This is a genomic window from Blastochloris viridis (assembly GCF_001402875.1).
Lineage (GTDB): Bacteria > Pseudomonadota > Alphaproteobacteria > Rhizobiales > Xanthobacteraceae > Blastochloris > Blastochloris viridis.
The window spans coordinates 918,848-974,625 of record NZ_CP012946.1 but is presented as its reverse complement, the minus strand read 5'-3'; the positions used below and the strand labels follow the sequence as shown (position 1 = coordinate 974,625).

The 55,778-nt window shown below is 67.6% G+C and carries 52 protein-coding genes (1 of these 52 cut by a window edge); 29 read left to right on the top strand and 23 right to left on the bottom strand.

The annotated features are described in order from the left end of the window. Positions 1 to 200: 200 nt before the first annotated feature. Positions 201 to 2,159, top strand: a complete 1,959-nt coding sequence (dnaG, locus tag BVIR_RS04360) for a DNA primase (protein ID WP_055038677.1) — start codon at positions 201 to 203, stop codon at positions 2,157 to 2,159. A gap of 278 nt (positions 2,160 to 2,437) precedes the next feature. Next, a complete protein-coding gene (gene rpoD / locus BVIR_RS04355) occupies positions 2,438 to 4,495 on the top strand; it encodes an RNA polymerase sigma factor RpoD (protein WP_082416687.1) in 2,058 nt (685 codons plus the stop codon). A 53-nt stretch (positions 4,496 to 4,548) separates the two neighbouring features. On the opposite strand, the gene BVIR_RS16655 is transcribed toward rpoD, so the two are convergent. After that, positions 4,549 to 5,208 (bottom strand): hypothetical protein, encoded by a 660-nt coding sequence (locus tag BVIR_RS16655; protein ID WP_145911865.1) that lies wholly within the window; start codon positions 5,206 to 5,208, stop codon positions 4,549 to 4,551. A gap of 193 nt (positions 5,209 to 5,401) precedes the next feature. Between BVIR_RS16655 and BVIR_RS04350 the strand changes: the two genes are divergently transcribed. From BVIR_RS04350 to BVIR_RS04320, 8 genes are all read left to right on the top strand, one after another. Further along, positions 5,402 to 5,677 (top strand): DUF2442 domain-containing protein, encoded by a 276-nt coding sequence (locus tag BVIR_RS04350; protein ID WP_197604395.1) that lies wholly within the window; start codon positions 5,402 to 5,404, stop codon positions 5,675 to 5,677. Between the two features lie 40 nt (positions 5,678 to 5,717). Then, positions 5,718 to 5,840 carry a DUF1902 domain-containing protein gene (locus BVIR_RS16650; protein WP_236823702.1) on the top strand — a complete coding sequence of 41 codons (123 nt, stop codon included), beginning with the start codon at positions 5,718 to 5,720 and terminating at the stop codon, positions 5,838 to 5,840. 486 nt (positions 5,841 to 6,326) lie between these two features. After that, complete coding sequence (locus tag BVIR_RS04345) at positions 6,327 to 6,971, top strand: RNA polymerase sigma factor (protein WP_082416685.1); 645 nt, start codon at positions 6,327 to 6,329, stop codon at positions 6,969 to 6,971. Next, positions 6,883 to 7,815: a FecR family protein gene (locus BVIR_RS04340; protein ID WP_055036594.1), complete on the top strand. Its 933-nt coding sequence runs from the start codon at positions 6,883 to 6,885 to the stop codon at positions 7,813 to 7,815. The genes BVIR_RS04345 and BVIR_RS04340 overlap by 89 nt, the downstream gene beginning before the upstream one ends. A gap of 214 nt (positions 7,816 to 8,029) precedes the next feature. Further along, on the top strand, positions 8,030 to 10,558 hold the full coding sequence (locus BVIR_RS04335; protein ID WP_169788579.1) for a TonB-dependent receptor: 2,529 nt from the start codon (positions 8,030 to 8,032) through the stop codon (positions 10,556 to 10,558). 81 nt (positions 10,559 to 10,639) lie between these two features. Next, the gene (locus tag BVIR_RS04330) at positions 10,640 to 11,359 is read left to right on the top strand and encodes a calcium-binding protein (protein WP_055036592.1); all 720 of its coding nucleotides are present in this window, start codon (positions 10,640 to 10,642) and stop codon (positions 11,357 to 11,359) included. Between the two features lie 5 nt (positions 11,360 to 11,364). Continuing rightward, a complete protein-coding gene (locus tag BVIR_RS04325) occupies positions 11,365 to 13,203 on the top strand; it encodes a type I secretion system permease/ATPase (protein WP_082416681.1) in 1,839 nt (612 codons plus the stop codon). Beyond that, positions 13,190 to 14,500 carry an HlyD family type I secretion periplasmic adaptor subunit gene (locus BVIR_RS04320; RefSeq protein WP_055036590.1) on the top strand — a complete coding sequence of 437 codons (1,311 nt, stop codon included), beginning with the start codon at positions 13,190 to 13,192 and terminating at the stop codon, positions 14,498 to 14,500. Before BVIR_RS04325 ends, BVIR_RS04320 begins: the two co-directional genes overlap by 14 nt. A 79-nt stretch (positions 14,501 to 14,579) precedes the next feature. Here BVIR_RS04320 and BVIR_RS04315 read toward each other — a convergent pair whose 3' ends face one another. Next, complete coding sequence (locus tag BVIR_RS04315) at positions 14,580 to 14,879, bottom strand: hypothetical protein (RefSeq protein WP_055036589.1); 300 nt, start codon at positions 14,877 to 14,879, stop codon at positions 14,580 to 14,582. A gap of 49 nt (positions 14,880 to 14,928) precedes the next feature. Here BVIR_RS04315 and BVIR_RS04310 point away from each other — a divergent pair, with 49 nt between their 5' ends. The 4 genes from BVIR_RS04310 to BVIR_RS04295 all read left to right on the top strand — a co-directional run bounded on the left by BVIR_RS04310 (position 14,929) and on the right by BVIR_RS04295 (position 17,795). After that, the gene (locus BVIR_RS04310) at positions 14,929 to 15,249 is read left to right on the top strand and encodes a cupin domain-containing protein (protein WP_055036588.1); all 321 of its coding nucleotides are present in this window, start codon (positions 14,929 to 14,931) and stop codon (positions 15,247 to 15,249) included. A gap of 64 nt (positions 15,250 to 15,313) precedes the next feature. Beyond that, positions 15,314 to 16,117, top strand: coding sequence for a lytic murein transglycosylase (locus tag BVIR_RS04305; RefSeq protein WP_055038674.1), 804 nt, complete (start codon positions 15,314 to 15,316; stop codon positions 16,115 to 16,117). A gap of 220 nt (positions 16,118 to 16,337) precedes the next feature. Then, on the top strand, positions 16,338 to 17,363 hold the full coding sequence (locus tag BVIR_RS04300) for an acyltransferase family protein (protein WP_055036587.1): 1,026 nt from the start codon (positions 16,338 to 16,340) through the stop codon (positions 17,361 to 17,363). Positions 17,364 to 17,498: 135 nt separating this feature from the next. Next, a complete protein-coding gene (locus tag BVIR_RS04295) occupies positions 17,499 to 17,795 on the top strand; it encodes a hypothetical protein (protein WP_058124820.1) in 297 nt (98 codons plus the stop codon). Between the two features lie 36 nt (positions 17,796 to 17,831). Here BVIR_RS04295 and BVIR_RS04290 read toward each other — a convergent pair whose 3' ends face one another. After that, the gene (locus BVIR_RS04290) at positions 17,832 to 19,265 is read right to left on the bottom strand and encodes an aldehyde dehydrogenase family protein (RefSeq protein WP_055036585.1); all 1,434 of its coding nucleotides are present in this window, start codon (positions 19,263 to 19,265) and stop codon (positions 17,832 to 17,834) included. A gap of 135 nt (positions 19,266 to 19,400) precedes the next feature. Between BVIR_RS04290 and BVIR_RS04285 the strand changes: the two genes are divergently transcribed. Further along, on the top strand, positions 19,401 to 20,087 hold the full coding sequence (locus BVIR_RS04285) for a class I SAM-dependent methyltransferase (protein ID WP_055036584.1): 687 nt from the start codon (positions 19,401 to 19,403) through the stop codon (positions 20,085 to 20,087). A 126-nt stretch (positions 20,088 to 20,213) separates the two neighbouring features. On the opposite strand, the gene BVIR_RS04280 is transcribed toward BVIR_RS04285, so the two are convergent. Next, complete coding sequence (locus BVIR_RS04280) at positions 20,214 to 20,603, bottom strand: GtrA family protein (protein ID WP_055036583.1); 390 nt, start codon at positions 20,601 to 20,603, stop codon at positions 20,214 to 20,216. Positions 20,604 to 20,777: 174 nt separating this feature from the next. Between BVIR_RS04280 and carB the strand changes: the two genes are divergently transcribed. From carB to BVIR_RS16645, 3 genes are all read left to right on the top strand, one after another. Next, a complete protein-coding gene (gene carB, locus BVIR_RS04275) occupies positions 20,778 to 24,233 on the top strand; it encodes a carbamoyl-phosphate synthase large subunit (RefSeq protein ID WP_055036582.1) in 3,456 nt (1,151 codons plus the stop codon). A gap of 382 nt (positions 24,234 to 24,615) precedes the next feature. Beyond that, positions 24,616 to 25,089: a transcription elongation factor GreA gene (greA, locus tag BVIR_RS04270; protein WP_055036581.1), complete on the top strand. Its 474-nt coding sequence runs from the start codon at positions 24,616 to 24,618 to the stop codon at positions 25,087 to 25,089. Between the two features lie 36 nt (positions 25,090 to 25,125). Further along, a complete protein-coding gene (locus BVIR_RS16645) occupies positions 25,126 to 25,644 on the top strand; it encodes a hypothetical protein (protein WP_145911866.1) in 519 nt (172 codons plus the stop codon). A 212-nt stretch (positions 25,645 to 25,856) separates the two neighbouring features. Here the strand turns inward: BVIR_RS16645 and BVIR_RS04260 are convergent, their stop codons facing one another. After that, positions 25,857 to 26,342: an Lrp/AsnC family transcriptional regulator gene (locus BVIR_RS04260; RefSeq protein WP_055036580.1), complete on the bottom strand. Its 486-nt coding sequence runs from the start codon at positions 26,340 to 26,342 to the stop codon at positions 25,857 to 25,859. A gap of 228 nt (positions 26,343 to 26,570) precedes the next feature. Between BVIR_RS04260 and BVIR_RS04255 the strand changes: the two genes are divergently transcribed. The 3 genes from BVIR_RS04255 (at position 26,571) to BVIR_RS04245 (ending at position 29,731) form a co-directional block, all read left to right on the top strand. Continuing rightward, positions 26,571 to 27,638, top strand: a complete 1,068-nt coding sequence (locus BVIR_RS04255) for a mitochondrial fission ELM1 family protein (protein ID WP_082416675.1) — start codon at positions 26,571 to 26,573, stop codon at positions 27,636 to 27,638. After that, entirely contained in the window at positions 27,635 to 28,597 is a 963-nt protein-coding gene (gene trxB / locus BVIR_RS04250; RefSeq protein WP_055036579.1) for a thioredoxin-disulfide reductase, read from the top strand. The genes BVIR_RS04255 and trxB overlap by 4 nt, the downstream gene beginning before the upstream one ends. Before the next feature lie 246 nt (positions 28,598 to 28,843). Continuing rightward, on the top strand, positions 28,844 to 29,731 hold the full coding sequence (locus tag BVIR_RS04245) for a LysR family transcriptional regulator (protein ID WP_055036578.1): 888 nt from the start codon (positions 28,844 to 28,846) through the stop codon (positions 29,729 to 29,731). Positions 29,732 to 29,969: 238 nt separating this feature from the next. On the opposite strand, the gene msrP is transcribed toward BVIR_RS04245, so the two are convergent. The 5 genes from msrP to BVIR_RS04220 all read right to left on the bottom strand — a co-directional run bounded on the left by msrP (position 29,970) and on the right by BVIR_RS04220 (position 37,250). Continuing rightward, positions 29,970 to 30,980: a protein-methionine-sulfoxide reductase catalytic subunit MsrP gene (msrP, locus tag BVIR_RS04240; protein ID WP_236823701.1), complete on the bottom strand. Its 1,011-nt coding sequence runs from the start codon at positions 30,978 to 30,980 to the stop codon at positions 29,970 to 29,972. Positions 30,981 to 31,457: 477 nt separating this feature from the next. Beyond that, complete coding sequence (locus tag BVIR_RS04235; RefSeq protein ID WP_055036577.1) at positions 31,458 to 33,506, bottom strand: elongation factor G; 2,049 nt, start codon at positions 33,504 to 33,506, stop codon at positions 31,458 to 31,460. 274 nt (positions 33,507 to 33,780) lie between these two features. Continuing rightward, on the bottom strand, positions 33,781 to 34,254 hold the full coding sequence (locus BVIR_RS04230; protein WP_055036576.1) for a DUF992 domain-containing protein: 474 nt from the start codon (positions 34,252 to 34,254) through the stop codon (positions 33,781 to 33,783). Between the two features lie 210 nt (positions 34,255 to 34,464). Beyond that, positions 34,465 to 35,667 carry a pyridoxal phosphate-dependent aminotransferase gene (locus BVIR_RS04225; protein WP_055036575.1) on the bottom strand — a complete coding sequence of 401 codons (1,203 nt, stop codon included), beginning with the start codon at positions 35,665 to 35,667 and terminating at the stop codon, positions 34,465 to 34,467. A gap of 236 nt (positions 35,668 to 35,903) precedes the next feature. Continuing rightward, the gene (locus tag BVIR_RS04220) at positions 35,904 to 37,250 is read right to left on the bottom strand and encodes a globin-coupled sensor protein (protein WP_055036574.1); all 1,347 of its coding nucleotides are present in this window, start codon (positions 37,248 to 37,250) and stop codon (positions 35,904 to 35,906) included. Positions 37,251 to 37,677: 427 nt separating this feature from the next. Between BVIR_RS04220 and BVIR_RS04215 the strand changes: the two genes are divergently transcribed. Then, a complete protein-coding gene (locus BVIR_RS04215; RefSeq protein WP_055036573.1) occupies positions 37,678 to 39,711 on the top strand; it encodes a putative bifunctional diguanylate cyclase/phosphodiesterase in 2,034 nt (677 codons plus the stop codon). Here BVIR_RS04215 and BVIR_RS04210 read toward each other — a convergent pair. Next, positions 39,698 to 40,237, bottom strand: a complete 540-nt coding sequence (locus BVIR_RS04210; protein WP_055036572.1) for a hypothetical protein — start codon at positions 40,235 to 40,237, stop codon at positions 39,698 to 39,700. The genes BVIR_RS04215 and BVIR_RS04210 overlap by 14 nt on opposite strands. A gap of 62 nt (positions 40,238 to 40,299) precedes the next feature. On the opposite strand from BVIR_RS04210, the gene BVIR_RS04205 reads away from it, so the two are divergent. After that, positions 40,300 to 40,917, top strand: coding sequence for a glutathione S-transferase family protein (locus tag BVIR_RS04205; RefSeq protein ID WP_055036571.1), 618 nt, complete (start codon positions 40,300 to 40,302; stop codon positions 40,915 to 40,917). Between the two features lie 84 nt (positions 40,918 to 41,001). On the opposite strand, the gene BVIR_RS04200 is transcribed toward BVIR_RS04205, so the two are convergent. Then, entirely contained in the window at positions 41,002 to 41,355 is a 354-nt protein-coding gene (locus BVIR_RS04200; protein ID WP_055036570.1) for a DMT family protein, read from the bottom strand. A gap of 341 nt (positions 41,356 to 41,696) precedes the next feature. On the opposite strand from BVIR_RS04200, the gene BVIR_RS04195 reads away from it, so the two are divergent. Next, positions 41,697 to 42,125, top strand: a complete 429-nt coding sequence (locus BVIR_RS04195; protein ID WP_055036569.1) for a hypothetical protein — start codon at positions 41,697 to 41,699, stop codon at positions 42,123 to 42,125. Between the two features lie 55 nt (positions 42,126 to 42,180). Here BVIR_RS04195 and BVIR_RS04190 read toward each other — a convergent pair whose 3' ends face one another. After that, positions 42,181 to 42,378: a hypothetical protein gene (locus BVIR_RS04190; RefSeq protein WP_055036568.1), complete on the bottom strand. Its 198-nt coding sequence runs from the start codon at positions 42,376 to 42,378 to the stop codon at positions 42,181 to 42,183. Positions 42,379 to 42,585: 207 nt separating this feature from the next. Here BVIR_RS04190 and BVIR_RS16640 point away from each other — a divergent pair, with 207 nt between their 5' ends. Continuing rightward, on the top strand, positions 42,586 to 42,819 hold the full coding sequence (locus BVIR_RS16640; RefSeq protein ID WP_145911867.1) for a hypothetical protein: 234 nt from the start codon (positions 42,586 to 42,588) through the stop codon (positions 42,817 to 42,819). 51 nt (positions 42,820 to 42,870) lie between these two features. On the opposite strand, the gene BVIR_RS04185 is transcribed toward BVIR_RS16640, so the two are convergent. The 3 genes from BVIR_RS04185 to BVIR_RS04175 all read right to left on the bottom strand — a co-directional run bounded on the left by BVIR_RS04185 (position 42,871) and on the right by BVIR_RS04175 (position 45,015). Then, positions 42,871 to 43,986 carry an Mrp/NBP35 family ATP-binding protein gene (locus BVIR_RS04185; RefSeq protein WP_055038671.1) on the bottom strand — a complete coding sequence of 372 codons (1,116 nt, stop codon included), beginning with the start codon at positions 43,984 to 43,986 and terminating at the stop codon, positions 42,871 to 42,873. Between the two features lie 47 nt (positions 43,987 to 44,033). After that, a complete protein-coding gene (locus BVIR_RS04180; protein WP_055036567.1) occupies positions 44,034 to 44,240 on the bottom strand; it encodes a hypothetical protein in 207 nt (68 codons plus the stop codon). Between the two features lie 265 nt (positions 44,241 to 44,505). Then, positions 44,506 to 45,015 (bottom strand): thermonuclease family protein, encoded by a 510-nt coding sequence (locus tag BVIR_RS04175; RefSeq protein ID WP_082416669.1) that lies wholly within the window; start codon positions 45,013 to 45,015, stop codon positions 44,506 to 44,508. A 113-nt stretch (positions 45,016 to 45,128) separates the two neighbouring features. Between BVIR_RS04175 and BVIR_RS04170 the strand changes: the two genes are divergently transcribed. Then, positions 45,129 to 46,676, top strand: a complete 1,548-nt coding sequence (locus BVIR_RS04170; protein ID WP_055038669.1) for a sensor histidine kinase — start codon at positions 45,129 to 45,131, stop codon at positions 46,674 to 46,676. A 202-nt stretch (positions 46,677 to 46,878) separates the two neighbouring features. Here the strand turns inward: BVIR_RS04170 and BVIR_RS04165 are convergent, their stop codons facing one another. The 3 genes from BVIR_RS04165 to BVIR_RS04155 form a co-directional block, all read right to left on the bottom strand. After that, positions 46,879 to 47,280 (bottom strand): lysozyme inhibitor LprI family protein, encoded by a 402-nt coding sequence (locus BVIR_RS04165; RefSeq protein ID WP_055036566.1) that lies wholly within the window; start codon positions 47,278 to 47,280, stop codon positions 46,879 to 46,881. A gap of 206 nt (positions 47,281 to 47,486) precedes the next feature. Continuing rightward, the gene (cobT, locus tag BVIR_RS04160) at positions 47,487 to 48,521 is read right to left on the bottom strand and encodes a nicotinate-nucleotide--dimethylbenzimidazole phosphoribosyltransferase (protein WP_055036565.1); all 1,035 of its coding nucleotides are present in this window, start codon (positions 48,519 to 48,521) and stop codon (positions 47,487 to 47,489) included. 356 nt (positions 48,522 to 48,877) lie between these two features. Continuing rightward, on the bottom strand, positions 48,878 to 50,062 hold the full coding sequence (locus BVIR_RS04155) for an ISAs1 family transposase (RefSeq protein ID WP_055036564.1): 1,185 nt from the start codon (positions 50,060 to 50,062) through the stop codon (positions 48,878 to 48,880). A 154-nt stretch (positions 50,063 to 50,216) separates the two neighbouring features. Here BVIR_RS04155 and BVIR_RS04150 point away from each other — a divergent pair, with 154 nt between their 5' ends. Together BVIR_RS04150 and BVIR_RS04145 are read left to right on the top strand one after the other, a co-directional pair. Further along, positions 50,217 to 50,405 (top strand): DUF1289 domain-containing protein, encoded by a 189-nt coding sequence (locus BVIR_RS04150; protein ID WP_145911868.1) that lies wholly within the window; start codon positions 50,217 to 50,219, stop codon positions 50,403 to 50,405. Further along, positions 50,402 to 51,124, top strand: coding sequence for a retropepsin-like aspartic protease family protein (locus BVIR_RS04145; RefSeq protein ID WP_082416667.1), 723 nt, complete (start codon positions 50,402 to 50,404; stop codon positions 51,122 to 51,124). The genes BVIR_RS04150 and BVIR_RS04145 overlap by 4 nt, the downstream gene beginning before the upstream one ends. Before the next feature lie 287 nt (positions 51,125 to 51,411). On the opposite strand, the gene BVIR_RS04140 is transcribed toward BVIR_RS04145, so the two are convergent. The 4 genes from BVIR_RS04140 to BVIR_RS04125 all read right to left on the bottom strand — a co-directional run bounded on the left by BVIR_RS04140 (position 51,412) and on the right by BVIR_RS04125 (position 55,133). Next, positions 51,412 to 52,566 carry a 3-hydroxyacyl-CoA dehydrogenase family protein gene (locus tag BVIR_RS04140; RefSeq protein ID WP_060832924.1) on the bottom strand — a complete coding sequence of 385 codons (1,155 nt, stop codon included), beginning with the start codon at positions 52,564 to 52,566 and terminating at the stop codon, positions 51,412 to 51,414. 281 nt (positions 52,567 to 52,847) lie between these two features. Then, positions 52,848 to 53,186: a rhodanese-like domain-containing protein gene (locus BVIR_RS04135; RefSeq protein ID WP_055036560.1), complete on the bottom strand. Its 339-nt coding sequence runs from the start codon at positions 53,184 to 53,186 to the stop codon at positions 52,848 to 52,850. Positions 53,187 to 53,513: 327 nt separating this feature from the next. Continuing rightward, the gene (locus tag BVIR_RS04130; RefSeq protein WP_055036559.1) at positions 53,514 to 54,335 is read right to left on the bottom strand and encodes an OmpA/MotB family protein; all 822 of its coding nucleotides are present in this window, start codon (positions 54,333 to 54,335) and stop codon (positions 53,514 to 53,516) included. A 24-nt stretch (positions 54,336 to 54,359) separates the two neighbouring features. Continuing rightward, the gene (locus tag BVIR_RS04125) at positions 54,360 to 55,133 is read right to left on the bottom strand and encodes a motility protein A (protein ID WP_055036558.1); all 774 of its coding nucleotides are present in this window, start codon (positions 55,131 to 55,133) and stop codon (positions 54,360 to 54,362) included. A 275-nt stretch (positions 55,134 to 55,408) separates the two neighbouring features. Here BVIR_RS04125 and BVIR_RS04120 point away from each other — a divergent pair, with 275 nt between their 5' ends. Continuing rightward, positions 55,409 to 55,778, top strand: the beginning of a protein-coding gene (locus BVIR_RS04120) for an outer membrane protein (RefSeq protein WP_169788578.1). The gene runs 371 nt beyond the window's last position; the window shows 370 of its 741 coding nt (coding positions 1–370); the start codon lies at positions 55,409 to 55,411; the stop codon falls past the right edge of the window.

Genomic DNA, 55,778 nt, shown 5'->3' with positions numbered 1-55,778 from the left:
CAACGATGGCGGTAACAGTTGTATATCTTTGTGTATACATCAGAAGCCACCGCCGCACAATTCACCTCCGGCCTCGGCACCGGCTGTGTTCAGCGGGGATAACCGCTGCCCGCCCCGCGCCCCATTTGGGTGCCATGAGCGAGAATGCCGGGTTGTCTTCAGTGGCCCGAACGGCCGCACGCGAACTTGACCCGAACCTCATGCGCTTTTCGCCCCAGATCCTCGATGAGATCCGAGCCCGCCTCCGGGTGTCCGACGTGGTCGGGCGCAAGGTAAAGCTGGCGCGGGCGGGACGCGAGTTCAAAGGCCTCTCCCCCTTCAACGCCGAGAAAAGCCCGTCGTTTTTCGTCAACGATCAGAAGGGGTTCTACCACGACTTCTCGTCCGGCAAGCATGGCGACATCTTCACCTTCCTGATGGAGGTCGAGGGGCTCTCCTTCCCCGAAGCGGTGGAGCGGCTCGCCGCCGAGGCCGGCGTCAGCCTGCCCAAGGCCAGCCCGGACGAGGTGGCCAAAGAGGTCCGCCGCAAGACCCTGCACGAGGTGATGGAGCTGGCCTGCCGCCATTTCGAGGCCCAGCTGCAGGGCCGCGCCGGCGCCCGCGCCCGCGGCTACCTCGCCGACCGCGGGCTCAGCCCCGCGACGCAGCAGCGCTTCCGGCTCGGCTTTGCGCCGGACGACCGATCAAGCCTGAAGCAACACCTCGCCGAGGCCGGCGTGCCGATTGCCGACATGGTCGAGGCCGGCCTCCTGATCGCCGGCGAGGACATCGCGGTGCCGTTCGACCGGTTCCGCGACCGGGTGATGTTCCCGATTCTCGACCTCAAGGGCCGTGTGATCGCGTTCGGCGGCCGCGCCCTCACCAAGGACACCCCCGCCAAATACCTCAATTCGCCGGAGACCCCGCTCTTTCACAAAGGCTCGACTCTCTATAACGGCGGCCCGGCCCGCGCCGCCGCCCATGACGGCGCCGCGGTGGTGGTGGTCGAGGGCTATATCGACGTCATCGCCATGGTCACCGCCGGGTTCGAGGCCACCGTCGCCCCGCTCGGCACCGCGCTGACCGAGGACCAGCTCGGGGCGCTGTGGCGGATGAGCGCCGAGCCGGTTCTGTGCTTCGATGGCGACAAGGCCGGCCAGCGCGCCGCCTTCCGCGCCGTCGACCTCGCGCTGCCGCGGCTCGAGCCGGGCAAGAGCCTCGCCTTCGCCATGCTGCCGGAAGGCCAGGACCCCGACGATCTGGTGCGTGCCGGCGGTCGGGCGGCGGTGGACGCCATCCTGGCCCAGGCGAGGCCGCTCGCCGACATGCTGTGGGAGCGCGAGAGCCAGCAAGCCCAGATCGACACCCCCGAGCGACGGGCGGCGCTGGAGGCACGGCTCGCGTCGGTGCTTGACGCCATCGCCGACGAGCGGGTGCGGCGCTATTACCGCGAGGACCTCTCAGGCCGCATCGCCAACCTGTTCCAGCGCGCGGGCGGGGCGCCCGCGTTCGGCGGACGCGGCGGTCAAAACTGGCGCGGCCGCGGCGCGGCCACGGCGGCGCGGCAGTACCGCCGGCCGAACGGCAGCTTGATGCGGCTCAAGCCGACCGCAGCCGACATCGCCCCGCTCGGCGCCAGCTTCAAGCTCAGCGCGCTGGTGCGCGGCGCCGCCGCCGCCATCCCGGTGCGCGAGGCCCTGGTGCTGGCGATCTTCCTCAACCACCCGTGGCTGCTGCAAAATCACGCCGAGGAGCTGGCGGAGCTCGACTTCGCCCACCGCGACTGCGACCGGCTGCGACGGGCGCTGCTGGACGCCGCCGCCGAGGAGGTGCCGGGCGATGCGGAATCGATTGCGGCGGCGCTGAACCGCCACGGTGCCGCCGAAATTCTGGAGCGGGTGCGCCGGGCGGTAACCCACTCGGCCGACTGGCCGACCCGGCCGGAGGCGGCACCAAGCGACGTCGAAGCCTGCTGGACCCACGTGGTCGGCTTGCATCACAAGAAACGTACGCTATCTAGGGAACTTCGGGAGGCTGAGGCGGCCTACGCCGGATCCCAGAGCGAGGAGTCGCTGGCGTGGATGCGCGACGTGCAGGCGCGACTGGCCGCGATCGAGGGAACCGAAGCTCTGATCGAGGGGTTCGGCGCGGCATCTGGCCGCGCAGCGCGCGGTTTCTGATTGCCGGCGTTGAGGCCGTGCCTCATCAATAGAAAGTGTCGTCGCTCGCCGGCAGGGTTAAGACGCGTTTAATCGTGTCCGGCGAAAACTGAGTGTTAACCGGTCGCACTGCCATGGATGGCCGGACGGTGTGCAGGCCCCGAACCGGGGCGACGCAGGCCAAGCGAGTCAGAGTTAATTCCGACCCGCCCGATCCTGCAAGACCTAAAGCGTTCGCGGGATAGCCTGCCCCCTGCCATGACGGCGGCCGGCGGTCCTGCCTGGGAGACGAGACGGATATGGCGACCAAGAGCAAGGCGAAGGCTGTTCTGTCGGCAACGCCGAAGGCGGTGAAGCCGAAGGAAGAGGGTCAGGCTCCGGAGAAGGAGACCGACGCCCCCGACGGCCCGCTGCTCGACCTTAGCGACGCCGCCGTCCGAAAGATGATCAAGCTCGCCAAGAAGCGGGGCTACGTCACCTATGAGGAACTGAACGACGTGATGCCCTCCGAGGAGGTCACGTCCGAGCAGATCGAGGACACCCTCGCCATGCTCAACGAGATGGGCATCAACGTCATCGAGGCCGAAGAGGCCGAAGCCGAGGAGCAGGCCGAAGCCGAGCAGGGGGCGGAAGAGGAAGAGCCCGAGGCCGGTGACCTGGTCGAGGCGACCTCCGCCCGCACCCCGGCCCGCTCGGAGACCAAGTCCGAGCCGTCCGAGCGCACCGACGACCCTGTCCGCATGTATCTGCGCGAGATGGGCTCGGTCGAGCTGCTGTCGCGCGAGGGCGAAATCGCCATCGCCAAGCGCATCGAGGCCGGCCGCGAGGCGATGATCGCCGGCCTGTGCGAAAGCCCCCTCACCTTCCAGGCCATCATCATCTGGCGCGATGAATTGATGGAAGGCAAGGTGCTGCTCCGCGACATTATCGACCTGGAAGCCACCTACGCCGGGCCGGAAGGCAAGAACCCGCCGCAGCAGGACGGCGAGGTGCCGAAGATGGCCTCCGACGCCGCGCCGCCGCTGGCCGAGACCGAGCCGCCGGTGCCGGACCCGTCCGAGTTCGACGACGAGGACGATTTGGAGAACTCGCTGTCGCTGGCGGCGATGGAAGCCGAGCTCAAGCCGGCGGTGCTGAAGACGTTCGACACCATCGCCGACAACTACACCAAGCTGCGGCGGCTCCAGGAAGAGAACGTCAAGAACAAGCTGAAGAACCTGACGCTGTCGCCGGCCCAGGAGCGCAAGTACAAGAAGCTAAAGGACGACATCGTCACCGAGGTGAAAAGCCTCTCGCTCAACCAGGCCCGCATCGACGCCCTGGTCGAGCAGCTCTACGACATCAACAAGCGCCTGGTGTCGTTCGAAGGCCGCCTGATGCGGCTGGCCGAAAGCTATGGCGTCGACCGCGCCGACTTCCTGCGCAACTACCAGGGCTCGGAGCTCGACCCCAAGTGGCTCTTGCGCGTCTCCAAGCTCGGTGCCCGCGGCTGGAAGAACTTCATCACCCACGAGAAGGACGGCATCAAGAACATCCGCGGCGACATCCACAATCTCGCCGCCGATACGGGACTTGAGATCCAAGAGTTCCGCAAGATCGTCCAGATGGTGCAGAAGGGCGAGCGCGAAGCCCGCCAAGCCAAGAAGGAGATGGTGGAGGCGAACCTTCGCCTCGTCATTTCCATCGCCAAGAAATACACCAACCGCGGCCTGCAGTTCCTCGATTTGATCCAGGAAGGCAATATCGGCCTGATGAAGGCGGTCGACAAGTTCGAGTACCGCCGCGGCTACAAGTTCTCGACCTACGCGACGTGGTGGATCCGGCAGGCCATCACCCGGAGCATCGCCGACCAGGCCCGCACCATCCGCATCCCGGTCCACATGATCGAGACGATCAACAAGATCGTCCGCACCTCGCGCCAGATGCTGCACGAGATCGGCCGCGAGCCGACCCCGGAGGAACTGGCCGAGAAGCTCGGCATGCCGCTGGAGAAGGTGAGGAAGGTCCTCAAGATCGCCAAGGAGCCGATCTCGCTCGAAACCCCGATCGGCGACGAGGAGGATTCGCACCTCGGCGACTTCATCGAGGACAAGAACGCCATCCTGCCGATCGACGCGGCGATCCAGTCGAACCTGCGCGAGACCACCACGCGGGTGCTGGCCTCGCTGACGCCGCGCGAGGAGCGCGTGCTGCGCATGCGCTTCGGCATCGGCATGAACACCGACCACACGCTGGAAGAGGTCGGCCAGCAGTTCAGCGTCACCCGCGAGCGCATCCGCCAGATCGAGGCCAAGGCGCTCAGGAAGCTGAAGCATCCGAGCCGGTCAAGGAAGTTGCGGAGCTTCTTGGATAATTGATCGGCATATCTCGCCAGAGAGTTGCTTAGCTTGGCGTGATCAGGTTGCGGACGCTAGCCGTCCCGCAACCTGATCCAGAGATCTATTATTGCTTTATACATCCCAAGAAACTCGTCTTTTTCGTGCCCAGTAAACTTAATTTCCGAAGGCCTGAAATAGGATCGCCTTTGGATATCAATTATACGGAAGTCTGATGGAGCATATCCCGGAAGGGCTTCCCAAAGAGCCCAGAACCCTAGTCGGGCACCATCTTTGGGCAGAGCCGGCTCCTCGCTAAAATATGGATATATTATTCGGTTTGAACCATCCCACAATTTCACCGAAGCTGTATTTTCGATTTTGACGGCGGCCCCTAGCTCCGGAATATCTTTCATAGCTTTAATGTTTTGAGGAAAAAACTCGAAAGGTTCATTTCGCCATCGCATCTTCTCTTTCCACAGATCCAAGAAACCGTTGCACAGAACAGGATAAAGACGCTCCCTTCTTTTATTTGACTTAATTCTTATCTCCGTCTGAGCTATTAGATCGCACCCTCCGGCCACATACTTCTTTGCATCAGACCAAAAAGGTCCATAGAAATCGCCACCCGCATTATCAGAAGATGCTCTAGCCTTGTCCTCGCGGATATCTTTTAATAACAACGATCTCTGCTGACGTGCGTCGGAGAACGTTATTTGGAGAAGTTTTCTAAGATTTATTTTTCGCACAGACATTCAGTTATCTCCAGGACCGCCACCGCCGCTTGGCCACCAGACCCCAAGCTCAGCCAATAATTGCACAACCTCCTTGATGCGTTCAAGGTTTGTTCTTGTCAGTTAAATCGGGATTTCGTCTTTTCCGAGCACATACCGAGAGGGCGCCGTGCAAATTGAATCGGTGTCGGGGTTGGGCAGCTAAGGTGACGGAATGATCCAGATCGTGAAGGTCGTGGCCCTCCGAGCCTTGGAGGACCATCGCTTGTGGGTCCGCTTCTCGGACGGAACCGAAGGTGTTCGGCCCTTCGCCGACATTCTCGCCGAGGGCGGACCGATGGTGGAGCCGCTACGCGACCCGACCTTCTTCAACCGCGCGTTCGTCGAGATGGGTGTGCCGGCGTGGCCCAACGGCTTCGACATCGACGCGATTGCCCTGCATGAGGAGATGGCCGCCGCTGGACTCCTCACCCCCGCCGCGGCCGAATAGACCCAACGGAATACGCTTTCGCTATTCAGCCCTACGCCGCATGGCCAAGATCTCGGCGATGGCGCTCGACCTGCTGCCCGACAACCATCCCGGCATCGATCCGGCCTCGGTGTTCGTGCAGGTCACCGCGCTACGCGAGACCGAGTCACTGGCGGCATCTTGATACCGCGCCCGCCGAATTTATCTCTCCGCCGTCATGGCCGAGCAAGCCTCGACCGAGACCGACACCCACTCATCGTCGAGATTTGAGCAAGTCAACGTCGAAGCGTGGTTTCACACCCGCCGGCGGTCCCGGCTTGAAAGCGCTCTCTAACGGGACGCGCGCAATTGCGTCTCCACAATCAGGTGAGGCGAGATGTTTCGGCTTGGCCGCATTATCTGGCGCATTGCGCCGGGTCGATTAGAAATTGACTACAGCATCGCGGCTATCGGTGGGTTGAATTCGGTCAGATCAATGGCTTGTCCTTGTGGCTTCCTTCGCAGGTATTTGCCAACTGGATTACGTGAAATAGCAAGTATGGATTCGGTATAAACTATACTGTTTGAAAACGAATTTTGATTCGGCTATGGAAGACCGTCGGCTGCGAAAGCGAGAACTTGTCGCCGGTGGGCAGACCGGCCAATGAACGGCAGGCCCTGAGTCGGACTCATGAGTGCCCAAACCTTCGATTTGGTGAGCCTTTATGTATCCGAGCAGGAGCGGCTCAAGCGGCTCGTCAAGCGGCTCGTTCGCAGCCGAGCGACCACCGAAGACGTCGTCCAGCAGGTTTTCCTCAAGCTGCTTGCCAACGCCGAATGCGGCGCGCCCGTTCACTGCCCGGCCTACCTCGCGTGTGCCGCGCGGAACCTGGCTCTCAACCACCTGCGCGATGCGGCGCGGCGGGCGGAGGTCGGCCTGCCCGACGACGAACTGCGGGCGATCGTCGATCCCGGCCCATCCCCAGAAATGACGGCGGTGTTTCGATGCGAGTTGCGGCGCGTGCTGCGGGCGATTGCGACGCTGCCGCCCCGGCGCCGCGAAGCCTTCGTTCTCAACAAGTTCGAGGGGCTGAGCTATGACGAGATCGCCGCCCGCCAGGGCGTTTCGCGCAACACGGTGATTTCGCAGATCGTCGGCGCGCTGGCCGATCTCGATCGCCGTCTTGCGCAGCGTGGTCGCAGCGCGAGCGATGATGTTCGGCGCACAGAGGGGATGAGCCTCGCCAGTGGAACCCGAAGAGGACACAACGGACCCGGCCCTCAGGACAGCGCTGGAGTGGCTCGTCCGTCTTCACGACGACCAATCGACCGATGACGATCGGCGGGCCTTTCAGGCCTGGGTGAGCCAGGCCGACGCTCATGCCGCGGCCTGGACGCGTGCCCTGCGCCTGTGGCAGCGGTTCGATATCGTCAAGCCGGAGATCGACCGCCTGCGCCGTCGTCCCGCGGTGATCAGCCGCCGGACGCTGGTCGTCGGCGCCATCGCGACGGCAGTCGGGGCCGGATACCTCGCCGGGCGTCACGGTCTGTTCGCGGACGTCACCACCGGCATCGGTGAACGTCGAACGCTGATGCTGGCGGACGGCAGCACTGTCGAACTCGGCAGCTACTCGGCGATGTCGATCGAGTTCACCGACGCGGCGCGGCAGGTTCTGCTGCACCGGGGCGAGGGCTTTTTCGACGTGGCGGCCGATGGCCGGCCCTTCATGGTGGCCTCGGGCGGCGGCACCACGCGGGCGCTGGGCACCCGGTTCGACGTCAAATACGTCGATGATCTGGTGACGGTGGTGGCCATCGAGCACGCGGTGACGGTTGAGTCCGGCGACAGGCCCGCGGTCGTCATCGAGCAGGGTTGGCAACTCAGCTACGATCGGGCCGGGCCCGGCGACCCCACGCGCGCGGATCTCGAGGCGGCTGCCGCTTGGCGGAACGATCGGATCATGGTCCAGGACGTGCCGCTCCACTTGGTGCTCGCCGAACTCGACCGCTATCGCCGCGGCCGCATCGTGCTGCTGAGCAGGCAGATCGCCGACATCCCGGTGACGGCGGTGTTCGACACCCGCCGGCCTGACGACGCGCTGCAGACGATTGCCGATACCCTGCCGATCCGGCTGCTGCAGGCGCCCGGCCTCGTCACGGTGGTCTATCCAGACTGGTAGCGCTCTAACGTTGAGAAAAATGCGCGGTTGCGATCATTCGTCCACGCTCGTCCGGTGTCTTCCCTAGGGGAGGGCTGAAACGCCCTTCGGCGAGCCCGCCGCTTGCGGGACGTGGGGCGTTGTGATGGACGGCAAGAGGAAGACGCGGTCATACCCGCACCTTAAAAATGACAATGCGTGGCATAAGCGCTGCGGACGGACATTTGCATCTCTGGTGACGGCGGCGCTGGCGGCCGGGCTCGCGCTGCACACGCCCGCGTTCGCCCAGTCTCAACCGGGTGCACCCGGCGCCGCGACGGCAACATTCCGCATCGCGCCACAACCCCTGTCGCAGGCGTTGGTCGAATTCTCGCGGACCACCGGCATCCAGCTCTTCGTCACCGCCGACGTGGTGCGCGGCGTCAATTCACCCGGCGTGCAGGGAACGCTCAACCCGACCGCGGCACTCAGCCGGCTGCTGGCCGGCAGCGGCCTGAGCTACCGTTTCACCAACGGCTCGACGGTGACCATCACGCGGCCCGGCACCGCTGCGATCCCGACCGCAGGGGACGCCGACGGTGCGATCGCGCTCGACGTGATCGACGTCACCGGCGGATGGAACGCCGCGTCCGGCTCGGGCTTCCAGGGCACGCCGGACTGGGTCTACGACACGCCGGCCTCCGTCAGCGTGATCTCGCGCGAGGCGATTCAGACCAATCCGAACCGCACCGCACGCGATCTGTTCGCCAGCGTGCCCGGCGTTCTGGCCTCGTCCGACAACGCGCAGAATCCAGGGGTCAACGTCAATATCCGCGGCCTGCAGGACCAGAACCGCATTGCGATGATGATCGACGGCGCGCGCCAGAACTTCCAGCGCGCTGGCCACGGCTCCACCGGCTACAGCTATGTCGACACCGCACTGATCCGTGAGGTCGATATCGAAAAGACCACGACCTCGGGGGTCGGCAGCGCCGGCTCGCTTGGCGGCTCGGTCAATTTCCGCACCATCGAGGCCGGCGATATCATCGCGCCCGGCCGGCTGTTCGGCACCGAGCTCGACCTCACCAAGGGCGACAACGAATACCAGCTTGCCGGCTCGGCGTCGGCAGCGGCGCGCATTTCGGACAGCTTCTCGCTGCTCGCCGCCTACAGCCACAAGAAGCTCGGCGAGTACGCGATCGGCAAGAACGGCGCGGTCGACTATATCGGCTGGCCGCTGGAGGCGCCGGTGTTCACCGGGTCGGAGACCTCGTCCTACCTGTTCAAGGCCGAAGCCAAGCCGACCGATGCGTCGAGCCTGACCGTCAGCTGGCTGCGCTACGACGCGGCGTTCAGCCAAGGGCAGTCCGCCTACGAGGACGAGCAGGCCATTCTCAACGATACGCTGTCGGCCGCCTATCACTGGAAGCCGGACGGCAGCCTGATCGATCTCAAGGCGCGGCTTTGGTACAACAACGTCAAGGACGACGAATACCGCCCGAAGCGGTCGAGCGACCAACCGGAGACCTGGGTCAATTACAGCCTGGCAACAATCGGCGGCAGCGCCGACAACACCAGCCGCGTTCAGCTCCCTTTCGGCGATCTTTCGTTCAATTACGGGTTCGAGGGGTTTCACGACGACGGCAACACCGAGGCCACCGGCAGCGGCATCGACGCCAATGCCCTCCAGGCGTTCTGGTACCAGGGGGCCAATCCCACCGGCACGCGGGACATCTATAGCGGCTTCGGCAAGGCGACGTTCGAGCGCGACTGGCTCAGCCTGTCCGGCGGCATCCGCTACGATTACTATGATCTTGCGGCGCAGACGACGATCGGCGGCAAGCCGGTCACGACGAGCGAGCGCTATTGCCAAATTTATCGGGCGAACGGAACCTGTCGACTTTACAGGACAATTTATACGACCACCCATCCCAGCTACGGCGTGGATGTCGACCGGTCCGGCGGCGCCTTCAGCCCCACCGCCAATCTCACGCTGAAGCCGCTCGACGGCCTGCAGCTGTTCGGCACCTACTCGCAGGGCTACCGTCCGCCGACCCTGATGGAAGCGGCATTCGGCGGCGCGCACGTCGGCGGCTATGCCGGCCAGTACGCGCCCAACCCGGCGATCGAACCGGAGGAAGCGGAAACCTGGGAGATCGGCGCCAATCTGTCCTCCGACAATGTACTGGTGCCCGGCGACAAGGTGCGGATGAAGGTCGTCGACTTCTATCGCCGGGTGCAGAACTACATCGCCGTCGGCAAGATTTCGCTCGTGCCGGCCGTGGGCGTTGCCCCCTACGAATACGATGCCTACGTCAATCTCGACGGCCTGACGCTGATGCGCGGCGTCGAGGTCGAGGCGAATTACGACGCCGGGCCGTTCTATATCGGCGGCTCGTTCAGCTATCTCAAGGCCGATTACGCCGACACCTATCTCTACAACGGCGCGTCCTATGACGCCGCCTCCGGCGTGCTGTTCGTGCCGCCGAAGATGAAATACACGGTCGATGGGGGGGTGCGGCTGTTCGACAAGGCGCTGACTCTGGGCGGGCGCCTCACCCATGTCGGTGCCGCCGATCAGCATTTCGGCCTGATCTACGGCAGCTATCTGACCGACGCCTACACCATCTATGACCTCTACGGCTCCTACGCCGTCACCGAGGCCGTCAAGCTGCGCTTCGCGGTCAACAATGTGACCGATGTCGCCTACGTGCCGGCGCTCGGCCAAGTCAGCCTGCCCGCGCCGGGCCGCACCACCACGGTGTCCGTCAATTTCAAGTTCTGAGATCGGCCGGGGCGCCCGCGCTCCGGCCTCCGGGGTCCGTCGACGACGGACATTTGCAACTGAAACCAAAGGAGACTCGGGATGTCTGCGACCCTCACTCTGACCAGCGCCAGCAGCGATCTCGTCGGCTATCTTGGAGATTGGATCTATGGCGACCCGGTCACCGGCCACGGCTCGTTCTATCCTGCCGCCTCGCCCTACGACCAGTGGGCGGGCGGCAACACCAGTGCCAGCGTGATCCTGGACGGCGATTTCACCTACGTACAGGGCAATCTCCAGGGCACCGTCGATACGCTCGATTTCGGCACCGGCCTGTCGGGTTCCTCTTCGACCGGCTTCAGCCTCGGCACCACCGAACTGTCGATCGATCTTGACAGCGCCGGGCCGATCGCTTCGTTCGACTCCGCCATCTACGGGCTGATGGCCGGCAGCCTCACCAATCTCTACGCTTATTTCGCCGAGGTGGGGACCACCCAGATCGGCACTTCGGGCGACGACGTGCTCTACAGCTTCGCCGGCGACGACACGCTGACCGGCGGTGGAGATTCTGACACGTTCAACTTCAATCTCGATGTGAACGGCGCTGCGACCGTCGGCGATGATGTCATCACCGACTTCGCTGTCACCGACGAACTCATCGTGTTCGGCCTCGACAGCAGCTACGACAGCTATGCTGAGATCATCGCCGCCACCACCGACACCGGAGCGGGCGCCCTGATCGACCTCGGCGCCTATGGCTCGATCACCCTCGCCGGGGTCCAGGTCGCCGATCTTACGACCGACAATTTCGCGTTCGTCTGACGGCGATGCCCCGCGTGTCAAATGAGACGTCGTCGCGGCCACAAGCCGCGGCGATCGTCTCCGGATTAGCCCCGGCCATTGTCGGCATCGCCATGATCAGTGGCGTCGTCAACGTGCTGGCGCTGACCGCGCCGCTGTTCATGCTGCAGGTCTATGACCGCGTTCTCGCCAGCCGCAGCGTTTCGACGCTGGTCGGCCTCGCCGTGCTGGCGGCAGGGCTTTACGCCGTTCAGGCGGTGCTCGACGTGATCCGTGCCCGCGTGCTGCTGCGCATCGGCGAGTCGGTCGACACACGGCTGTCCGGACCGGTTCATGATGCAGTCGTCCGCATCCCGCTCGAAACCCGCATGCCCGGCGACGGGCTCCAGCCGCTGCGCGACCTCGACAATGTGCGCGGCTTCCTGTCGGGGCAGGGGCCGACCGCGCTGTTCGACCTGCCATGGATGCCGCTCTATCTCGGCATCTGCTTTCTGTTCCACGTTTGGCTTGGCGTGACGGCGCTGATCGGCGCCATCGTTCTGGTGTCGCTCGCCGTCGCGACCGACGCTATGTCGCGCGGCCCGGCGCGGCGGACGTCGCAGCACGCGATGGCTCGCAACGCGCTGATGGAGGCTGCGAGACGCAATGCCGAAGTGATCCGCGCCATGGGCCTTGGCCGGCGCGTCGCCGCGCGCTGGCAGAGCGCCAATGCCGCGTATCTCGCCTCCAGCCGCCGCGCCGGCGACGTGGCGGGCGGCTTCACAGGGGTCTCACGCGCGCTGCGCACCATGCTGCAATCGGCCATCCTCGCAGTCGGCGCCTATCTCGTGATCGAGCAGGAAGCCAGCGCAGGCGTGATGATCGCCAGCTCGATCATGATGGGCCGCGCGCTGGCCCCGATCGATCTGGCCATCGCGAGTTGGAAGCCGTTCCTGACGGCACGCCAAAGCTGGACGCGGCTGAAGGAATTGCTGGCGCTGGCGCCGGAGCCGTCTGGCGTGATGGCGTTGCCGAAGCCGGAGACGGACCTGCAGGTGCAGTCCATTGCCATCGTGCCGCCGGGCGGAAAGAGGCCAACGGTCGCGGGCGTCAGCTTCGCCGTTCCGGCGGGAGGCGCGCTCGGCATCATCGGGCCGAGCGGAAGCGGCAAGTCCACGCTTGCGCGCGCCCTGGCAGGCGTCTGGACACCGGCCACCGGCACGGTGCGTCTCGATGGCGCGAGCTTCGCCCAATGGGACCCTGCGCGGCTTGGCCGCCATGTCGGCTATCTGCCGCAGGGCGTCGATCTCTTCGACGGCACCATCGCGGAAAACATCGCACGGCTTGAGCCGGATGCTATCCCTGACGCAATCGTCGCCGCGGCCAGGACTGCGGGCGTGCATGACCTGATCCTTCGCCTCGAACACGGCTATGAGACCCACGTCGGCGAGGCCGGCTGCGCCCTGTCCGCCGGACAGCGCCAGCGTGTCGGCCTGGCCCGCGCGCTGTATGGCGACCCGTTTCTGGTCGTTCTCGACGAGCCCAACGCCAATTTGGATGCGGAGGGTGAGGAGGCGGTGATCCAGGCAATTGCCTCGGTCCGCGCACGCAAGGGGATCGCCGTTGTGGTCGCCCACCGCCCGAGCGCGCTGGGGGCGGTCGATTTCGTTCTGATGATGGACGCCGGCCGCGCGAAAGCGTTCGGACCGCGCGCGGAGGTGCTGTCCCGGGTGCTGAAGCCACCGGCTTCTGACAGCTCCGCGTCGCCGTCCGCCACGGCGGCAACGGCACGGATGGTCACGCCGCTTCGCGTGATCGCCGGTCCCCTCAACGCGCCGGAAGCAGGCGATCCGCCGGGCCAGGATCAGTACGATGCCGGGCATTGAAGCCGCTGCCGTTTCACGATCGATCCGCCGCCATCTCGGCGCCGGTGCCGTGGTCAGCGTCGTCCTGGTCGGCGGCGCCGGTGGATGGGCCGCGGCGACCAATCTGGCCGGCGCCGTGGTCGCCACCGGCCATTTCATCGTCGAGTCCCGCGTCAAGAAGATCCAGCATCCGACCGGGGGCGTGGTCGGCCAGATCCGCGTGCGCGAAGGGCAGCGCGTGACTGCTGGCGAGGTGGTGATGTGCCTCGATGCGACCCAGACCAGGGCGAACCTGGCTATCGTCACCAAACGGCTCGATGAGTTCGCCGCGCGGCGGGCGCGACTCGAGGCCGAACGCGACGATGTGGAGATGATCGCCTTTGCGCCCGACCTGCAGGCCCGCGCCGATGACCCGGAGGTCGCGCGGCTGATAGCCGGCGAGCGCAGGCTGTTCGAGCTTCGCCGTGAGGCCCGGCTCGGCCAGAAGGCCCAGCTTCGCGAACGCATCTTGCAGTCTGAAACGGAAATCCAGGGGCTGATTGCTCAGGAGGAGGCTAAGGCACGAAGCACCGTGCTGATCGGGCTCGAACTGAAAGGCGTCCGCAAGCTTTGGGAAAAGGGGCTCGTCTCGGTTCAGCGGCTGATGGCTTTGGAACGCGAGGCAGTGAATCTCGACGGTGAGCGCGGCCGGCTGAGCGCGGCCCAGGCCCAGAGCAGCGGCAAGATCGCCGAAACGCGGATTCAGCTTCTCCAGATTGACCAGGATTTCCGCAGCGAGGTGGCAAGCAGCCTGCGCGATATCGAGGCACAGACGGCGGAATACGTCGAACGCAAGGTCACGGCGGAGGATCAGCTCAAACGCACGGACATCGTTGCGCCGCAGACCGGCGTGGTTCACGAACTCGCGGTTCATACAATTGGCGGCGTGATCTCATCCACCGATACGGTGATGCTGATCGTGCCCGACAGCGACAGGCTGGCTCTGGAAGCCCGTCTCACGCCCCAGGACATCGATCAGGTCCGGCTGGGCCAGCCGGCGGTGCTCCGCATGTCGGCGTTCAACCAGCGAACCACGCCCGAATTGAATGGCACGGTCAGCCACGTCGCCGCCGATCTGACCGAGGACCCGCGAACGGGGATATCCTTTTACTTGATTCGCATCATGGTCCCGGCCGGGGAACTGGCGCGGCTCGGTACTCTGACACTGGCACCGGGCATGCCGGCCGAGGTGTTCGTCCAGACCGGCGACAGACCGGCCATTTCGTATTTGCTGAAGCCGCTGACCGACCAGATCGCCCGTGCGTTTCGGGAGAACTGACCCCACCACCCAGGTTTCGGGCAGGAAAGCGGCGTCCCAACGGAATACGGCCTGCCGCCGTGTGGTGGCGTTGTTGACGTCAAGCTGCCCCACAGCACAGCATTTGTTCGCCTGACAGCGCGACGGCGCTCTGCTTCCGCGGATGAGGATCGGGGCAGATCGGCAGCGACGGGACGCGCGTTATCTTGCCTGCGGCCGAGCCAATCGGACAACGGCCGGACCGCACCCGAATGCCTGTGACGATGCCCCGCGGGTCTGTGTGGTGATCGACGGCCCAGATGGCCTGGTCCATCATCTGGAGTTCCGCGACCCCGTTCGCATCGACGAGGTCCGGCGGAACATGATCGTAGAAGCGGACGCCCGCGACAAGTGCGGGCATGACAAGTCAAACTGGAGGCCCTTAGGATGATGAGACGTGGAGCCCCGCCATGCCCCCCAACAACCTCTTTGCCGCCCTGCCCCCCGCCGGGCCGGACGAGGCGGTCGAGACGCTGCTCGCGCGCGGGGCAGTGCGCATCGAGCGCATTGTGTCGACCGGCCAGGCCAGCCCGCCGGGGTTCTGGTACGACCAGGACGAGGACGAGTTCGTGGTGCTGCTGGCCGGGGCGGCCACGCTCAGCTTCGATGATGGCCGCGAGCTGGCGCTGCGGCCGGGCGACGTCGTCGACATCCCGGCGCACTGCCGCCACCGCGTAGACTCCACGCAAGCCGATCCGCCCACCATCTGGCTGGCGATCTTCCACCGCTGACGTCGAAAGCGGCGGTTGTCGCACCTGCGATGGAACGCAACGGCCAAGCCGGCGTTGCATGGCCATGCACACGCTCCTCGCCAGCCTGTTGATCCTTCTCGCCCTCGCCGCTCCCGCGCACGCCGCGCCGTGCGGCGGCGATTTCAACGCCTTCCTTGCCACCATCGGCCGCGAGGCCGAGGCGCAGGGCGTGTCGCGCCGGGTGGTCGACGCCGCCTTCGCCGGCGTGGCCGAGGACGCCGCGGTGCTGGCGTTCGACCGTCGCCAGCGCGGCACCTTCCAGAAGAGCTTCGAGCAGTACGCCGCCACTCGCGTCTCGGCCGGCCGCGTCAGCCGCGGCAAGCAGCTGCTGCAGCGCCACGCCGCCCTGCTCGGCCGCATCGAGCGGCAGTACGGCGTGCCGCCGGAGCTGCTGGTGGCGATCTGGGGGCTGGAGAGCGACTTCGGCAGCGGCGACATGGGCAGCCGGCCGGTGGTCCGCACCCTGGCCACCCTGGCGCATGACTGCCGGCGCACCGAGCTGTTCCAGCGAGAGCTGATCGCCGCGCTGAAGATCGTCCAGCGCGGCGACCTGCCGTTGCGCGACATGGTCGGCGCCTTTGCCGGGGAACTGGGGCAGACCCAGTTCCTGCCGTCGTCCTACCTCAAGTACGGCGTCGACTACGACGGCAACGGCCACGTCGATCTGCGCCACAGCGTGCCGGACGTGCTGGCCTCCACCGCCAACCTGCTGCGAACCAATGGCTGGCAGGCCGGCGCGCCGTTCACCGAGGGCACCGCCAATTTCGAGGTGATGCGGGAGTGGAACCGCGCGGTGGTCTACCGCAAGACCATGGCGCTGTTCGCCGCGCGACTGGCGGCGCGGTGAGGCCCGCAATCTGCCGCCTTGGCGAAACCCGGCCTTAACCATCCCTCCACCGCCGTCCCCTATCTTCTCATGCGAAATCCGGCCGGTCAGGTCGGAGTTTCGTATCAACCATCCGCGAACAAAGTCGCTGGCCCGCCGGTTGCTCCCGCGACAGCGCGGCGGCTGCGCCGCTAATCTGGTCGCCGCCTTCGTCCGCGCAGCAACCCGGAGCAGCGCCGGCATGCAGACATTCTACGGAATCCAGGCGCTGCGGGCGGTGGCCGCGCTCGGCGTGGTGGTGTTTCACGCCGCGCCGCGCGGCCAAGCCTCGTTCGCGCTCGGCATGGCCGGCGTCGACATCTTCTTCGTCATCAGCGGCTTCATCATGTGGACGATCACCCGCCGCGGCACCACGCCGGCGGCGTTCATGGTCGACCGCGTCTACCGTATCGTGCCGCTGTACTGGCTGGCGACCCTGGTGCTGGCGCTGGGCACGCTGTTGAGCCTGTTCCCGCGGATGCACGTCTCGGCATCCGCCCTGGTAACGTCGCTGTTCTTCATTCCGCACCTGTCCGAGAGCGTCCCCGGCGAGATCTATCCCATCCTGGCCCAAGGCTGGACGCTGAATTACGAGATGTTCTTCTATCTCATCTTCGCCGGCTTCCTGTTGTTCAGCCGTACGGTACAGGGCATCGGCCTCATCGGCGTGCTGTCGAGCCTGGTGGTGCTGGGCGTGGCGCTGTCGCCTGACAATGACCAGTTCCGGTTCTGGACCAACTCGATCGTCCTGGAGTTCGCCTACGGCGTGGCGATCGGCTGGTGCGTGTCGGCCGGCTGTCTGCGCGGCCGCGCGCTCGGCCTCGCCCTCATTGCCGGCGCGGTGGCCGGCTTTGCCGCCGTTGGCGTGCTGGGCTGGTCGGCGCCGCGCGCGCTGGTGTTCGGCCTGCCATCGCTGCTGCTCGTGGCCGGCGTCGTTGCCCTGGAACTCGGCGGCGCCACCCTGGCGTTTCGCCCGCTCACCGTCATCGGCGACGCTTCCTACTCGATCTACCTGTTCCACACCTTCGCCATCTCGGTCGCCTTCAAGCTGTTCGGCGGGCTATCCGGCGCCGCCGCCATCGCCTTCGCCATTGCCGCCTCCATCGCCGCCGGCGTTGCCGTGCACCTCGCGGTCGAGCGGCCGCTGGCGAGGCTGAAGCCGCGCAAGGCGCGGGCGCCCGCCGCCGGCGCAACGCCGCCGCAGCCAGTCGGCGCCGAGCGGTCGTAACGCCGCAACCGCGTCAAACCCGCGCGGTCTTGCTCACTCTTTGTTAACCCCGCAGTCACCTCCCGGCGCGAGACTGGGACCGGCCGTTCGGCCACTGTGTTCCCGAAACCGGGAGGCGTTGCGTTGAGTACCGCGTTGAGACGAAATCTGCGCCGGATCACGCTGGTGCGGCGCGTGATCGCGACCGTCGAATATGGACTGCTGGCCGTGGGCGTGGCGATCGTCGGCCTTGGCGTGGCGATCGCGATCGGCGGCCCGCCGGCCCGCCACCACACCGCCGAGCGGCCGGCCCCCATCGAAACCATGCCGAGCCAGCCGGCGCCGAAGTCGGTCGCCCGCACCCCGGCCGATCCGGCGACGGTGGCCACCGTCCCCAGCGTCACCGAACCCGAGCCGGTCGACGGCATCGCCGGCGTCGGCCTTCGGCGCTGATCCTTACCGTGCCACGGTCGCTCCCGGCCGTCCCACTTACGCTAGGGTATAGGCCACCTTCACCGCGGTGTAGAACTCCCGCGCATAGGCGCCCTGCTCGCGCGGGCCGTAGGACGAGCCCTTCCGGCCGCCGAACGGGGCGTGATAGTCGATGCCGGCGGTCGGCAGATTGACCAGCACCATGCCCGCCGCCGAGCGCTTCTTGAAGTCGGAGGCGTATTTCAGCGAGGTGGTGCAGATGCCCGACGACAGCCCGAACGCGGTATCGTTGGCGACCTCGACCGCCGCCTCGTAATCCCTGACGCGGATCACCGACGCCACCGGCCCGAACACCTCCTCGCGGTTGATGCGCATGGCGTTGTCGGTCTCAGTGATCAAGGCGGGCGACATGTAGTAGCCCGCCGTCTCGCGGTTGAGGCGCTCGCCGCCGGTGACCACCCGGCCGCCCTCGCTCCGCGCAATCTCGACATAGCCGAGATCCTGGTCGAGCTGGGATTGCGACACCACCGGGCCGAGCTCGGTGCCGGGGCTAAGCGCATCGCCCACCTTCAGCGCCGCGGCCTTCTCGGCCAAGGCGGCGACGAAGCGGTCGTGAATGCCGTCGGTGACGATCAGGCGCGAGGAGGCGGTGCAGCGCTGGCCGCACTGGAAGAACGCGCCGTTGAGCGCCACCGCCACCGCCTGGTCGAAATCGGCGTCGTCGAGCACGATCAAGGGGTTCTTGCCGCCCATCTCGAGCTGCACCTTCTTGCCGCGGCTGACGCAGTCGATGGCGATGTTGCGGCCGACCTCGACCGAGCCGGTGAAGCTCACCGCCCGGACCTTGGGCGACTGCACGATGGCATCGCCGACCTCGCGGCCCGACCCCATCACCAGGTTGAACACCCCGGCCGGCACTCCGGCCCGCGAAATGATCTCGGCCAGCGCCCAGGCCGAGCCCGGCACCAGATCGGCCGGCTTCAGCACCACGGTGTTGCCGAACGCCAGCGCCGGCGCGATCTTCCAGGCCGGAATGGCAATGGGGAAATTCCACGGCGTGATCAGCCCGACCACGCCTTCCGGCTCGCGGGTGATCTCGACGTCGACGCCGGCCCGCACCGAGGGGATGCGATCGCCGCCGGGGCGCAGCGCCTCGCCGGCGAAGAACTTGAACACCCGGCCGGCACGCACCGCCTCGCCGATGCCGTCGGCCAGCGGCTTGCCCTCCTCCCGCGACAGCAGCCGGCCGAGTTCGTCCTTGCGCGCCAAAATCTCGCTGCCGATGCGGTCGAGCATGTCGCTGCGCTGCTCGATGGTGACGTTGCGCCAGCCTGCCAGCGCCGCGAACGCGGCATCGATGGCGGCGTTGGCCTGGGCGGCGCTGGCGCGGGCGTACTCGCCCACCACGTCGTCGAGGTTGGACGGGTTGACGTTGCGGTTGACGGCGATGCCCTCGACCCAGTCGCCGGCGATGAAGTTCTTGTGCAGCATGGTCGGCCCTTCCCGAAACCGCGCGGTGCGCTGAAACCCAGCTGGTGGTGGCATAGACGGCGGCGGCGTTCAACGCGGCGCCGCGCCCAAGCTTTCGCAAATTGCCCAAGCGACAACCTGCGGTTAGAATGGCTCATGCGCTGGGTCGATTACTGGAACGCGGCAAACCCGATTTTTGTCAGCTCGCGGCACCTTGCGGTGCATTACCGCCGGCTCGCCGACGATATCCGGACGCTGCTGCCGGCCCCGCCCGGCCGCGTGCTCGATTTTGGCTGCGGCGAGGCGCTGGACGCGCCGCGCGTCGCTGCCGGCTGCGCCCGGCTCTATCTCTATGATGCCGCCGCCTCGGTGCGCAGCCGCCTCGCCGCCCGCACCCGCGGCGTCGCGAACATCGCCGTTCTGACGCCCGCCGAGGTCGCGGCGTTGCCGCAGGGCGCGCTCGACCTCGTCATCGCCAATTCGGTGGCGCAGTACATGACGCAGGCGGAGTTCGAGGGCTGCCTCGCGGCGTGGCAGCGGCAGTTGGCGCCGGGCGGCCGGCTGGTGGTGGCGGACGTGTTGCCGCCGGAGGACCGGGCCGCGACCGACGCCGTGGCGCTGCTGCGTTTTGCCGCACGGGAGGGCTTCTTCGTCGCCGCCGTCATCGGCCTCGCCCGCACGCTGTTCTCGAACTACCCCAAGCTGCGGCGCACGCTCGGCCTCGCCCGTTATTCGGACGCACAGATGCAGGAGATGCTGCGGTCGGCCGGCTTCATCCCCGAGCGCATCGCCAATCTCGGCCACAACCCGGCGCGGATGGCATTCGCGGCGGTGCGGGCGTAGCCGTTCCCGGGCGCGGCAACGCCGCGAACCGGGAGCCCCCCATCCGCCAGTTCGCCGAATGACCGAGACCGCGCGAGCGACCGCGGTCGCGACGTTCCGAGCCGCGGTACCCGATATTTTGCAACGTCATATTGCGTCGCGAAAGGTCCAGAACCGGTTGCCGACAAACGTCCAGATCAAGACGATCAGGGTGGTGATCACCTGCGCCACCAGCCAATGCAGGCCGAAGTGGGCGGTAAACGCCTCCATCAACAGGCCGGTCAGCACAAACGCCCCGGCCGCGACCAGCGCGAAGCGCGGCACCGCCGCGCCATGGCTGCGGGCGCTGTCGAAGGTGTAGCGGCGGTTGAGCAGGTAGGACACGATGCCGCCGACCGTGAACCCGGCCAGCGCCGCCAGGCTTGCCCTTACCGCCGCCCCCTCCACCAGAACCGCCAGCACGGCATAATGGGCGATGGAGGCGACCACGCCGACCCCGGCGAAGGCGATGAACTGACGAAGGAGCCGTCCCAGCATTTGTCCGGCATAGCCGCTAGGCGCGACGCTGTCGACCGCGCGCCCCGGCTTCCCTCCCCGGCAAATCTCGTCTAAGGAGGGGCTTGCCGCCGTTCCTGGGCGGTTGATAGCCCGCTGACGAGGGGCGCGCCACAGGCGCAGCCCTTTTTTCGTGTGCGCCAACAGCATTCGCCCATGCCCAAACGGACTGACATCTCCACGATTCTCATCATCGGCGCGGGGCCGATCGTCATCGGCCAGGCCTGCGAGTTCGATTATTCCGGAACGCAGGCGGTCAAGGCGCTCAAGGAGGAGGGGTACCGGGTCGTCCTGGTCAACTCCAATCCCGCCACCATCATGACCGATCCCGATCTGGCCGATGCCACCTACATCGAGCCGATCACGCCCGAGATCGTCGCCAAGATCATCGAGAAGGAACGCTACGCCGTTCCCGGCGGCTTTGCCCTTCTGCCGACCATGGGCGGACAGACTGCGCTCAACTGCGCGCTGTCGCTCGAGAAGATGGGCATACTCGACAAGTATGACGTCGAGATGATCGGCGCCAAGGCGCACGCCATCGACAAGGCCGAAGATCGCCAGCTGTTCCGCGAGGCGATGAACAAGATCGGCCTTGAGACGCCGCGCTCGCGCCTCGCCAACGCCTCCGACCTCAAGAAGGCCGACCGCGCCGCCTACAAGGCCGAGGTCGCCCGCATCACCGCGCAGCCCATCGCCGAGGCCGACAAGGCCGAACAGCTCAAGGCGTTCGAAAAGACGTGGCTGAAGGGCGAGATCGATCGCCGCAAGCGCTATCAGGACAAGGCGCTGATCGAGGCCTTGGAGGCGCTCGATTATGTCGGCCTGCCCGCCATCATCCGGCCGTCCTTCACGCTCGGCGGCACCGGCGGCGGCATCGCCTACAACAAGGCGGAGTTCCTGGAGATCATCGAGCGCGGTCTCGACGCCTCGCCCACCAACGAAGTGCTGATCGAAGAATCGGTGCTGGGGTGGAAGGAGTTCGAGATGGAGGTGGTCCGCGACACCGCGGACAACTGCATCATCATCTGCTCGATCGAGAACGTCGATCCGATGGGCGTGCACACCGGCGATTCGATCACCATCGCGCCGGCGCTGACGCTGACGGACAAAGAATACCAGATCATGCGCGACGCCTCGATCGCGGTGCTGCGCGAGATCGGGGTCGAGACCGGCGGCTCCAACGTGCAGTTCGCCGTCAATCCCAACGACGGCCGCCTCGTCATCATCGAGATGAACCCGCGGGTGTCGCGCTCCTCGGCGTTGGCCTCGAAGGCGACCGGCTTCCCGATCGCCAAGGTCGCCGCGAAACTCGCGGTCGGCTACACGCTGGACGAGATCGCCAACGACATCACCGGCGGCGCGACGCCGGCCTCGTTCGAGCCGACCATCGACTACATTGTCACCAAGATTCCGCGCTTCGCCTTCGAGAAATTCCCCGGCGCCGACTCCAACCTCACCACCTCGATGAAGTCGGTGGGCGAGGTGATGGCGATCGGCCGCTCGTTCGAGGAAAGCCTGCAAAAGGCGCTGCGCTCGCTGGAATCCGGCCTCACTGGCCTGGATGAAATCGAGATCGAGGGCCTCGGCCAGGGCGACGACAAGAACGCGGTGCGCGCCGCGCTCGGCACGCCGACGCCGAGCCGGCTGTTGCAGGTCGCCCAGGCGATGCGGCTCGGCTGGAGCGACGAGCAGATCTTCGACAGCTGCAAGATCGATCCGTGGTTCCTTGAGCGCATCCGCGCCATCGTCGACATGGAGGCACAGATCCGCAGGAAGGGCCTGCCGGCCACCGCAACCTCGATGCGGCGGCTGAAGAGCATGGGCTTTTCCGACGCGCGGCTCGCCAAGCTCACCGGCAAGGGCGAAACCGACGTGCGCGCGGCCCGCCACGCGCTCGGCGTACGCCCGGTCTACAAGCGCATCGACACCTGCGCGGCGGAGTTCGCATCCCCAACCGCCTACATGTACTCGACCTACGAGCCGCCGTTCGCCGGCGTCCCGGCCGACGAGGCGCAGCCGTCCGACCGCACCAAGGTCGCGATCCTCGGCGGCGGCCCGAACCGAATCGGCCAGGGCATCGAGTTCGATTACTGCTGCTGTCATGCCTCGTTTGCCCTGCGCGATGCCGGCTACGAGACCATCATGATCAACTGCAACCCGGAGACGGTGTCGACCGACTACGACACCTCGGACCGGCTCTATTTCGAGCCGCTCACCACCGAGGACGTCACCGAGATTCTGGCGCGCGAGCAGACCAACGGCCGGCTCCATGGCGCCATCGTGCAGTTCGGCGGCCAGACACCGCTCAAGCTCGCCGAGTCGTTGGAGCAGGCGAATATTCCGATCCTGGGCACCTCGCCCGACGCCATCGACCTCGCCGAGGACCGCGACCGCTTCAAGCACCTGCTCGACGAGCTCGGCCTCAAGCAGCCGCAGAACGCCATCGCGGTAAGCCCGGAGGACGCCCGCGCCAAGGCCGCCGGCATGGGCTATCCCATCGTCATCCGCCCCTCCTACGTGCTGGGCGGGCGGGCGATGGAGATCGTGTTCGATCCCGCCCACCTCGGCCGCTACCTTGAGCGGCTGACGCGCGACCTCGCCCGTCCCGGCGAATTGGTGGTGTCGGACAAGCGGCCGCTGCTGCTCGACCGCTACCTCGCCGACGCCATCGAGGTCGACGTCGACTGCCTGTGCGACGGCACCGACACCTTCGTCGCCGGCGTGATGGAGCACATCGAGGAGGCCGGCATCCATTCGGGCGATTCGGCCTGCTCGCTGCCGCCGCACTCGCTGAGCGAGGCGACCATCGCCGAGCTGGAGCGCCAGACCCGCGCCATGGCGCTGGCGCTGAACGTCGGCGGCCTGATGAACGTGCAGTACGCCATCAAGAACGGCGACATCTACGTGCTGGAGGTCAATCCGCGCGCCTCCCGCACCGTGCCGTTCGTCGCCAAGGTGATCGGCGTGCCGATCGCCAAGATCGCGGCGCGCACCATGGCCGGGGAGAAGCTCAAGAGCTTCGGCCTCAAGCGGCCGAAGTTCGCCCATGTCGGCGTCAAGGAGGCGGTGTTCCCGTTCGCGCGCTTCCCCGGCGTCGACACCGTGCTCGGCCCGGAGATGCGCTCGACCGGCGAGGTGATGGGCCTCGACCACGACTATGCTATCGCGTTCGCCAAGTCGCAGATCGGCTCCGGCACCAAGGTGCCGCGCGCCGGCACCGTGTTCGTCTCGGTCAAGGACGGCGACAAGCCGCGCATCCTGCCGGCGGCGAAGATGCTGCACGAGGCCGGGTTCAGGATCATCGCCACCTCGGGCACCCAGCGCTACCTTGCCGAGAACGGCATCCCGGCGACCAAGATCAACAAGGTGCTGGAAGGCCGGCCGCACATCGTCGACGCCATCAAGAACGGCGAGGTGCAGCTGGTCTACAACACCACCGAGGGCGTCCAGGCGCTGTCGGACAGCCGGTCGCTGCGCCGCGCCGCCCTCTTGCACAAGGTGCCCTATTACACCACTCTCTCCGGCGCTGTTGCCGCGGCCGAAGGGATCCGGGCCTATATCGCCGGCGATCTCGAAGTCCGCGCATTGCAGTCCTACTTCGGTACCAGCTGAGCTGGACCCGCGCGGGCCGGACGGACGGCGCCGAGCCCTCGCGGGAGCGGTGATTGCGTTGTCAAAATTGCAGGGATCGGTCTTGCGCGCGAAACCGCGACAAGACCGGGTTTGGCGCCAGGCTACCAGCTCGAAGCGCCCGGCTGCCGCATGCCGCGGCACCTTTCTGATTCGGGCGCCGGCCGCTGGCCGGTCGTCCGTTTCTCTCGCCCGAATTCCATCTTGAAACCTGGATTTGGCGAGGCTGGACCGGGATTTCGAAGCGACCTTCGATCCCGTCTGACGTTGAGAGCGACCGGTGGCCACCGCAGACGTGGCCCGGTCGATGTTGGTATTCTCAAGCCGCCGACTCACCGTCGCGCGGTGGAAGGGAGAGGAACCGATGGAACGTGTTCCGATGACGGCCGCGGGTTTCAGCCAGCTCGAAGCGGAGCTGAAACACCGTCAAACTGTGGAGCGGCCCCGGATCATCGAAGCCATCGCGGAGGCGCGGGCCCACGGCGATTTGTCGGAGAACGCCGAGTACCATGCCGCCAAGGAAGCCCAGAGCCACAATGAAGGCCGCATCGCCGAGCTGGAATCGATCATTTCGCGCGCCGAGGTGATCGACGTCTCCAAGCTGTCGGGCGACGTCGTCAAGTTCGGCGCCATCGTCAAGCTGATCGACGAGGACAGCGAGGAAGAGAGGGTGTGGCAGATCGTCGGCGAGCAGGAAGCCGACGCCAAGAAGGGCCGCATCTCGATCACCTCGCCGCTGGCCCGCGCCCTGGTGGGCAAGAAGGTCGGCGCCTCGGTCGAGGTCAACGCCCCGGGCGGCGCCAAAAGCTACGAGATCATCGAGGTCCGCTGGAGCTGACGCCGGCGGGCGGAGTGAAAAGGACCGGAGGACGCCATGGCCGATATCGCTGATGCTCTCACCCGCCGCGCTGCGCTGGTGGCGGTCGGCGGCGCCTTGGTCGCGGCGGCGGCACCTGCCGCCGCCCAGTCCGCCGCCACCTTCCGCGCCATCACCGTCGACACCGCGCCGCTGGCCAATCTCGGCGCCCGCCGCGACGCCGAGCTGATCCGCCGCCTGCTTCAGCAGGAGCTGCCGGCGGCCTTCGCCGGCCGCATCACCGGCGCGCGCTCGGCGCCGACCCTGCTGGTGCGCATCACCGCACTGTCGCTGGCCTCCTATGCCGGCCAGGGCGGCGGCGGTAGCGGCGGCGGCGGCGCAACCGTGGACACCGACTATCTGGAAGGCGAGGCCCTGGTGATGCCGGCCGGCAGCCGCACCGCCATCCTCCGCGTGCCGATGTTGTCGGCGGTGCCCTCCTCCAGCGCCGGGGCGTGGTATCAGCCCGACAACGAGCAGCGCCGCATCGCCTATATCACCTCCCACTTCGCCGGCTGGCTGGCAAAGAAGGTGTGATTCCAACGGCGGCGGTCGTCCCCGGCGAGCATCGCGAAGCGATGCGAGGGAAGGGGACCCATGGTACCAACGGCCCCAGGCTGCTTGAGCCTGAGGACATTCCATCGTCCCAGGCTTTCGGACCGAAGCGGTTCAGGCTGCCGCACATCAAGGGTGGGTCCCTTCCCTCACGCACCAGAAGGTGCGCTCGCCGGGGACGACCGCCTGCCGCTTCACCCCTCCTCGGGCAGCGGCACGTCCAGCGGCACCAGCGCTTCGTCCTTGGAGCAGCGCAGCGTCAGCGACGTCTTAACGTTCTTCACCGCCGGCGCCGCCGTCAGCTTGGCGACGAAGTCCTGGAAGGTAGCAAGGTCCGGCGCCACGCACTTCAGCAGAAAATCGATCTCGCCCGACAGCATCCAGCATTCGCGCACCTCAGGCGAGGTCCGCACGAAGGCCTCGAACGCCTTGAGGTCGGAATCGGCCTGGCTGGCAAGGTGCACCATGGCGAAGCACACCACCTCGTAGCCGAGCAGCTTTTCCGACAGCAGCGCGCGGTAGCCGCGGATGAAGCCGTCCTCCTCCAGCGACCGCACCCGGCGCAGGCATGGCGGCGCCGAGATGCCGACCCGGCGCGCCAGCTCGACATTCGTCATTCGACCGTCCGCCTGCAGCTCTGCCAGAATCTTATGGTCGATCGTGTCGAGTCGGGACGGCACATAAACCTCGTTGCGGCGAAGCGCGGACCGGGGGGTCAGGGAATCTCCCACCCAAGGCGCAGCTCTTAGCAGAGCGCCGCCGGCCGCGAAAGAAAATTGCGCGGGCCGGCGCCACCCGGCAAGATGGACCCGGCGGCGGCAGCCGGCGAATCCCCCGGTTTTTCGAATCCGCCGGAAACGTCGAATCCCCCCTTGCGCAGCCGGCGTCGATCCGGCAAGGCCGTCAGCATGTGCCTTCCTCCCGAAACCACGGTGTGGGTGCTGACCGACGGCAAGGCCGGCGACGAAACCCAGTGCCTTGGCATCGCCGCGGCGCTCGGCGTCGAGCCGGTGGTCAAGCGCGTCACCCCACGGCCGCCCTGGGTGTGGCTCGGCGCGTTCGCCAAGGTGCCGCCGGCCGACCGGCCGGGCCGGCCGGGCAGTCCGATCGCCCCGCCGTTTCCCGACATGGTGATCGCCTCCGGCCGCAGAGCGGCGCCCTATGTCAAGGCGATCAAGCAGGCCTCCGGCGGCCGCACCTTCACCGTGATCCTCAAGGACCCCCGCACCGGCACCAGTGCCGCCGACGTGCTGTGGGTGCCGGCGCACGACCGCCTGCGCGGCGCCAACGTGCTGACCACCCTCACCTCGCCGCACCGCATCTCGGCCGCGGTGCTGGCGGCCGAGCGCGCGGCGCCGCGGCCCCAGATCGCGGCGCTGCCGGCGCCGCGGGTGGCGGTGCTGATCGGCGGGCCGAGCAAGGATTACCGTTACACCGACGCCGACATGGCGCGGCTCGCCGGCCAGATCGAGCGGCTGGCGCGCGCGGGCGCCGCGCTGATGGTGACGGTGTCGCGGCGCACGCCGAGATCGCTGGTCGCCATCGTCCGCGCCGCCTTGGCGCCGTGGCCGCATCTGCTGTTCGACGGCAGCGGCGATAACCCCTACCCCGCCTTCCTGGCGCTGGCCGACGCCGTCGTCGTCACCGCCGATTCGGTCAACATGGTCGGCGAGGCCGCCGCCACCGGCGCGCCGGTCCTGGTGTTCGAGCCGTCCGGCGGCAGCCGCAAGATCCGCCGTTTCCTCGACGGCCTTATCCGCTACGGCGCGGTGCGGCCGTTCACCGGGGTGCTGGAGCGTTTCAGCTACATCCCGCTCGATTCGACGCCGGAGATCACCGCCGAGATCGCCCGCCGCTACCGCCACCACTGCGCCGCGCTGGCGCCCGCGCCGGCGCCGCCTTCGCCCGACCCCATTTCGCCGCCACAGTCGGCTGAGAGCGCTGAGCCCGCCGCCGAACCGTCGAGGACCGCATGACCACCCCCGCCAAGCTCGTCATTATCGGCTCCGGGCCGGCCGGCTACACCGCCGCGATCTACGCGGCGCGGGCGATGCTGCAGCCGATCCTGATCCAGGGCATGCAGCCCGGCGGCCAGCTCACCGTCACCACCGAGGTCGAGAACTATCCCGGCTTTGCCGAGCCGATCCAGGGTCCGGCGCTGATGGAGCAGATGCAGCTCCAGGCCGAGCGCGTCGGCACCCGCATCGTCACCGACCTCGTCACCAGCGTCGATCTCTCGTGCCGGCCGTTCCGGCTGACCTGCGATTCCGGCGAGGTCTTCCTCGCCGACGCCCTGATCATCGCCACCGGCGCGCAAGCCCGCTGGCTCGGCCTGCCCGCGGAAGAGACGTTCCGCGGCTTCGGCGTGTCGGCCTGCGCCACCTGCGACGGCTTCTTCTTCCGCGGCAAGGAGGTGATGGTGGTCGGCGGCGGCAACTCCGCGGTGGAGGAGGCGCTGTTCCTCACCCGCTTCGCCGCCAAGGTGACGGTGGTGCACCGCCGCGACGCCTTCCGCGCCGAGAAGATTCTGCAGGAGCGGCTGTTCGCCAATCCCAAGGTCGAGGTGGTGTGGAACCACACGGTCGAGGACATCCTGGGCAGCGATTCGCCGCCCAAGGTCGCCGCGGTGCGGCTGCGCCACGCCGGGACCGGCGCGGTCCACGACCGCCCGGTCGACGGGCTGTTCGTGGCGATCGGCCACGCCCCCGCCACCGCGCTGTTCGAAGGCCAGCTCAAGATCAAGCCGAACGGCTATCTGTGGGTGGCGCCCTACTCCACCGCCACCAGCGTGCCCGGTGTGTTCGCCGCCGGCGACGTCACCGACGATCTCTACCGCCAGGCGGTGACCGCCGCCGGCATGGGCTGCATGGCGGCGCTGGAGGTCGAACGCTTCCTCGCCGCCGAGGACGCGCCCGCGGCAGCGGCGGCGGAATAGCCGGCCGGCAACGCCGGAAAAAGCGTTCTGCCCGAACGGGTTGGCTGGCGGGCCGCGGCGCCCTGCGGCGCCAGATCTGGCCGTCTGATTTCCGCGATCACACTCTGCGATCGGTCAAGCCACAATTTTGCATCCCACTTTTGCGGCTTTGCGTATTATGCAAAGCTATGCCGCCAAGCGGGCGATCACGGCATGCCGCAGTCTTCCTTGCGGCCACACAGCGCCGCGCGGGCTGGGGCCGCGACAATGGACTGGGACAAACTGAAGATATTCCACGCGGCCGCCGAGGCCGGGTCGTTCACCCATGCCGGCGAGGCGCTCGGGCTGTCGCAGTCGGCGGTCAGCCGGCAGGTCTCAGCGTTGGAGCAGGAGCTGCACGTTCCGTTGTTCCATCGCCACGCCCGCGGCCTGATCCTCACCGAGCAGGGCGAGCTGCTGTTCCGCACCGCCCACGACGTGTTCGTCAAGCTGGAGGCGGCGCGCAGCGAGCTGACCGACAGCCGCGACCGCCCCAACGGCGAACTGAAGGTCACCACCACGGTCGGGCTCGGCACCCATTGGCTGACGCCGCGGCTCGGCGAGTTCGGCGAAAAGTATCCCGACATCCGCCTGACGCTGATTTTCACCGACGAGGAGCTCGACCTCGCCATGCGCGAGGCCGATGTCGCGCTGCGGATGCGCCAGCCGGTGCAGGCCGATCTGGTGCAGCGCAAGCTGTTCACCGTGCATTTCCACGCCTACGCCAGCCCGGACTACCTCAAGCACCACAGCCAGCCGCGCACCTTCGACGACCTCGACCGCCACCGCCTGATCTCGTTCGGCGGCGCGGTGCCGAGCTATCTGCAGAACTCCAACTGGCTGGAAAGCGCCGGCCGCGAGGGCCGCGAGCCGCGCCGCTCCTGGATCCGGGTCAACAACATCCTGGCGCTGAAGCAGGCGGTCGAGCGCGGCCTCGGCATCGGCATGCTGCCGGACTACATGGTCGACGACAGCGCCGGGCTGATCCAGCTGTTCCCCGACAACTCGCCTGGCCTCGACGCCTATTTCGTCTATCCGCAGGAGCTGAAGTCGGTCGCCCGCGTCCAGGCCTTCCGCGACTTCCTGGTCTCCAAGGCCAGCCGCTGGAATTTCTGAGCGCGCGGCACGATGTCGTCCCGGACGGCGCGAAGCGCCGAGCCGGGACCGTTTGCCCATGTCCCGTCGTCCCGGACGGCGCGAAGCGCCGAGCCGGGACCGCGTGGTGAGTCTGGCCTCTTTCTGATCACGATCCCGGGTCGCGCAGCTTCGCTGCTTGCCGGGACGACGATCTCTCTCTTGGGCGACCCGGGCGAACGTGAGCGGACCCGATACGCAGAGAGAACGAAGGTGCCCCCTACATGAACAGCCGCTCGCCCTCTTTGCCCTCATAGAGGTGGGCGACATACCGCCCGTAGCCGTTGAAGATCTGGGTCGGCCGCATCTCGCCGGTGGCAAGATCGCGCTCGCGCGCCTGGCTCCAGCGCGGGTGCGGCACCTCCGGATTCACATTGGCCCAGAAGCCGTATTCGAAGCCCTGCACCCGCTCCCAGAACCCCTTGGGCCGGGCGTCGAGAAAGCTGACGCGCACGATGGCCTTGGGCTGCTTGAAGCCGTACTTCCACGGCAGGATCGCGCGGAGCGGCGAGCCGTTCGCCCGGTTGAGCGGCTTGCCGTAGGCGCCCGTTGCCATGAAGGCCAGTTCGTTCGCGCACTCCGCCATGGTGAAGGCGTCGGCATAGGGCCAGGGATACCAGCTCTGCTTCTGGCCCGGCGCCCAGCTGGCATTGCCGAAGGTCTCGAACCGCACGTAGCGCGCCGCAGGCAGCGGCTTGGCGAACTCGATGAGCTTCGACATCGCAAAGCCGGACCACGGCACCGCGATCGACCACGCCTCGACGCAGCGATGGCGGTAGGTGCGCTCCTCCAGCGCAAAGCGCCGGATCAGCGCGTCGATGTCGACCGTGGTCTCGGCCTCGACCAGCCCGTCGATCTTCACCGTCCACGGCCGGATGTCCATGCGCTGGGCAAGGCGCGCCGCGGTCGGCTTGTCGGAGGAGAACTCGTAAAAGTTGACGTTGCCGACCACCACGTCTTCCGGCGTCAACGGCCGGTCGAGTTGATAGGCGTCGTTGCGCGGCACCGGATAGAGCCCGGCGGTTGGATCGGGCCCAGGTGGTGGAGCGGGCTTGCTGCGGAAGATGTCGAGCCAATCGGCCGCCGCCGGCGTGGCAAGCGTCGCGCCGCCGGCAAGCCCGGCGAGAAGGGCACGGCGGTTGAGAAAGGTGCGCTCGGGCGCCGCCGCACTGTCGGGCAGCACCCAACCCGGCCTGCGGATGATGGCAGGCCGGCCAATCGGCTCGGACACGGACGGCCTCCCGGGGAAGAGGACCGCTTGATTCCGCCCGAAACGTCGGCGAACACAAATCACGAAACGGCGACACCCTTTCGCGAGGGGGTGGCTGTCGTCCCGGGCAAGCGGCTCTGGCCGCGCGACCCGGGATCGTGTGCAGGAAAGCACCCCTTCCGGATGACGGTCCCGGCTCGGTGCTTCGCGCCGTCCGGGACGACGAGGCCCAGGCTTGTCGTCCCGGGCAAGCGGCTCTGGCCGCGCGACCCGGGATCGTGTGCAGGAAAAAGCCCCTTCCGGAGGGCGGTCCCGGCTCGGTGCTTCGCGCCGTCCGGGACGACGAGGCCCAGGCTTGTCGTCCCGGGCAAGCGGCTCTGGCCGCGCGACCCGGGATCGTGTGCAGGAAAAAGCCCCTTCCGGAGGGCGGTCCCGGCTCGGCGCTTCGCGCCGTCCGGGACGACGAGAGACGGGCGGCCGCCCGTCTCCTTTATGGTCTCACGCCGCAGCGGCCTTTTTCGCCGCGATCACCAGATCGGCGGCACGGCCGACCAGCTCGGCCATGTGGTCGAAGCGGGTGGTGTAGGTGCCGACGCCGGCGGTGGCCGAGCGCAGCTCGACGATGAGGTTGCCGATCTCAGCCTCCGGCATCTCCGCCCGCACCACGTCCCAGCCCGGCCAGTCTGCGCGCGGCTCGAAGCCGAGGATCTGGCCGCGGCGGCCGGACAGGATGGCGTTGACCTTGGCGGTGGCGTCGTTGGGGCAATACACCTCGACGTGGTGGATCGGCTCCAGCAGCACCGGCTGGCAGTTGGGCAGCGCCTCGACCAGGCCGACGCGGCCGGCGGTGCGGAACGCCATGTCGGACGAATCGACGGTGTGGTAGGAGCCGTCGACCAGCGTCACCGCCACGTCGACCACCGGGAAGCCGAGCGGGCCCTCCTTCAGGCCGTCCTTCACGCCCTCCTCGATCGAGGGAATGTACTGGCGCGGCACCACGCCGCCGGTGATCTTCTCGGCGAACTGAAAGCCCGAGGAGCGCGGCAGCGGCTGGATGTCCAGCACGCAATCGCCGAACTGGCCGTGGCCGCCCGACTGCTTCTTGTGCCGGCCGCGCTGCACCACGCCCTTGCGGATGGTCTCGCGATAGCCGACCCGCGGCGGATGGGACGTCACCGCGATCTGGAAGCGGTCCTGCAGGCGCTCGACGGCGACGCGAAGCTGCATCTCACCCTGGCCCCACAACACGATCTCGCTCTGCTCGGCGTTGTGCACCAGCACCAGCGAGGGATCCTCCTCCACCAGCTTGTTCAGCGCCTGGCCGAGCTTGACATCGTCCTTGCGGTCGCGGGCGGCGACGGCGATCGCCAGCACCGGCGGCACCGGCTTGATCTCCGCCAGCGGCGGCAGCGGCGTCTTGCCGGAGGTGACGGTGTCGCCGGTCACCACCGGGTCGAGCTTGCCGAGCGCCACCGTCTCGCCGGTGATGGCCGGCCCGCGCTTTTCGGTGTGCTGCCCCTGCATCTTGAACACGCCGGAGATGCGGGCGGCATCGCCCTTGGCGCCCATCAGCGTCGCGCCGTCGGCGACCTGGCCGGACAGCACGCGCACGATCGACATCTTGCCGCCGTGGGCGGTGTGCAGCGTCTTCAGCACATAGCCGACCGTATCGGCACCGGGCGTCAGGCCCAGCCGCCTGGTGGTGTCGGCAAGGCCGGACACCTCGTGACGCAGCGCCTTGAGCAGGCGCTGAATGCCGTTGCCCTTGAGCGCGGAGCCGAGCAGCACCGGCGTCACCTGGCCCTCGCGCAGCTCCTTGGCGAGATCGTCGAACACCCGGTCGCGCGGCGGCTCGATCTCTTCGAGCAGCTGCTCCATCAGCGCGTCGTCGTGGTCGGCCAGCCGCTCCAGCATCTGGAAGCGCGCTTCCTTCTCGCGCGACAGCTCGTCGCCTTCGAGCGGCACCACCTGGGAGGCCGAATGCTCGCGATAGACGAACGCCCGCTCCAGCGCGAGGTCGACGTAGCCGATCACGATGCCGTCGTGCCAGATCGGGATCTGGCGGAGCAGCAGCGGCACCCGGCTCGCCGGCTGCAACGCGGCGAGCGTGTCGTGGACGCGCTTGTCGGCCTTGTCGATCTTGTTGAGGAACAACAGGTGCGGAACGCCGAGCTCTTCGATCTCGCGCAGCACCATCGCGAGCTGAGGCAGCTTGCGCTCGTCGGCTTCGCACACCACCACCGCGGCATCGACCGCCGGCAGCGCCGCGCGCATGTCGTGGAGGAACTCGACCGAACCTGGGCAATCGATGAAGGTGTAATTCTCACCGAGGAAGGTCGTGCTGGCGACGCCGACCTCGACCGTCATCTTGTGGAGTCGGGATTCTTTGGAGCCGTCACCGACGGTCGAACCGGTGTCGACCGAGCCCTGCCGGGGAATGGCCCCGGTACGGGCCAGGATCGCCTCGAGCAGCGTGGTCTTGCCGCTCTGGAACGGCCCCACCACTGCAATGCATCGGGGACTTCTCGCTTCGCTGTTGCTTGGCATGTGGACCACCTCCGCTGCCCGGCGGAAAACCAACGATCCGGCGGGCTGGTGCCAAAAAATGCGTCGGGAGTTGCCATCGTTTCAGGCTGCTGCGGTCGACGCAAGCAAAGCTGATACGGACCCGCGGCGGGGAAACACCTAGTGTGAACCACGACTGTCGCGGCCGGCGGTAACTGAACGCCTTTGCTTGAACACAACATCGATCACAACAAAAGACCCGCCTCGCGGCGGGTCCTTCCAACTCGGGAAACGGCAGCGGGCGCCGCGTTTCGACTCAGCGCAGTTCCAGACCGGCGACGCCGACCGCGATGTTGAGCCCGAGCGAGCCCTCGACGCTGACCGGCTGCAGCGAGATGGTGCGGTTGGAGCCGCCGACCAGCACGTTGGCGCCGACGCCAGCGCCAATCGTCGCCTGCCCCGACACCCCGGCGTAATCGCCGACCAGATCGCCGCGGCCGATGACGCGGCTCGGCGCCAGCACGCCCCACACCATTACCGTGCGCTCGGTGACGCCGATGTCGAGGCCGAAGCGGCGAATGGTGCCGACATATTGCTCCGGCCGCCCCGGCTGGTTCGGCCCCGGCCGGAACACGCACGTCACGTCGCGGATCGAGCCGATGATGAAGCCGGTGCCGCCGGCCGACACGCATTCCAGCACGCCGACCTCGGCGTGCGATTGCGCGCGCGCCGCCTGGGGCACAGTGAGAGCCATGACCGCCAGCGCAGCGGCGGCGAGACGACGCTTCATGAAAAGATCTCCTGAGCCAACGACGGCGGTGGACCCTGCTCGGGCGCGAGCGGACCTGCGCTATTTCGGCGCTATTCGCGGCGCCCGGTCAAGCCCGCGGTGGCCCCGGCACGCCAACGTCGGATCAGACAAGGCCAGGGAAGCGAAACCCGGCTTAGCAACCGGGTTTCAGCGTCGTGCGGCCGGCCGCGCCACGCGGCGACGGCGGGCTTACGTCAGCGAGGCGGCGAAACGCTGGATGCGGCGGCAGGCCTCCTCCAGCTTGTCGTCGGAAGTGGCGTAGGACACCCGGAAGTTCGGCCCTAGCCCGAACGAGGAGCCGTGCACGGTGGCGACGCCCTCGGTGGCGAGCAACTCCATCACGAAGTCCTCGTCGGAGGCGATCACCTTGCCACCCGGCGTCTTCTTGCCGATCAGCTCGGCGCAGGACGGGTAGACGTAGAACGCGCCCTCCGGCGTCGGGCACTTGAGGCCGCGGGCCTGGTTCAGCATCGACACCACCAGGTCGCGGCGGCGCTGGAACGCTGCCTTGAAGCGCGGGATGCAGTCCTGCGGGCCGGACAGCGCCTCGACCGCGGCCCATTGCGAGATGGTCGAGGTGCCCGAGGTCTGCTGACCCTGGATCATGTCCATCGCCTTGATCAGCCGCTCCGGCGCGCCGGCGAAACCGATGCGCCAGCCAGTCATGGCGTAGGTCTTGGACACGCCGTTCATGGTGAGGGTGCGATCGTAAAGCTCCGGCTCGACCTGGGCGGCGGTGGCAAACTCGAAATCGCCGTAGGTCAGGTGCTCGTAGATGTCGTCCGACAGCACCCACACCTGGGGGTGGCGCTTGAGCACATCGGTGAGCGCCTTGAGCTCGGACCGGCTGTAGGCCGCGCCCGAGGGGTTCGACGGCGAGTTGAGGATGATCCACTTGGTGCGCGGCGTGATCGCGCGCTCCAGGTCCTCCGGCCGAAGGCGGAAATCGTGCTGCTGGGAGGCCGACACCAGCACCGGGGTGCCGCCGCACAGCGCCACCATCTCCGGGTAGCTCACCCAATAGGGCGCAACGCAGATCACCTCGTCGCCGGGGTTCAGCGTCGCCATCAGCGCGTTGAAGATGACGTGCTTGCCGCCGGTGCCGACGATGACCTGGCTCGGCTTGTAGTCGAGGCCGTTCTCGCGCTTGAACTTGTCGGCGACCGCCTGGCGCAGCTCCGGAATGCCGGGCACCGGCGAATACTTGGTCTCGCCGCGGCGGATGGCGGCAATCGCCGCCTCCTTGATGTTGTCGGGCGTGTCGAAATCCGGCTCGCCGACCGACAGCGAGATGACGTCCTTGCCCTTCGTCTTCAGCTCCCGCGCCATCTGGGTCAGCATGATCGTAGCGGACGGCTTGATGCGCGACAGGTTGTCGGCGAGGAAGCCCATGGCGGCACTCCTGCAAAACTGAGACGATGGGACGGAACGGGGCGACTGGCCTTGGCCGGCCGGCATTAACCGGCCCGGCCAAGCGGTCTTCCCTAGTCGCGGCGGCCTGGGCAGGCAAGGAAAAATGGGCCGGCGCCGCGAAGTTGGGCACCCTCTGCCGTTCCAGCCCGCGCGCGATCAAAAGCCGTGACCTTTCCGATCACGCCTGCGCATCGGCCCAAGGCGTCAGGCCGCCCTCACGCTGCGCGAATGCGGTTCAGGAAGGCGGTGGCTTCCGTCCGCAGCCGCTCGATCTCGCTGGCCAGCGTCGCGCTCGCCGTCAGCATCTGCCCGGCGGCCTGGCCGGTGGTTTCGGCGTCGCCGCGCACCTCGTTCATCTCGCCGGCGACGTTGCGCGAGCCGGCCTCGGCGTCCCCGGTCGCGCGCGCGATCTCCTGGGTGGCAGCCGACTGTTGCTCGACCGCCGCCGCGATCGAGGCGAACGCCTCGTTGACCTTGGCGTTGGCCTCGTTGATCTCCTCGATCGAGGTCGCGGTCTGGGTGGTCACGGTCTGGATCATGCCGACCTGGCGCTCGATGTCCTCGGTCGCCTTGGTGGTCTGGCCGGCCAGTGTCTTGACCTCGCTCGCCACCACCGCGAAGCCGCGGCCGGCGTCGCCGGCGCGGGCGGCCTCGATGGTGGCGTTGAGGGCGAGCAGGTTGGTCTGCGCCGCGATGGTCTTGATCAGGGTGATGATGCCGCCGATTTCGTCGGCGACCTTGACCAGGTTAGACACCACCGCGCGCGTTTCCCGCGCCCGGTCGGCAACCGAGCTAGCGGTCGCGGCGGCCACCTGCACCCGCGACGAAATCTCGTTGATCGAGGACGACAGCTGCTCGACCGCCACCGCGACCGAGCCGACGCTGGCGCTCGATTCCGCCGCCGCCGCCGCGACCGTCATCGCGCGTTTCTTGGTGGTGTCGGCGGTCGCCGCCATCTCATTGGCGTTGCGGTGCACGTCCTGCGTCTCCGCATCGACGGTGGTGGTGATGGTGCCGATCGAGGACTGGAACAAGTCGGCGATCTGGGCCAGCGCCTCCTGCTTTTCGCGGCGGCTCTCCTCCAGATAGACGCTGATGGCGAAGTCCATGTCGAGCATCGCCGCCTGCACGAACGCCGCGATCTTGCCGCGAATGTCCGCCGACGGCCCACCGCCGAACCAGCTCGACGCCCGGCCTAGCAGCGCCGCCACCACCTCGTTGATGAGATAGGTGTAGCCGCCGATGTACCAGCCCGGCTCCAGACCGAGCTTGTTGTGGGTGCGGCCGACGCTGGACACCGAGGCGACGTAAGCCTCGTCGAACGTGGCCTCGGTGATCAGCGCCCAGTGCTGCATCTGGCGCATGCGGGCATGGGCGATGCGCTCGGGCGAGCGGAACAGCCGGGCCATGTCCGGCGTCGCGGCGATGTGCTGATAGAACTTGTCGAGCGCAGGCGGCATGCACGCCGCCACCACCGGGCTCAGCTCGCGCAGATGCCGACGGGTCTCATCATCAATGCGGATGAACGCAGCGCGTTTCGCCAGTGCAGTATCGGCAACCATGAGACCACTCCGGATTTTTCACCAGAGTTACGCCAGCGACTTTACCGAAGCGTGAAGACCGCCAAATCGTCCGAAGTCTTGTTTCAACCTCGAATAAACGTCGTCCGGCGCCGCCGACAAAAAATGCTCGGCTGATCCCGCCGCTGGTCGCCCGTTTCGACGTCATCGCACACATCCGCCGTCATACTGCATCGAAAAGCTGCAGGATGACCGCCCGGATCGCGCGGCCGCAGGTAAAAGATCGGTAACAACACCCATGCAGCCCGGCGCACGTAACGGCGGCACCCCCTAGGCAACTCCCCGCCGCCGATGGAAATATTTCGCCATGGCGCCCAACAAATTTGAAACGGACGGCCGCAATTCGCCGCTACCGTAACCGATTATTTCCAACGCCGTGGCATTGTACCGACCTGAGTGAGGCGAGCACATGACGTTTCGGAAATCCGGCGCCTGGTTCTTCATCGGCCTGTTCGCCGGCGTCGTCCTGTTGGCCGGAGCCACGCTGGCATTCGTCCAGGTCACCGTCGAGAGGCTGATCCGTGCCGATGCTGAATCCGCGGTCGCCAACTGGAAGCGCCATTTCGCGCTGAACCTCCCCGATTTCGCCGACATTGCCGCAGGCCGGGCGCCGTTGCCGGGCAGCGCCGCCTTCCTGGCCGCCCACCGTCACGGCATGCGCATCGTGCGCTACCAATTGTGCGACACCGCCGGCCACATCCGCCTCACCTCGGACGAGATCGAGGGCCAGGTGCGCACCGGCGGCACCGTCGTCGACCCGGTCGCCGGCGAGGTCGCCGCCACCGCCCACCCCAAAACCGTTCTGGAGCACACCGACCCGTTGGCGCCGAAGTCACTGTTCGCCGTGTCCTACCAGCCGATCCTGGTGCGCGGGACGGTTGCCGGCGTGTTCAAGGCCTATGTCGACCAGACCGAAAAGAGCGCCGGCTTCGACCGCCTGCTGTCGATGGTCGGTATGGCGTTCGCGGCCCTGATCACCTTGGCATTCGCCGCGCCGGCGATCGTGCTCCAGGTCCGCTCGCGCCAGAAGGAGGCCGCCGAGCAGACCGCCGAGTTCCTCGCCATCGAGCGCAAGGTCGCACAGGTCCGCAACGAATTCCTCGCGCAGCGCGACGAGCTGACACGGCTGATGAACCGGGCGACGCTGCTCGCCCGGTTGTCGAAGCGGCTGGCCCGGCTGCCCGAGAGCGGCCACACGCTGGCGATCCACAACATCGACATCGACCAGCTGCGGCGCATCAACGACGAGCACGGCTACGACATCGGCGATGGCCTGATCCGCGCCGTCGCCGAGACGCTGAGCGGCGCCATCGGCGAGTGCGATCTGGTCGGGCGCATCAGCGGCAACGGCTTTTTGATCATCCAGGACGAGATCGAGCAGCCCGCCACCGCGCTGCGTTTCGCCCGCCGGCTGAAGGATGCGCTCGACCGCCCGTTCGTGGTCAAGGGCCTCGACCTCGTCTGCGGTGCCTCGATCGGCCTTGCCATCGCGCCGGCCCACGGCACCACCGCCGAAGCGCTGCTGCACAGTTCGGAGCTTGCGCTCAAATCGGCCTGCTCGCCCGGCGTGCGCGCCGACGTCTGCCTGTTCGAGGTCGGCATGGAGGCGCAAATCCGCCGCCGCCACGAACTCGAGGCCCTGGTGCGGGACGCCGCCGCCAACGAGGCGTTCGAGCTTCATTTCCAGCCGGTGGTGCGTGCGCGCACCGGCAGGCCGGCCTATTTCGAGGCGCTGCTGCGGCTGCCGCGGCCCGACGGCAGCTACGTCCCGCCGACGGTGTTCGTGCCGATTGCCGAGGACCTCGGCCTGATCAACGCCATCGGCGCCTGGGCGCTGAACCGCGCCGCCGCCGCCGCGGCGGCTTGGCCGCAGCCGCTGGGCGTCGCCGTCAATCTGTCGCCCGCGCAGTTCGCCAACGCCGACCTGTGCAGGATCGTCACCGACGCGCTGGCGGCGTCCGGGCTCGATCCCCATCGCCTCGAACTGGAGATCACCGAGGGGCTGCTGCTGCGCGACACCGAAAGCGTGCTGGGGCAGCTTCAGACCCTCCGGGCGATTGGCGTGTCGACGGCGATGGACGACTTCGGCACCGGCTATTCGAGCCTGGGCTATTTGTGGCGTTTCCCGTTCGACAAGATCAAGATCGACCGCTCGTTCATGATCGGCTGGGAAGCGCGCGACCAGCACATTTCCCACATCCTGCGCACCATCGTCGCGCTCGGCCACACCCTCGACATGCAGGTCACCGCCGAGGGCGTCGAAATGGCCGAGCAGGCGGCGCTGCTGCGCGGGATGGGGTGCGACTTCCTGCAGGGCTTTCACTTCAGCCGGCCGCTGCCCGAGGCGGAGGTGGCGCCCTATTTGATGCGCGCCGTGCTGCTGTCCGCCTTTGGCGACCCGCCGCCGCGCCGCGCCGCGCTCCAGCTCGTCACCGCCCGCTGATTGGGGGCACCGCGCCGCGCCAGCCCTCGGCCGGGCGCGGCGCCGGATCGAGCGCGGCGCGCACCGCCTCGATGAACGCCGTCACCTTCGCCCCGGTGTGGAGCGCCCGCACCATGACGACGGCATGGTCGGTGTCGTCATAGACCACCCCGTCGAGCGGCACCCTCGCCGCCAGCGCGCGCCGGAACGCCGCATCGTCGGCGATCGCCTCGGCCGGCAGCCGGAGCAGCAGGAACGGATCGGCCCGCGTGGTGCCGAAGTCCTCCGACGCCGCCGGCGCCGCCGAGCGCATCAGCGCAATGAAGGTCGCCGGCACCCCCGGCACGATCTCGATGGCGCGCGCCGCCGTCACTTCCGTCCCCGCCCAGTCCACCGTGCCCGGCAGCGGGCCGGGACGGGTCGTGCTGCCGCCCAGCGCCAGCACCGCGCGGCGGAACGACTCGATCCGCTGGCGTCGGTAGAGGATGACCGCCACGATGAACCCGACGATGATGGCGGTGAAGATGAGGCCGGCTGTCGTCGTCATGTCTGATGCCTGACTGCGCCGGCCCAGGCGCCGGCGCGATAGGTCAACGGGGGACTCCGTCCGTGTACACGCTCTATTCGATGCAGCAGTCGGGCAACGCCTACAAGGTCCGGCTGGCCTTCAACCAGCTGGAAATCCCCTTCACGCTCGTCAACGTCGACATCCTGCGCGGGGAGAACCGGACGCCGGATTTCCTGCGCAAGAACCCCGAGGGCCGCATCCCGCTGCTCGAGATGCGCGGGCGCGGCTATCTGGCCGAATCCAACGCCATCCTGTGCTTCATCGCCGAGGCCACCGCGTTGTTCCCGGACGGGCGGTGGGAGCGGGCGGAGGTGCTTCGCTGGATGTTCTTCGAGCAGAACTCCCACGAGACCTATCTCGCCCAGCCGCGGTTCTGGCTGTCGATCCGCGGCGGCGCCGACCTGCGGCGCGACCATTTCGACGACTGGATGGAACGCGGCTACGCCGCGCTGATGTCGATGGAGCGCCATCTCGCCACCGCCGCGTGGTTCGCCGCCGGCCGCTACACCATCGCCGACATCGCGCTGTTCGCCCACACCCACGTCGCCGGTGAGGGCGGCTTCGATCTCGCGACCTTCCCGAACGTCTTGGCCTGGCTGGACCGGGTCAAGGCCCAGCCCCGCCACATCGGCATCGACTGGGTGGCCGAGCCACCGTGAGGACCGTCACGGCGGCGGATGCTCCAAGGCCATGAACTGTCGCGCTTTTCCGCAGAACCGGCCGCCGCGTGTGCGAAAAATGCTCTAGGAGCCGCGGAAGATCAGCGTGGCTCCGGCCACGATCAGGGCGAAGCCGAACAGGTGGTTCCAGCCGAGCTGCTCCTTCAGCACCATCACCGAGAACACCGCGAAGATGGTCAGCGTGATCACCTCCTGGATCGTCTTGAGCTGGGCCGCCGAATAGACCGCGTGGCCGAGGCGGTTGGCCGGCACCGCCATGCAGTATTCGATCAGCGCGATCGACCAGCTCACCAGGATGACGGTGATCAGCGAGTGGCTTTTGAACTGAAGGTGGCCGTACCAGGCGAGGGTCATGAACACATTGGAGCCGATCAAAAGCAGGATCGGTGCGACGTAGGGGGACGTCAGGCTCGTCATCGCGACTCTCACGGTGAATGCGGCGCCACCCTGCCCCACCGCGGCCCGGCTGTCGCCTCATCCGGCGCCGGCGCAGCCCGGCGGGCAAAACCGGACGGAAACGCCATCGCCCCCACGCCATCACAACGGCGATCGCGGGCCGGCCATTGTGCGTTTAAAGGCAAACGCTTAGCATGGGAGAGTGGGCCCGCCCCGCTCCGGCGCGGACGGCGGCAACCGCGCCTGTATTTGCCGACCCGACTTCCCTAACGGGGCGAGCGGCGGTAGCTTCGACGGGTTTCCAGCGTGAGCCTTTTCGGGATCGAAGAGCGACGCCTCACCGATTGCACTGTTCGCCTGACATGATCCGCACCATCCTGACCCGCCCTCGCCTCTATGCCGTCGCCGCCGCGGTGTGGTTCGGCATGTTCGCGATCGCCCTCGCCAACGGGGTGTTCCAGAAGGCCGCGCTCGAACCCTGGCTGGGCGACGTCGCCAAGCCCGTTTCCAGCATTCTCGCCATCATCCTGCTGTGCACCGTGGCGGCGCGGTGCGCCCGCGTGATGCGCCCGCGCATGATCGAGGCGCTGGCGATCGGCGCGGTGTGGCTCGCGCTGACGCTGGTGGTGGAGCTGATCCTGCATTTCGCCGGAAGGCCACCGAGCGGCGCGATGGCCGATGCCCTCGCCCTGGTCGCCCTGGCCAAGGGCGATCTGTTCGCGCCGATGCTGCTGTGGATCGCCGCGGTGCCGGCAGCGATGGCGCTGGCCGGGCCGAGAACCGAGGCGTGAGCCCGGCTCCGGGAGCGGCGCTCCCGAAGCCCGTAACGGCTATCGCTGCGAGCGGTCAGCTCGCCCGCGCGAGTTGGCTTTCGCGCGCCATGCGCTCATAGGGCTCGCCTTTGCCCTTCAGCCGGTATTGCGGGTCGCCGGTTTCCTGCGGCAGGCGCCGCAACACTTCGAACACCCCGTTGGCCCGCAGCGGATCGCGCCCGCTGCCGGCGAACCGCACATAGTCACCCACATCGAATTTGTGAACCGACATTTGATCGTTCTCCCTTGAATGGGAAGGCGCCGCGATATCGGCGGGCGGTCGAACGTCCGATACCGCTGCGATGCGGCATCGCCGCCATCGCCCGACCATTCGGCGCAGACACGGCGGCCCTCCAAGACGCGGCCGTTGCGGCCGCCGGAACCAACGGGCGGCTGACGCCGCCGTTGAAGTTAACCACCGGTTAACGGAGCTGCTTTGGTGAAGTTCCATCGCGATCGCGCAGCGCCGCCCAGCATCGTGCGGTTTGCAGAACATCGCGTCGCGATTGCGGCGAACGACGTCGCCGAAAACCGTTGTTCGACAACGGGATTCTTGCCGAGCCGGATGCAGCGCCCGTGCGCGCAATCATCGCAGGGTGCAAGCCGCGCTCAAACCGGCGTGCGCTCGGACAGCGGATTGGGCGATGAGCAAATCGTTTCCCGACAAAAGTAACGTCCGCGCGCGGTAACGCCGCCGAGAACGCCGCTCGCGTGCGGAACGCGATCAGTATTCGATGACGATCTTCGGCGGCGGCCGCCCCACCGAGCCGGTGGTGAGCTGCGCCCACACCTGTTCGGCGATGGCGCGATAGATCGCGGCGTGCGGCCCGTCCGGCTCGGCCACCATCACCGGGCGGCCGGCGTCGGAGGTCTCGCGGATGGTCATGTGCAGCGGCACCTCGCCGAGGAACGGCACGCCGAGCCGCTCCGCCTCGACGCGGCCGCCGCCGTGACCGAAAATGTCAGAGCGCGTGCCGCAATTGGGGCACAGGAAGTAGCTCATGTTCTCGACGATGCCGAGCGAGGTCACGTCGACCCGCTCGAACATGGCGATTCCGCGGCGGACGTCGATCAAGGCGAGGTCCTGCGGCGTCGACACGATCACCGCGCCGGCCAGCGGCACCTGCTGGGCGATGGTAAGCTGGGCGTCGCCCGTGCCCGGCGGCATGTCCACCACCAGGCAGTCGAGCGTGCCCCATTCGACCTCGCGCAGCATCTGGGTGATGGCGCTCATCACCATCGGCCCGCGCCAGATCATCGGGGTGTCTTCGGCAACCAGGAAGCCGATCGACATCACCTTGAGGCCGTAGCCGTCGAGCGGGCGCAGCATGCGGCCGCTCGCCATGTCGGGCCGCCCGCGGATGCCGAGCAGCTTCGGCATCGACGGGCCATAGATGTCGGCGTCGAGCATGCCGACGGCGAGGCCACGATCACGCAGGGCCAGCGCCAGATTGGCAGCGGTGGTCGACTTGCCGACGCCGCCCTTGCCGGACGCGACGGCGATGATGTGGCGGACGCCGGGAATGCCGCCGCGGCGGGTGCCGGCGGCGGGCTGCGGCGCCGGCTTGCCGCCCGGCGCGCGGCCGGCGGCGGAGTCGCGCTCGGCGGTGAGCGCGACATAGGCCTCGGCGACGCCGGGCACCGATTTGGCCGCCGCCTCGGCGGCGCGGCGCACCGGCTCCCACGCCGCGGCCTGCGCGGCGCCGACGCTCAGCGAGAAGAACACCTTGCCGTTGGTGACGACGATGTCCGACAGCGCCCCCGAAGAGGTCAGCGGGCGGCCATCCGGCACCTGGATCGCAGCAAGACGGGCGCGCACCTGCTCGGCGGCGACGGACATGGAATCCTCCAGGATCAGCAACAACGAGGCGGCGATACCCGGCCGGATCAATCGCGCTTCAGATAATGCCACGCGAGATAACCGCCGATGCCGGCCACCAGCAACGCCATCACGACGGTCTGGACGTCCTCGCTCAATGTGACCGAACGGCGCATCTCATAATACCGCGAGGCGGTCTCCGGGTCGCTGAACGCGAACGCCGACACCACCACCAGCAGGGCGCACAGCCCGAGAATGATGTAATTTCGTCCCATACCGGGAACATGGGGACCGCCGTGCCGTCCGTAAAGAGGCGGCAGCGGGATTTCAGCCAAGGCCAAGGCAGGCTGCCTCGGCGCGCGGCAGGATCTTGGGCCGGGCATGACAACCCCCTGCGTCAGCATCCGGGGCGGCCGGTACGATGCGGTGTCCGGACGATCCCTTGGTGATCCCACACACAACGTTGCCGAAAACCCTTGCTCGGACACATGATTTTCGGCGGGAGGATGCCGGTTTCGGCGTCAGCGGCCGCAACCTGTGTCAGTGCCCGCGGTGCGCCCGCCGCCACTCCGCCGGCCGCTCGAAACCGCCGGCCCAGATGCCGCGGCCGGCGGCGCGCGCGGCAACCTCCGCGGTGAAATAGCCGCGCTCCGCCACCGCCAGCCCGGCCTCGACCATACGCTGCCCGAGGTCCTCGCCGCCGGCGCGGCAGTCCGACACCGCCCGGCGGTAGCGGTCGGTGTCGCGCACGGTGCAGCGCACGAAGCGGCTTGCGGCCAATTCGCCCAGCCGCCGCTTCGCCGCCTCCCCGCACGGCCACGGCCGGCCGCCGCGCTCGCAGAGCTGGTGCAGCTCGGGCGCGTCGATGCCGAACAGCCGGACGTCGCGGCCGTCGATGGCGAGGCTGTCGCCGTCGATCACCCGGGCGAAGCCGGCCACCTCGCCGGGCTCGCCCCGCCACAGCAGCGCCAGCCACGCCAATCCGACGATCAGCGCGATCGCACCGAACAGGTCGAGCGGTAACGGCAGGCGGCGAAAAGACCGGATCATCGCGGAAGGTTAACCATATCCGTGAGGAAGACGTTAACCATCATCGCCCACTCTCGCAGCGTGTGCGCAATGGGGATGGCGCGGTGACGGCGAGCGGCTCGGAGCGGCGCGAGATGGAAGATGCTGCGCGCGCTGCCAGCGAGCGGCGGCGGGCGACCGCGCGACGCGTGCGCGAGGCGCGCGACCGCCTGACATCGACCACCGGAACCCGGCCCGCATTCGATCTGGAGCTGACGCGGCTGTTCGCCACCAGCCGGCAGTCGGCCGCGCTGCCGATGGCGGCGGTGATCGTGGTGATCGGACTGTCGTCCGTCCTGTGGACCGGCATGTTCCAGGCCGGCCTGTGGACGCTGATGGTGCTGTTCATCCACGGCCTCACGCTGCTGGCGTGCCGCTCCTTCCTGCGTTCCGAAGCCGACCCGGCGCGGGTGCGGCGGGTGCGGGTGGTGCTGACCGCATTCGACTTTCTGTTCGGCTTGTCGTGGGTGCTCCACGTCACTCAGCTGCACGCCTCCGGTGCCCCCGGCGCCGGCGAGTTCTCGCTGTTCGCGCTGCTGCTGATCACCACCGTGCTGATCATGCTCTCGGCCGGGCTGCCGAGCGCGGCGATCGCCGGCACCTTGCCGATCACGGTGGCGCTGGTGGCGATCTACCTCGCATCCGGCCGGACGCAGGATTACGTCCTGGCCGGCATCGCCGCGGCCGGCCAGTTCTACTACTACATCCTGGCGCGCCACATCCACGCCAATGCCCTGGCGATGCTGGAGGCGCGCACCGAGAAGGAAGCGCTGATCGGCGAGCTGGAACAGGCGATGGCGCGTTCGGACGAGGCGGCGCGCCGCGCCGAGGCGGCGAGCCTGTCCAAGTCGCGCTTCCTCGCCCAGATGAGCCACGAGCTGCGCACCCCGCTCAACGCCATTCTCGGCTTCTCGGAGGTGATGAAGAGCGAGGTGCTCGGGCCCCACCAGGTGCCGACCTACAAGGAATATTCCTCCGACATCCACAACTCCGGCCAGCATCTGCTCAACCTGATCAACGAGATCCTCGATTTGTCGCGCATCGAGGCCGGCCGCTACCAGCTCAACGAGGAATCGGTACCGCTGGTCGGCGTCGCCGAGGACTGCGTTCACCTGATGGCGATGCGGGCCAAGACCCGCGGCATCACGCTCATCGAGCTTTACGAGACCAATTTGCCGCCGCTGTGGGCGGACGAGCGGGCGCTCCGCCAGATCGTGCTCAACCTGCTGTCCAACGCCATCAAGTTCACGCCCCAGGGCGGCGAGATCGTTATCAAGATCGGCTGGACGGCGTCGGGCGGCCAATATCTGGCGGTCAAGGACAACGGTCCCGGCATCCCGGAAAACGAATTGTCGGTGGTGCTGTCGTCGTTCGGCCAGGGCTCCAACGCCATCAAGAGCGCCGAGCAGGGCGCCGGCCTCGGCCTGCCGATCGTGCAAAATCTGGTCGATCTCCACGGCGGCACCTTCAACCTCGCCTCGGAGGTGCGCGAGGGCACCGAGGTGCTGGTGACCTTCCCGGCCAGCCGGGTGATGGCGGCGCTGCCGCCGGTGGCCGAAACGGTGCCGCTGGTGCCCTCGTCCGAGCCCAGGCCCGCCGCCGAGGACCCGGCGAACGCCGACAAGATGTTCGGGTTGTTCTGATCGGCTGGCCGCGACCGGCGCCAAGCGTTCGGCCGACCGTGCCAATCGGCCGAACGCCGTATCATGACGCGCATATCGCTTAAGCCACGGCAGGCAGACGCTCTTGAGCGTCCGCCGATTCGATTGCACCAAGCGGATGCTCTAAGCCTTTGATCTATCTCATACTTTTTGCAACCGGCATCCCCTGTTGCGGCAGAGTGCGCTAGTTCTTCACCGGTCTGCTGCCGATGCAGACGTCGCCCTCCGGGATCCCGACCGACCACGCCTCGAGCTGGTGCAGTCGGGTCTGGGTGAGCTCCAGCACGATGGCGCAAGAGCAGTCCTGGAACGCCGAGCCGTATTCCGCCCGCTTGTCGTCGGCCGGAAAGACCGACTCAACATGAGCGTCGCGAAACTTGAGCCAGTTCCGCTGCGCCACGGTCAGCTTGTTCACCGCAGCACTGTCGTCGCCGAGCTTGGCCAGCGCCTTCGAATAGGCCGCGTTCAGCGCAGCGTCAGATTTTTCCAGACTCCGGCAGGCGCCGCTGGCGCCCTGCTGTGCCGCACCGGCCCCCTGCAGGGCCATCAGGCCGGTCACCACGGCCAGAAGCAGTCGTCCCGTCATCTTGCTGCTCCTTTCGGCGTCGCTGCATCGGCGTCGCAGCAAAAGCGTCCGCCGCCGGCACTGCTGTGCGCAGACGTCTGCGCCAGCCGGACCGGAACGCCGGTTTCATCTTAGGGTATAGCCAGGATGTTGGCACCCGCTAAAGATGCCGTTGGCATTGCTCTGTCCGGGAGCTCGACGTGTCGCCTGGCCGGCAGGATTTCGGATCAGTGCTCCTTCTTGGCGACGCCGGCGGTGGCGAACGTCGCCATGTCGCGCCAGCACGCCAGCGCGCCCTTGACGACGCCGGCGGCGATCGCCGCGCCCGAGCCCTCGCCCAGCCGCATGCCGAGATTGAGCAGCGGCGGCTTGCCGAGCCGGCGCAGCACCTCGACGTGGGCCGGCTCGGCCGAGCAGTGGGCGGCAAGGCAGTGGTCGAGCGTCGCGGCGTCCATGGCGTGCAGCACCGCGGCCGCGGCGGTGGTGACGAAGCCGTCGAGGATCACCGGCACCCGCTGGTGGCGGGCGGCGAGGATGGCGCCGGCGATGGCGGCGATCTCGCGGCCGCCGACCCGGCGCAGCACTTCGAGCGGATCGCCGGCGCCGGCGCGGTGGAACGTCACCGCCTCGCCGATCACCTCGGCCTTGCGCTTCACCCCCTCGGCGTCGAGGCCGGTTCCGGGGCCGACCCAATCCTGCGGCTGGCCGCCATAGAGGGCGTGGTAGATCGCCGCCGCGACCGTGGTGTTGCCGATCCCCATCTCGCCGACGCAGAGCAGGTCGGTGCCGTTGGCGGTGGCCTCCATGCCATAGGCGATTGTGGCGGCGCAGGCGGCCTCGCTCAGCGCCGCCTCGACCACGATGTCGGGGGTCGGCTGGTCGATGGCGAGTTCGAACACCTTCAGCCCCAGGCCGTAGGTGTTGCAGAGCTGGTTGATGGCGGCGCCGCCGTGAGTGAAGTTGTCCAGCATCGCCCGGTTGACCGAGTCCGGAAACGCCGAGATGCCGCGGGCGGTGACGCCGTGGCTGGCGGCGAAGATCGCGACCAGCGGCCGCTCGATGGCCGGGGTGCCGGTGCCCTGCCAGGCGGCGAGCCATTCCACCAGCGTCTCCAGCCGGCCCAGCGAGCCGGGCGGCTTGGTCAGCTCGGCATCGCGGGCGCGAACGGCAGCCACCGCCTCCTGGTCCGGGCCAGGCATGTTGGCGACGAGCCGGCGGATGTCGTCAAACGGCAGACCGGTGGGTGCGTAAGCTTCGGACATTCGACTTTACTTCCAGCAGAGGGTTGGAGGTCGACCGCAGCCCGCCTGCCGCGCGTCGTCGAGACGGTGCGGCGCCGGGGGTGCGGCCGCCGGTCCGCCGGCGAGGAGGCCCCGCGGCGGCTGGCGCCGTCACATCCGAATCGGCCGGCCGACGATGCCGAAAGCACGCCGCCCGGCGCAAAAGCCGCCCGGCGCACGGCATCCGGTTCCCCGGAAGACGGGTGCCGGAGGACCTATCGCGGGTGCGAACGGGACGCAAGGCGGCTCGCCCGTGCAGGATTGCATGGCTCCGGGCCGGCGCCGCGGCACCGGCCGCTGCCTCGAACCAGACCCACAATCAGGGCACCGAATCCGGGTTAACGCGTCCTGTGTCCGAGGACTTGAGCACAGTATTCGGGGTCCCAACCGGCGCGCTTTCGCCTGAGCCTGAGGCTTTTCTTGTCGGTGACGGCGCGTAGGAGATTGAAGGCGAAGTGGCGGACGACAGCCATGTTCCTGGCGCCGTGTCCCTTGCGCAGGCGGGACTGGTCGTCGCCGAAGGTGACGTCGAGGACCCAGTGCAGGCTGTTCTCGATCGCCCAGTGGCTTCGCACGGCCTCGGCGGCAGCGGTTGCCGAGAGCGCGGCCGAGGAGACGTAGTATCGGGTCTCGAAACGGCAGCGGTCGGCGAGCTCGGCGCGCGATGCGACGCGCACGATGGTGGCGACGTCGGGCAGCCGCAATTCGCCGGGAAAACGCCGGTCCCCCTTCAGCCAATCGACCTCGCGGGCAACCGTGACGGTGCGGCTCTCGATGCGGCCATGGCCCTTGTCGAGGTCGGTGACGCTCTCGGTCTCGGCCGCGGGCGTCTCGGCGAAGAAGCTCTCGATCTCGGCCCGCAGGGTCGGCTGGTTGGCCTTCACGGCGAGCAGATAGTCGGCCTTGGCGCCTCGGATGGCGGTGGCGATGGTCGGATTGGTGGCGATGGCGTCGATCGAGATCAGGGTGCCGTCGAGGCCGCCGGCGGCGGCGAGCCGCTCGATCAGGAGGGGGATCGCCGTGGTCTCGCTGCTCTTGTCGGCGACCGCCTCCTGGCCGAGCACCAGGCGGCGGGTGGTGGCGAACGCCGAGACGAGATGGAGCGGCGCCTTGCCGGCCCCGCGGTCGTGGCTGCGCCGCGAGGTCTTGCCGTCGATCGCCACCAGGTCCGGGCGATCCGGCCAGCTCTCCCGAACCCACGCCGTGAACGCTGCCGCGAACAGGTCCGGGTCGATGCGGTTCATCAGCAGGGTCAGCCAACGCGCCCCCGGAACCCCGTGGTGGTAGGGCAGGAAGCGGCGCAGAAACGACAGATGCGTCTCGCCCCACTCGGCGATTCCCTCGTAGTCGTCGCAGTCCGCCAAGGTGCCGCACACCACCAGTAGCAGCACCTCCGGCAGCGGGTGAGCCACCCGCCACGCCTCGCGTGGGTCCTCGATCACCGACAGGTGGTCGAGCAGCACCTTCAGGCGCGACTTCTCAGGGACAAGCAGGGCATCAAGGCTCAGGCCATCAAGGCTCATGGCGGGGCTCCGAATCGAGGCCCCTCATCGAATCAGACCTTCCGCAACCCCGAAACCGCCGTTAACCCGAGTTCGGCGCCCTGGACCCACAATCGCCGCGATTGCGCTCCGGCGCGCAGCGGGTATGGTCGCGCGGAATTCTCCGGACTCTCCGATGACGCTCGCCAGCCCCTGCACCAAGGTCTGCACCCTCGACCCCGCCGCGAAGCTGTGCATCGGCTGCGGCCGCACCCTCGACGAGATCGCCTGCTGGAAATCCATGTCTCAAGCCGAACGCGACCGGGTGATGGCAGTGCTGCCCGAGCGCCTCGCCCGGCTCGGCCGCGATGAGGCTGTGCCGTGACCGCCGCTCGTCCCCTTGCCGTGCTGGTGGCGGCGGTCGCCGCGTTGATTCTTGCCTTCGGCGCGCGCAACCAGGTCGGCGAGATCGGCGGGGTGCCGTTCACCGAAATCGCCGACGTGACCTGGCGCGCCTCGCTGGTGGTGGCGATCGGCGCCCTGGTGTTCCTGATCTACCGCGGCCAGCTGATCGACGCCCTGCGCACCATCCTGGTGTGGGTCGGCCTCGCCAGCGTGATCGCGTTTGCCTACAACTACCGTGCCGACCTGCTGGGCCTCGGCCACCGCGTGGTGGGCTGGACCCTGCCCAGCACGCTCACCGGCAATCCGGGCGAGGCGCCGCAGGTAGAGCTGACGCGCACCCGCAGCGGCGACTTCACGGTGAGGGCCGACGTCAACGGCCGCCGGGTGCCGATGATCGTCGACACCGGCGCCACCGCGGTGGTGCTGACGGTCGACGCCGCCAAGGCCGCCGGGCTGCCGCTCGACTTCCTGCGCTACGACGTGGTGGTGGAAACCGCCAACGGCCGCACCAAGGCCGCCTCGATCGTGATCGAGAAACTCACCGTCGGCGACATCGTCGCCCGCCGCGTGCCGGCTCTAGTGGCCGAATCCGGCAACAGCCTGAAGACCAGCCTGCTCGGCATGACCTTCCTCAACCGGCTGGACTCCTACGAGGTGCGCGGCGACCGCCTGGTGCTGCGCGGCCGCCCGAGCAGCTGAGATCAACCGCGGCGCCAGCCGGCCGCCGGTTCCGATCGCAGCTTTCACCGACGCCAGCTCGCCTCATCCTGAGGAGCGGTCGCAAGACCGCGTCTCGAAGGATGAGGCGACGCTGACGGCGGCCTTCGGCCCATGCTTCGAGACGGCTGCTGCGCAGCCTCCTCAGCATGAGGCCGAGAAAGGTCGCTCATCAGGGCCACTGGTATACCGCGTCTCCGAAGGAATCCGTCCTGCGCGCCTGCGCCGACATCAGTTGGCGAAGGGGATTTCATCGGCGTCGCGGTATATTAAGACGCGCTGCGGCCTTGCACCCGCGTCGCCCCGTCGCGCACCATGGTGCGGTCGGTAGCCAGCCGGCCGACCAGGGCGATGCTGACCGGCATCGCCACGCCGTAGCGTGCCACGAACGGCGCCACCAGCGCTTCCACCGCGCGGCGGCCAAGGCTGTCCATCAGCGCGCAGGGCGGCCGGGAGAACTTGAACGCCAGCTTGGCGCCGGTATCGAGGACGCGGGCGTCGGCGACCTCCTCGTCCAGCTCCTGCAGCACCGCCAGGAAGGTGGCGCCGCGCACGCGGCGGATCACGGTGTCGTACTGGACCTCGTCCATCGGTGCCAGCGGCCGGTCGACCTCGAACGTGCCGCCGGTCTCGCCGATCTCCACCATCTTCGGCGCCGGCGCGTAGAACGCCCCGAGCTCGGCGAGATTGCGGATGGCGTCGAGATTGATGCCCGGCTTGATCAGGTTCAACACCCGGAACGGCCCGGCGGCGGCGTCGAACGCATCCTCCGCGGCGCGCTCGATCTCGCCGACGGTGCCGACCCGCTCGCCGAGCAGGCGGGCGGCCTCGTTGCTGTAGGCGCAGAAGAAGCGGTTGAGCGCAAAGCCCGGCGAATCCTTGCAGGGCAGCACCACCCGCCGGGTGGCCTGCAGCAGCGCCCGCGCCAGGTCCGCGGTCTCCCCGGTGGTGCGCTCGGCGCTGACCAATTCGACCACCGGGTTGATCTCGGCCGGCGAGAAGAAATGCAGCCCCAGGAACCGTCCGGGATTGGCGACGTGGGCGGCGAGCCGCGACACCCTGAGCCCGCTGGTGTTGGTGGCGATCAGCGCGTCTGGTTGGGCGAAGCGCGAGATCTCGTCGAACACCGCCGCCTTCACCGCGAATGACTCGTAGACCGACTCGATCACCACGTCGGCGCGGGTGACGTCGGCGATGCTGGTGCTGGGTTCTATCCGCGACAGCGCGGCGGCGCGCTCGCGCTCCTTCATGCCGTTGTTGCTAACGAAGCGGCTGAACACCTCGGCGGCGCGGCGCTTGGCGCGCTCGGCGATCGCGGCGCTGGTGTCGATCAACACGACATGAACGCCGTGGTGGGCGGCGTTGATCGCGATGCCGGTGCCGATGGAGCCGGCACCCACGATAGCAAGACGTCGCGTGATCATCGCAGCTTCTCCGCGGTGGACCTCATAAGGTTTCCGGTCGATCAGGGGTGATCCCGGAAACGACCTCGCCAAAAAATCCTTGGTCGAACGAGGATTTCCGGCAACCACACGATGAAACGCCGGCCTGATCGGCCGCATTTCGTATCATGTTGCACCAGCGGTCCCGGTCACCGACGCGCCGGGTCGTTGAGGCTGGCGGATTTTGCCGCCTGAAATCAAATATTCCGTGAAAATCCGCAACCGAACCGCGCGATCGGCGGCGGTCGCGCCGCATCTCCGCGTCACGATGGCACAACGACCGCCCTGCCGGCCTGGAGCCACGCCTTCACGCCGCCGGCGAGATGAGCGTCGTAGGAGAACCCCGCCGCCTGCGCCACCTGCGCCGCCCGCACCGAGCGCACGCCCGCCGCACAGTAGAACACCACGTTGCATCCGGCCGGCACGACGATCTGCGTCGGGTCGAACGTCGACAGCGGCATCGTCACCGCCCCTTCGATGATGCCGCGGGCAATCTCGGCCGGCTCGCGCACGTCCACCAGCACACAGTCGCCAGCGGCGAGGGCATCGGCGACGGCATCGGGATCGAGATCGCGCACGCGGCGCGGATCGTGGCTGGTCATGCCTGCCTCCACCGCGCCAGCGATCCAGGCTCATCGGCCGAGCCGGCTGCATCGGACTGGCGCGCCAACATCTTGGGCCGTTGCGTTTTCTCTCGCAACCCCGGCACCAGGCCTGCGGAAAGCGCTCTGTGGCTCAACGCCCACATCTGTATCCGCGGACGCCGGGAATGTGCGCCCACATGCTCAGCAGTATCTAAATGGAATTTCTCCAATGCCAGCGCCCGGCCGGCAAATCTCATCGCCGCACCACATTTTCGCCACCCCGCATGGCCGGCCCGCTCCATCGGCCCCAGCCCCGTGGTGACCGCGGACGCCGGCGGCGCGGCGTCAGGGGGCGAACCCCGGCGGCAGCGGCGGCGCTTCCTTCATCAGCGTCAGAGTCACCCGGCGGTTGGCCGACAGGTAGGGATCGTCCGGGAACATCGGCTCGGTGTCGGCCTTGCCGGTGACCGCGAAGATCTGCGAGCTCGGCACGCCGGATTCCTCCAGGATCTGCCGCACCGCATTGGCGCGATCGGTGGAGAGGTCCCATGGGCCGTAGCCCGGGCGTGGCGGCGTGCGCGTCGCCGCGGTGTGGCCGGCGATGGAGATGCGGTAGGGCATCTGCTTCAGCGGCACCGACAGCTTGGCCAGCACGCGGCGGGCGCGCTCAAAGGGCTCCTTCATGCCTTCCGGAAACATCGGCCGACCGTCCTGGTCAACCAGCGAGATGTTCACGCCCTGCTTGGTCTCCTCCAGGATGACGTTTTTCGACGCCTCGGAGATTTCCGGCAGGTCCTGCAGCGCCTGGCGCAGCGAGGCCGCGGCCAGCGCGAATTCGAGGTCGCGCGAGCGGATGCCGTTGTCCGGCAGGTCGGGATCGTGCGGTGCAGCGGTGTCGGACACGTCGTTGGGATCGACCCGACCGACGTTCTTCAGCCGCGTGCGCGTCGGCAGGCCGTCGACCTCGACCATGCCGGTGGTGCGAAACTGGGTCTGGGTGCCGAACGCCTCCCGCATCGACCCGGCGACGATCTGCAGCTTCGGCTTGTCGAGCGTCGAGAACGCGGTGAGCGTAACGAAGAACATCATGAGCAAGCCCATGAGGTCGGCGAAGGTCACGTACCAGCCGTGACCGCCACCGTGGGCGCCGCCTTTTTTCCTAGCCATGGTCTCGCCCTTCCGCTCGCGTCGTCACGCGGCCGCTGCTTCGGCAAGCTCGTCGCGCTTGTGCTCGGGCAGGTAGGCCATCAGCATCTCGCGCACCACGCCGGGGCTCTTTGAATCGCGGATCATCAGCACACCATCGATGATCAGCGAGCGGTTGATTTCCTCGTCGATCAGGCGGCCGTGCAGCTTGTCGGCGAGCGGCAGGCAGATCAGGTTGGACACCACCGCGCCATAAAGCGTGGCCAGCAGCGCCACCGCCATGAACGGCCCGAGCTTGGAGGCGTCGGACATGTTGGCGAACATCTGCACCATGCCGATCAGAGTCCCGACCATGCCGAACGCCGGTGCGCAGTCGCCGATGCCGCGATAAACCTTGGAGCCTTCATCCAGATGGGTGAGGAAGTTGTCGCGGTCGCGCTCGAGATTGTCGCGAATGAAGTCGCTGTCGTACCCGTCGGCAACGTAACGGATGCCTTTGGCAAGGAAGGTGTCCTCGATCTCCTCTTTTTCCAGGCCGATCGGACCCTGCTTGCGGGCAACGTCGGCGAGGTGGGAAATCTGCTCGACCAGATCGTGGGAGGTGATGCGCCGCAGGTTGAAGGCGAACCTTATCCCCATCGGCAAACCGTGAAGAATGGTCGACAGCGGAAAGCGGATCAGCGTGGCCGCAGTACTGCCGCCGAAGATCACGATGATGGCGTGCTTGTCGACGAACATACCAAGGTCGCCGTCGAGCATCATCAACAGCAGCACGACGCCGGTGCCGAGCGCAAAACCCAGTGCGGTGGCGATATCCATAGACAGACAGCTCCCAACCCATTGGGACCGCCATGGCAAGAGGGTCCCGCTTAGGGGGCATGTTCCCGGTGCGGGCTTAATTCCGGGTAAGCGCTGGGGACATTTGCGGCCATTTCGCCAATTCCGGCCAAAGGAGGCCGTAACGACCGGTCCATTGTTGCGGTAGAGCAACACCCCCTGGGAAATTGCAACCACCGATTAAATGGCTCTGGCGAAGTTGAGAAGCAGCGTGGTACCACTTTTCCCGGGTTGGGAGACCCTAAATGGAGGCTTACATGCGTCGCTTTGCACTTGCGCTGCTCGCCTCGACCGCGCTGACGGGGACCGCGTTTGGGGCGGACATCGCCCGCACAGCGCCGGTCGCCTCTTATCCTGTCGCGGTCGGAGTCAACTGGACCGGCGTCTATCTCGGTGGTCACATCGGTTGGGCCTGGGCCGACACAAGCAGCGATTACGACTACTACGGCTTTCCCTACACTGGTTACGGCGGGAAGGACGACAACGGCTTCCTCGGTGGTGGCCAGATCGGCTTCAACTACCAGGTCGGCCAGTGGGTGTTCGGCGTCGAAGGCGACGTCTCCTGGACCGACCTCGGCACCAGCCACGACTATTACATCGATGACCCGTTCTTCTACTACGGCCGCG

Bases quoted from the DNA above. Each gene is read 5' to 3' on its own strand.
- BVIR_RS04210 (WP_055036572.1), bottom strand. From the start codon at position 40,237: ATGACGACGACAGCCGGCCTCATCTTCACCGCCATCATCGTCGGGTTC.
- BVIR_RS04255 (WP_082416675.1), top strand. From the start codon at position 26,571: ATGTGCCTTCCTCCCGAAACCACGGTGTGGGTGCTGACCGACGGCAAG.
- BVIR_RS04200 (WP_055036570.1), bottom strand. From the start codon at position 41,355: ATGACGAGCCTGACGTCCCCCTACGTCGCACCGATCCTGCTTTTGATC.
- BVIR_RS04170 (WP_055038669.1), top strand. From the start codon at position 45,129: ATGGAAGATGCTGCGCGCGCTGCCAGCGAGCGGCGGCGGGCGACCGCG.
- BVIR_RS04345 (WP_082416685.1), top strand. From the start codon at position 6,327: ATGAGTGCCCAAACCTTCGATTTGGTGAGCCTTTATGTATCCGAGCAG.
- BVIR_RS04300 (WP_055036587.1), top strand. From the start codon at position 16,338: ATGCAGACATTCTACGGAATCCAGGCGCTGCGGGCGGTGGCCGCGCTC.
- carB (WP_055036582.1), top strand. From the start codon at position 20,778: ATGCCCAAACGGACTGACATCTCCACGATTCTCATCATCGGCGCGGGG.
- trxB (WP_055036579.1), top strand. From the start codon at position 27,635: ATGACCACCCCCGCCAAGCTCGTCATTATCGGCTCCGGGCCGGCCGGC.
- BVIR_RS04130 (WP_055036559.1), bottom strand. From the start codon at position 54,335: ATGGCTAGGAAAAAAGGCGGCGCCCACGGTGGCGGTCACGGCTGGTAC.
- BVIR_RS04280 (WP_055036583.1), bottom strand. From the start codon at position 20,603: ATGCTGGGACGGCTCCTTCGTCAGTTCATCGCCTTCGCCGGGGTCGGC.
- greA (WP_055036581.1), top strand. From the start codon at position 24,616: ATGGAACGTGTTCCGATGACGGCCGCGGGTTTCAGCCAGCTCGAAGCG.
- BVIR_RS16650 (WP_236823702.1), top strand. From the start codon at position 5,718: ATGGCCAAGATCTCGGCGATGGCGCTCGACCTGCTGCCCGACAACCAT.
- rpoD (WP_082416687.1), top strand. From the start codon at position 2,438: ATGGCGACCAAGAGCAAGGCGAAGGCTGTTCTGTCGGCAACGCCGAAG.
- BVIR_RS04330 (WP_055036592.1), top strand. From the start codon at position 10,640: ATGTCTGCGACCCTCACTCTGACCAGCGCCAGCAGCGATCTCGTCGGC.
- dnaG (WP_055038677.1), top strand. From the start codon at position 201: ATGCGCTTTTCGCCCCAGATCCTCGATGAGATCCGAGCCCGCCTCCGG.
- BVIR_RS04310 (WP_055036588.1), top strand. From the start codon at position 14,929: ATGCCCCCCAACAACCTCTTTGCCGCCCTGCCCCCCGCCGGGCCGGAC.
- BVIR_RS04155 (WP_055036564.1), bottom strand. From the start codon at position 50,062: ATGAGCCTTGATGGCCTGAGCCTTGATGCCCTGCTTGTCCCTGAGAAG.
- BVIR_RS04285 (WP_055036584.1), top strand. From the start codon at position 19,401: ATGCGCTGGGTCGATTACTGGAACGCGGCAAACCCGATTTTTGTCAGC.
- BVIR_RS04175 (WP_082416669.1), bottom strand. From the start codon at position 45,015: ATGATCCGGTCTTTTCGCCGCCTGCCGTTACCGCTCGACCTGTTCGGT.
- BVIR_RS04315 (WP_055036589.1), bottom strand. From the start codon at position 14,879: ATGCCCGCACTTGTCGCGGGCGTCCGCTTCTACGATCATGTTCCGCCG.
- BVIR_RS04235 (WP_055036577.1), bottom strand. From the start codon at position 33,506: ATGCCAAGCAACAGCGAAGCGAGAAGTCCCCGATGCATTGCAGTGGTG.
- BVIR_RS04125 (WP_055036558.1), bottom strand. From the start codon at position 55,133: ATGGATATCGCCACCGCACTGGGTTTTGCGCTCGGCACCGGCGTCGTG.
- BVIR_RS16655 (WP_145911865.1), bottom strand. From the start codon at position 5,208: ATGTCTGTGCGAAAAATAAATCTTAGAAAACTTCTCCAAATAACGTTC.
- BVIR_RS04165 (WP_055036566.1), bottom strand. From the start codon at position 47,280: ATGACGGGACGACTGCTTCTGGCCGTGGTGACCGGCCTGATGGCCCTG.
- BVIR_RS04230 (WP_055036576.1), bottom strand. From the start codon at position 34,254: ATGAAGCGTCGTCTCGCCGCCGCTGCGCTGGCGGTCATGGCTCTCACT.
- BVIR_RS04290 (WP_055036585.1), bottom strand. From the start codon at position 19,265: ATGCTGCACAAGAACTTCATCGCCGGCGACTGGGTCGAGGGCATCGCC.
- BVIR_RS16645 (WP_145911866.1), top strand. From the start codon at position 25,126: ATGGCCGATATCGCTGATGCTCTCACCCGCCGCGCTGCGCTGGTGGCG.
- cobT (WP_055036565.1), bottom strand. From the start codon at position 48,521: ATGTCCGAAGCTTACGCACCCACCGGTCTGCCGTTTGACGACATCCGC.
- BVIR_RS04140 (WP_060832924.1), bottom strand. From the start codon at position 52,566: ATGATCACGCGACGTCTTGCTATCGTGGGTGCCGGCTCCATCGGCACC.
- BVIR_RS04305 (WP_055038674.1), top strand. From the start codon at position 15,314: ATGCACACGCTCCTCGCCAGCCTGTTGATCCTTCTCGCCCTCGCCGCT.
- BVIR_RS04135 (WP_055036560.1), bottom strand. From the start codon at position 53,186: ATGACCAGCCACGATCCGCGCCGCGTGCGCGATCTCGATCCCGATGCC.
- BVIR_RS04215 (WP_055036573.1), top strand. From the start codon at position 37,678: ATGACGTTTCGGAAATCCGGCGCCTGGTTCTTCATCGGCCTGTTCGCC.
- BVIR_RS04320 (WP_055036590.1), top strand. From the start codon at position 13,190: ATGCCGGGCATTGAAGCCGCTGCCGTTTCACGATCGATCCGCCGCCAT.
- BVIR_RS04225 (WP_055036575.1), bottom strand. From the start codon at position 35,667: ATGGGCTTCCTCGCCGACAACCTGTCGCGCATCAAGCCGTCCGCTACG.
- BVIR_RS04220 (WP_055036574.1), bottom strand. From the start codon at position 37,250: ATGGTTGCCGATACTGCACTGGCGAAACGCGCTGCGTTCATCCGCATT.
- BVIR_RS04245 (WP_055036578.1), top strand. From the start codon at position 28,844: ATGGACTGGGACAAACTGAAGATATTCCACGCGGCCGCCGAGGCCGGG.
- BVIR_RS04195 (WP_055036569.1), top strand. From the start codon at position 41,697: ATGATCCGCACCATCCTGACCCGCCCTCGCCTCTATGCCGTCGCCGCC.
- BVIR_RS04150 (WP_145911868.1), top strand. From the start codon at position 50,217: ATGACGCTCGCCAGCCCCTGCACCAAGGTCTGCACCCTCGACCCCGCC.
- BVIR_RS04325 (WP_082416681.1), top strand. From the start codon at position 11,365: ATGCCCCGCGTGTCAAATGAGACGTCGTCGCGGCCACAAGCCGCGGCG.
- BVIR_RS04185 (WP_055038671.1), bottom strand. From the start codon at position 43,986: ATGTCCGTCGCCGCCGAGCAGGTGCGCGCCCGTCTTGCTGCGATCCAG.
- BVIR_RS04180 (WP_055036567.1), bottom strand. From the start codon at position 44,240: ATGGGACGAAATTACATCATTCTCGGGCTGTGCGCCCTGCTGGTGGTG.
- BVIR_RS04190 (WP_055036568.1), bottom strand. From the start codon at position 42,378: ATGTCGGTTCACAAATTCGATGTGGGTGACTATGTGCGGTTCGCCGGC.
- BVIR_RS04350 (WP_197604395.1), top strand. From the start codon at position 5,402: ATGATCCAGATCGTGAAGGTCGTGGCCCTCCGAGCCTTGGAGGACCAT.